At 61.0% G+C, this 56,375-nt stretch carries 52 protein-coding genes and 1 pseudogene (2 of these 53 only partly in view); 25 read left to right on the top strand and 28 right to left on the bottom strand.

Annotation, left to right across the window (positions count from 1 at the left end; genetic code table 11):
- Positions 1-654 carry the 5' portion of an MBL fold metallo-hydrolase gene (locus L904_RS19005; RefSeq protein ID WP_020808473.1) on the bottom strand. Its footprint begins 312 nt before the window's first position, so only the first 654 of its 966 coding nucleotides appear in the window; the start codon lies at positions 652-654; its stop codon lies beyond the left edge, outside the window.
- A gap of 87 nt (positions 655-741) precedes the next feature.
- On the opposite strand from L904_RS19005, the gene L904_RS19000 reads away from it, so the two are divergent.
- Positions 742-1,695 (top strand): LysR substrate-binding domain-containing protein, encoded by a 954-nt coding sequence (locus tag L904_RS19000; RefSeq protein ID WP_020808472.1) that lies wholly within the window; start codon positions 742-744, stop codon positions 1,693-1,695.
- A 322-nt stretch (positions 1,696-2,017) separates the two neighbouring features.
- Here L904_RS19000 and L904_RS18995 read toward each other — a convergent pair whose 3' ends face one another.
- From L904_RS18995 to L904_RS18975, 5 genes are all read right to left on the bottom strand, one after another.
- Positions 2,018-2,431 carry a GNAT family N-acetyltransferase gene (locus L904_RS18995; RefSeq protein WP_031233330.1) on the bottom strand — a complete coding sequence of 138 codons (414 nt, stop codon included), beginning with the start codon at positions 2,429-2,431 and terminating at the stop codon, positions 2,018-2,020.
- A gap of 89 nt (positions 2,432-2,520) precedes the next feature.
- Positions 2,521-4,605, bottom strand: coding sequence for a membrane protein (locus L904_RS18990; protein ID WP_035262074.1), 2,085 nt, complete (start codon positions 4,603-4,605; stop codon positions 2,521-2,523).
- A gap of 1 nt (position 4,606) precedes the next feature.
- Positions 4,607-7,417 (bottom strand): DUF4159 domain-containing protein, encoded by a 2,811-nt coding sequence (locus tag L904_RS18985; RefSeq protein ID WP_020808614.1) that lies wholly within the window; start codon positions 7,415-7,417, stop codon positions 4,607-4,609.
- Positions 7,414-8,328, bottom strand: coding sequence for a DUF58 domain-containing protein (locus tag L904_RS18980; protein ID WP_020808613.1), 915 nt, complete (start codon positions 8,326-8,328; stop codon positions 7,414-7,416). The genes L904_RS18985 and L904_RS18980 overlap by 4 nt, the downstream gene beginning before the upstream one ends.
- A gap of 25 nt (positions 8,329-8,353) precedes the next feature.
- Positions 8,354-9,364 carry a MoxR family ATPase gene (locus tag L904_RS18975; protein ID WP_003523087.1) on the bottom strand — a complete coding sequence of 337 codons (1,011 nt, stop codon included), beginning with the start codon at positions 9,362-9,364 and terminating at the stop codon, positions 8,354-8,356.
- A 175-nt stretch (positions 9,365-9,539) separates the two neighbouring features.
- Here L904_RS18975 and L904_RS18970 point away from each other — a divergent pair, with 175 nt between their 5' ends.
- The 3 genes from L904_RS18970 to L904_RS18960 are packed head-to-tail and all read left to right on the top strand — an operon-like array spanning position 9,540 to position 12,051.
- Positions 9,540-10,169: a DUF1285 domain-containing protein gene (locus L904_RS18970; RefSeq protein WP_020808612.1), complete on the top strand. Its 630-nt coding sequence runs from the start codon at positions 9,540-9,542 to the stop codon at positions 10,167-10,169.
- Positions 10,166-10,798, top strand: a complete 633-nt coding sequence (locus L904_RS18965; protein ID WP_020808611.1) for a CoA pyrophosphatase — start codon at positions 10,166-10,168, stop codon at positions 10,796-10,798. Before L904_RS18970 ends, L904_RS18965 begins: the two co-directional genes overlap by 4 nt.
- Positions 10,795-12,051 (top strand): CCA tRNA nucleotidyltransferase, encoded by a 1,257-nt coding sequence (locus L904_RS18960; RefSeq protein ID WP_020808610.1) that lies wholly within the window; start codon positions 10,795-10,797, stop codon positions 12,049-12,051. The genes L904_RS18965 and L904_RS18960 overlap by 4 nt, the downstream gene beginning before the upstream one ends.
- A 24-nt stretch (positions 12,052-12,075) precedes the next feature.
- Here L904_RS18960 and L904_RS18955 read toward each other — a convergent pair whose 3' ends face one another.
- From L904_RS18955 to hemF, 3 genes are all read right to left on the bottom strand, one after another.
- Positions 12,076-12,261 (bottom strand): DUF1059 domain-containing protein, encoded by a 186-nt coding sequence (locus L904_RS18955; protein WP_003523091.1) that lies wholly within the window; start codon positions 12,259-12,261, stop codon positions 12,076-12,078.
- A 227-nt stretch (positions 12,262-12,488) separates the two neighbouring features.
- Positions 12,489-12,755, bottom strand: coding sequence for a hypothetical protein (locus L904_RS18950; protein ID WP_020808609.1), 267 nt, complete (start codon positions 12,753-12,755; stop codon positions 12,489-12,491).
- 123 nt (positions 12,756-12,878) lie between these two features.
- A complete protein-coding gene (gene hemF / locus L904_RS18945; protein ID WP_020808608.1) occupies positions 12,879-13,790 on the bottom strand; it encodes an oxygen-dependent coproporphyrinogen oxidase in 912 nt (303 codons plus the stop codon).
- A 129-nt stretch (positions 13,791-13,919) separates the two neighbouring features.
- Between hemF and L904_RS18940 the strand changes: the two genes are divergently transcribed.
- The gene (locus L904_RS18940; protein ID WP_003523094.1) at positions 13,920-14,195 is read left to right on the top strand and encodes a hypothetical protein; all 276 of its coding nucleotides are present in this window, start codon (positions 13,920-13,922) and stop codon (positions 14,193-14,195) included.
- 35 nt (positions 14,196-14,230) lie between these two features.
- On the opposite strand, the gene L904_RS18935 is transcribed toward L904_RS18940, so the two are convergent.
- The gene (locus L904_RS18935) at positions 14,231-15,883 is read right to left on the bottom strand and encodes a Na/Pi cotransporter family protein (RefSeq protein ID WP_020808607.1); all 1,653 of its coding nucleotides are present in this window, start codon (positions 15,881-15,883) and stop codon (positions 14,231-14,233) included.
- A gap of 172 nt (positions 15,884-16,055) precedes the next feature.
- Positions 16,056-16,517, bottom strand: coding sequence for a tRNA (cytidine(34)-2'-O)-methyltransferase (locus L904_RS18930; protein ID WP_020808606.1), 462 nt, complete (start codon positions 16,515-16,517; stop codon positions 16,056-16,058).
- A 234-nt stretch (positions 16,518-16,751) separates the two neighbouring features.
- Here L904_RS18930 and L904_RS18925 point away from each other — a divergent pair, with 234 nt between their 5' ends.
- The 3 genes and pseudogenes from L904_RS18925 to L904_RS18915 all read left to right on the top strand — a co-directional run bounded on the left by L904_RS18925 (position 16,752) and on the right by L904_RS18915 (position 22,068).
- Positions 16,752-17,627, top strand: coding sequence for a phosphodiesterase (locus tag L904_RS18925; protein ID WP_020808605.1), 876 nt, complete (start codon positions 16,752-16,754; stop codon positions 17,625-17,627).
- A gap of 380 nt (positions 17,628-18,007) precedes the next feature.
- Positions 18,008-19,858: an ABC transporter ATP-binding protein gene (locus tag L904_RS18920; protein WP_003523098.1), complete on the top strand. Its 1,851-nt coding sequence runs from the start codon at positions 18,008-18,010 to the stop codon at positions 19,856-19,858.
- Positions 19,859-20,200: 342 nt separating this feature from the next.
- A pseudogene (locus L904_RS18915) lies at positions 20,201-22,068 on the top strand (ABC transporter ATP-binding protein).
- Between the two features lie 9 nt (positions 22,069-22,077).
- On the opposite strand, the gene L904_RS18910 reads toward L904_RS18915, so the two are convergent.
- Entirely contained in the window at positions 22,078-23,010 is a 933-nt protein-coding gene (locus L904_RS18910; RefSeq protein WP_020808603.1) for an endonuclease/exonuclease/phosphatase family protein, read from the bottom strand.
- Between the two features lie 309 nt (positions 23,011-23,319).
- On the opposite strand from L904_RS18910, the gene petA reads away from it, so the two are divergent.
- From petA to L904_RS18885, 5 genes are all read left to right on the top strand, one after another.
- Complete coding sequence (gene petA, locus L904_RS18905; protein WP_035239587.1) at positions 23,320-23,898, top strand: ubiquinol-cytochrome c reductase iron-sulfur subunit; 579 nt, start codon at positions 23,320-23,322, stop codon at positions 23,896-23,898.
- 14 nt (positions 23,899-23,912) lie between these two features.
- Entirely contained in the window at positions 23,913-25,235 is a 1,323-nt protein-coding gene (locus tag L904_RS18900) for a cytochrome b N-terminal domain-containing protein (RefSeq protein ID WP_003523102.1), read from the top strand.
- Positions 25,236-25,257: 22 nt separating this feature from the next.
- On the top strand, positions 25,258-26,142 hold the full coding sequence (locus L904_RS18895; protein ID WP_003523103.1) for a cytochrome c1: 885 nt from the start codon (positions 25,258-25,260) through the stop codon (positions 26,140-26,142).
- A gap of 84 nt (positions 26,143-26,226) precedes the next feature.
- Entirely contained in the window at positions 26,227-26,619 is a 393-nt protein-coding gene (locus tag L904_RS18890) for a GFA family protein (protein WP_035259525.1), read from the top strand.
- A gap of 92 nt (positions 26,620-26,711) precedes the next feature.
- Positions 26,712-27,254, top strand: a complete 543-nt coding sequence (locus L904_RS18885) for an adenine phosphoribosyltransferase (RefSeq protein WP_003494623.1) — start codon at positions 26,712-26,714, stop codon at positions 27,252-27,254.
- Between the two features lie 44 nt (positions 27,255-27,298).
- On the opposite strand, the gene L904_RS18880 is transcribed toward L904_RS18885, so the two are convergent.
- The 3 genes from L904_RS18880 to ychF all read right to left on the bottom strand — a co-directional run bounded on the left by L904_RS18880 (position 27,299) and on the right by ychF (position 29,647).
- The gene (locus tag L904_RS18880; RefSeq protein WP_003523106.1) at positions 27,299-27,766 is read right to left on the bottom strand and encodes a MaoC family dehydratase; all 468 of its coding nucleotides are present in this window, start codon (positions 27,764-27,766) and stop codon (positions 27,299-27,301) included.
- The gene (locus L904_RS18875) at positions 27,763-28,236 is read right to left on the bottom strand and encodes a MaoC family dehydratase (RefSeq protein WP_035259523.1); all 474 of its coding nucleotides are present in this window, start codon (positions 28,234-28,236) and stop codon (positions 27,763-27,765) included. The genes L904_RS18880 and L904_RS18875 overlap by 4 nt, the downstream gene beginning before the upstream one ends.
- Before the next feature lie 307 nt (positions 28,237-28,543).
- Positions 28,544-29,647, bottom strand: a complete 1,104-nt coding sequence (gene ychF, locus L904_RS18870; RefSeq protein ID WP_035260423.1) for a redox-regulated ATPase YchF — start codon at positions 29,645-29,647, stop codon at positions 28,544-28,546.
- A gap of 241 nt (positions 29,648-29,888) precedes the next feature.
- On the opposite strand from ychF, the gene clpS reads away from it, so the two are divergent.
- Positions 29,889-30,200 (top strand): ATP-dependent Clp protease adapter ClpS, encoded by a 312-nt coding sequence (gene clpS, locus L904_RS18865; protein WP_035260429.1) that lies wholly within the window; start codon positions 29,889-29,891, stop codon positions 30,198-30,200.
- 3 nt (positions 30,201-30,203) lie between these two features.
- Here the strand turns inward: clpS and L904_RS18860 are convergent, their stop codons facing one another.
- From L904_RS18860 to L904_RS18840, 5 genes are all read right to left on the bottom strand, one after another.
- Complete coding sequence (locus L904_RS18860; protein WP_035260421.1) at positions 30,204-30,656, bottom strand: GNAT family N-acetyltransferase; 453 nt, start codon at positions 30,654-30,656, stop codon at positions 30,204-30,206.
- Between the two features lie 7 nt (positions 30,657-30,663).
- Positions 30,664-31,380, bottom strand: coding sequence for an aminoacyl-tRNA hydrolase (pth, locus tag L904_RS18855; RefSeq protein ID WP_035260419.1), 717 nt, complete (start codon positions 31,378-31,380; stop codon positions 30,664-30,666).
- A gap of 118 nt (positions 31,381-31,498) precedes the next feature.
- Positions 31,499-32,212, bottom strand: coding sequence for an ABC transporter substrate-binding protein (locus L904_RS18850; protein WP_035260425.1), 714 nt, complete (start codon positions 32,210-32,212; stop codon positions 31,499-31,501).
- Between the two features lie 17 nt (positions 32,213-32,229).
- A complete protein-coding gene (locus L904_RS18845) occupies positions 32,230-34,617 on the bottom strand; it encodes a bifunctional diguanylate cyclase/phosphodiesterase (RefSeq protein WP_035260417.1) in 2,388 nt (795 codons plus the stop codon).
- 297 nt (positions 34,618-34,914) lie between these two features.
- Positions 34,915-35,523, bottom strand: coding sequence for a 50S ribosomal protein L25/general stress protein Ctc (locus tag L904_RS18840; protein ID WP_004430287.1), 609 nt, complete (start codon positions 35,521-35,523; stop codon positions 34,915-34,917).
- A gap of 305 nt (positions 35,524-35,828) precedes the next feature.
- On the opposite strand from L904_RS18840, the gene L904_RS18835 reads away from it, so the two are divergent.
- From L904_RS18835 to adh, 3 genes are all read left to right on the top strand, one after another.
- Complete coding sequence (locus L904_RS18835) at positions 35,829-37,913, top strand: bifunctional diguanylate cyclase/phosphodiesterase (RefSeq protein ID WP_020809788.1); 2,085 nt, start codon at positions 35,829-35,831, stop codon at positions 37,911-37,913.
- Positions 37,914-38,018: 105 nt separating this feature from the next.
- Positions 38,019-38,978 (top strand): helix-turn-helix domain-containing protein, encoded by a 960-nt coding sequence (locus L904_RS18830; RefSeq protein WP_003522885.1) that lies wholly within the window; start codon positions 38,019-38,021, stop codon positions 38,976-38,978.
- A gap of 173 nt (positions 38,979-39,151) precedes the next feature.
- The gene (gene adh / locus L904_RS18825; protein ID WP_003522884.1) at positions 39,152-40,669 is read left to right on the top strand and encodes an aldehyde dehydrogenase; all 1,518 of its coding nucleotides are present in this window, start codon (positions 39,152-39,154) and stop codon (positions 40,667-40,669) included.
- Positions 40,670-40,801: 132 nt separating this feature from the next.
- Here the strand turns inward: adh and L904_RS18820 are convergent, their stop codons facing one another.
- Positions 40,802-43,066, bottom strand: coding sequence for a methyl-accepting chemotaxis protein (locus L904_RS18820; protein WP_020809790.1), 2,265 nt, complete (start codon positions 43,064-43,066; stop codon positions 40,802-40,804).
- A gap of 189 nt (positions 43,067-43,255) precedes the next feature.
- Here L904_RS18820 and L904_RS18815 point away from each other — a divergent pair, with 189 nt between their 5' ends.
- From L904_RS18815 to L904_RS18800, 4 genes are read left to right on the top strand one after another with little or no spacing between them, the layout of a single operon-like run.
- A complete protein-coding gene (locus L904_RS18815; RefSeq protein ID WP_020809791.1) occupies positions 43,256-44,095 on the top strand; it encodes a glycosyltransferase family 2 protein in 840 nt (279 codons plus the stop codon).
- A gap of 20 nt (positions 44,096-44,115) precedes the next feature.
- Positions 44,116-44,403, top strand: a complete 288-nt coding sequence (locus tag L904_RS18810; RefSeq protein WP_031233742.1) for a lipid-A-disaccharide synthase N-terminal domain-containing protein — start codon at positions 44,116-44,118, stop codon at positions 44,401-44,403.
- Positions 44,378-45,886 carry a glycosyltransferase family 39 protein gene (locus tag L904_RS18805; protein ID WP_020809792.1) on the top strand — a complete coding sequence of 503 codons (1,509 nt, stop codon included), beginning with the start codon at positions 44,378-44,380 and terminating at the stop codon, positions 45,884-45,886. Before L904_RS18810 ends, L904_RS18805 begins: the two co-directional genes overlap by 26 nt.
- A complete protein-coding gene (locus L904_RS18800; protein ID WP_020809793.1) occupies positions 45,876-46,724 on the top strand; it encodes a phosphatase PAP2 family protein in 849 nt (282 codons plus the stop codon). Before L904_RS18805 ends, L904_RS18800 begins: the two co-directional genes overlap by 11 nt.
- Before the next feature lie 249 nt (positions 46,725-46,973).
- Here the strand turns inward: L904_RS18800 and L904_RS18795 are convergent, their stop codons facing one another.
- The 6 genes from L904_RS18795 to lgt form a co-directional block, all read right to left on the bottom strand.
- Positions 46,974-47,906, bottom strand: coding sequence for a ribose-phosphate pyrophosphokinase (locus tag L904_RS18795; RefSeq protein WP_003522877.1), 933 nt, complete (start codon positions 47,904-47,906; stop codon positions 46,974-46,976).
- A gap of 221 nt (positions 47,907-48,127) precedes the next feature.
- A complete protein-coding gene (locus L904_RS18790) occupies positions 48,128-48,877 on the bottom strand; it encodes a hypothetical protein (protein ID WP_020811367.1) in 750 nt (249 codons plus the stop codon).
- Positions 48,878-48,966: 89 nt separating this feature from the next.
- Positions 48,967-50,118 (bottom strand): Xaa-Pro peptidase family protein, encoded by a 1,152-nt coding sequence (locus tag L904_RS18785; protein ID WP_020811368.1) that lies wholly within the window; start codon positions 50,116-50,118, stop codon positions 48,967-48,969.
- A 1-nt stretch (position 50,119) separates the two neighbouring features.
- Positions 50,120-50,914 (bottom strand): peptidoglycan editing factor PgeF, encoded by a 795-nt coding sequence (pgeF, locus tag L904_RS18780; protein WP_020811369.1) that lies wholly within the window; start codon positions 50,912-50,914, stop codon positions 50,120-50,122.
- A 151-nt stretch (positions 50,915-51,065) separates the two neighbouring features.
- Positions 51,066-52,166, bottom strand: a complete 1,101-nt coding sequence (locus L904_RS18775; protein ID WP_020811370.1) for a class I SAM-dependent methyltransferase — start codon at positions 52,164-52,166, stop codon at positions 51,066-51,068.
- Positions 52,167-52,181: 15 nt separating this feature from the next.
- Complete coding sequence (gene lgt, locus L904_RS18770) at positions 52,182-52,994, bottom strand: prolipoprotein diacylglyceryl transferase (protein WP_031234097.1); 813 nt, start codon at positions 52,992-52,994, stop codon at positions 52,182-52,184.
- A gap of 308 nt (positions 52,995-53,302) precedes the next feature.
- On the opposite strand from lgt, the gene L904_RS18765 reads away from it, so the two are divergent.
- From L904_RS18765 to L904_RS18750, 4 genes are all read left to right on the top strand, one after another.
- The gene (locus L904_RS18765; RefSeq protein ID WP_003522871.1) at positions 53,303-53,566 is read left to right on the top strand and encodes an accessory factor UbiK family protein; all 264 of its coding nucleotides are present in this window, start codon (positions 53,303-53,305) and stop codon (positions 53,564-53,566) included.
- Between the two features lie 427 nt (positions 53,567-53,993).
- On the top strand, positions 53,994-54,494 hold the full coding sequence (locus L904_RS18760; RefSeq protein ID WP_003522870.1) for a YbjN domain-containing protein: 501 nt from the start codon (positions 53,994-53,996) through the stop codon (positions 54,492-54,494).
- 1 nt (position 54,495) lies between these two features.
- Complete coding sequence (gene proC, locus L904_RS18755; RefSeq protein WP_003522869.1) at positions 54,496-55,314, top strand: pyrroline-5-carboxylate reductase; 819 nt, start codon at positions 54,496-54,498, stop codon at positions 55,312-55,314.
- 11 nt (positions 55,315-55,325) lie between these two features.
- Positions 55,326-55,667: a tRNA-binding protein gene (locus tag L904_RS18750; protein ID WP_020811282.1), complete on the top strand. Its 342-nt coding sequence runs from the start codon at positions 55,326-55,328 to the stop codon at positions 55,665-55,667.
- A gap of 172 nt (positions 55,668-55,839) precedes the next feature.
- On the opposite strand, the gene L904_RS18745 is transcribed toward L904_RS18750, so the two are convergent.
- Positions 55,840-56,375, bottom strand: the 3' portion of a protein-coding gene (locus tag L904_RS18745; RefSeq protein ID WP_020811281.1) for an ATP-binding protein. 844 nt of this gene lie beyond the right edge of the window; the window shows 536 of its 1,380 coding nt (coding positions 845-1,380); the start codon falls outside the window, past its right edge — the gene reads right to left on this strand; it ends in the stop codon at positions 55,840-55,842.

Here is a 56,375-nt window from a genome sequence, read left to right as displayed (position 1 = left end):
ACCGGGAACCGGCGCGGCATTGTCGCCGAATGTCTCGAACTTGCCGGCATCGATATAGGGCTGGATGCTCTCCTTCGCTTCCGCATAACCCTTCTTCAGCGCCTCAGGCGCTGCCTTGGCCTTTGCCGCATCGAGCCAGAAGACGGCTTCGCGATCGTTGACGTGCAGGGTCGCATTGGCAAAGACGCGTTTGCCATCGGCTGACAGCCCGCCGGAGTGGTCGGTATGGATATGGGTGAGGATAACGTCATCTATATCCGTGGTTTTATAACCGGAGGCCTCGATATTGGCGACGAGCCTGCCGAGGGATGGGCCGAGATAAGCGCCGGTGCCGGCGTCGATCAGCACCAGCCTGTCTCCGGTGTTGACGAGAAATGCGTTGACCGAGGTGGGCGTCTCTTCCGGCAGGAAGGCATCCTGCAAGACCTTTGCCGCATGTTCCGGCGTGGTGTTGGTGTAGATTTTGGCGAGCGGCAGCGCGATGACGCCGTCCGAAAGGGCGGTGACTTCCACCTTGCCGACCATCAGTCGATAAAAGCCGGGTGCCTGTGTCGCGGCAAACGGTGCCTTGGCGAATGCGATGGCGGGGGCAACGAAAGGGGCGGCGAAGATGGCGCTGGCGGCGCCTTTGAGAAGTGAGCGACGGGACGGCATTGGGAGCTCCTGGGTTGAGGGAATGTCTTGAAACTTTCCGCACTCCAGCTAAGTGTAGGCAGGCCAGCAATCAAATCGATGTGACTTATGCAAACTATCGATCATTTCAATCTTCGTTCCTTCGACCTCAATCTTCTCATCGCTTTCGATGCGATGATGGAGGAGATGAACGTTACGCGCGCCGCGCGGCGGCTGAAAATCCAGCAACCGGCCATGAGCCATAATCTCTCCACCCTGCGCACCCTGTTTCAGGATGAGCTTTTCATCCGCGTGGGGCAGGAGATGAAGCCGACGGCGCGGGCGCTTAATCTGGCCGGCCCGGTGCGGCAGGCGCTCCGGCAGGCGCAGGCGGCGGTGATGACAGCGGATGTGTTCGATCCGGCCACCGAGCGCCGCACGTTCCGGCTGGGCATGTCGAGCGAGGTGGAGCTGTTGCTTTTGCCGGATCTGACGGCGCGGCTGCGGGAGATTGCGCCCGGCATCCGCATTCTCGCCCGCAGCGGGCAGGAGCAGGAAATTACCGCGATGCTCGATACGGGCGTGATCGACATGGCGGTCGGATGCACCTATTCGAAGGAACAACGGCATCATTGCGAGCCGCTTTATTCCTCCAGCGTGCTGTGCTGTTTCAACCCGGCCTTGCTCGATCTGCCCAATCCCGTCGGGCTGGATGCCTATATGGAGGCCAAACATGCGGTCATATCGCAAACGGACAGCCTGCATGGCTGCATCAAGGATGCGCTGGAACTGAGCGGACTGGAAATCGACGTCGTTGCGGCCGCGCCGGATTTCCTCTCGGTGCTGGCGACGGCGCGATCCTCGGCGGTACTGGCGACCGTGTCCTCACGCATCGCGCTGCGTTATGCGCCCATGCTGGGGCTGGAAATAAGCCCGGTGCCGGTGACGCTGAGTTTCCCGCCGGTTGCCATGGTCTGGACATTGCAGACTGACGCGGATGCCGGAGCCGTGTGGCTTCGCCAGCAAATCCGCGAGGCCATGGGCCGAACGGTGGACGGTGGGGTATCGGGGATCGCCGCCTAAAGCATGTCTCCCAAACTGTGCAGTGGTTTTGGGAGACATTCATAAAAACAAAGAGATAAAACGCGTCGCATTTAATCTGCTTCCACAGTACACGATAGTTGAATTCATCGACGGTGCTGGGTGTCGTTACCCCCCTCTGTCCTGCCGGACATCTCCCCCTCAAGGGGGGAGATCGTTCCGTGGCGATGTCTCGTACCTCTCGACGGTCGAGAATGAAGCGGCGAGAAAGCCTCTTGCCGATCTCCTCCCTTGAGGGGGAGATGTCCGGCAGGACAGAGGGGGGTAACGACGTGCGCGATCGTCGACGATTTTCAACAGCCTGCTAGAAGCGTTTCTCGAGCCATGTGATCGTCTGGCCCGTGGAAAGCGGCGCAAGCGAGCCGATTTTGGTAAAACCGTAGCGTTCGTAGGTTCTCAGGGCATCCGGGTTCATCGTGTCGATATAGGCGCCCATGCAGCCGCGCTTTCTGGCTTCCTCCTCTGCCATGGCAAGCAGCTTCGGAGCCGTGCCCTGACCGCGCATGGCCTCCGGCACGAAAAGAAGCTGGACGTAAAGCCAGCCGCGAGCGGTATAGCCCACCAGACCGCCGGTGACGGTATTGTCGTCATCGCGAATGGTGATATTGAGTTCGCGTTTGTCGCTTTCGCCGAAACGGGCGAGATTATAGGCCACCAGCGGATCGCGAATGGACTTTTCGACTTCCGCATCCGCGACGTCGCTCAAAACGAAATTCATGTTCATCTTCCCGGGCCGCCGGGCGGCAGCCGTTTCCCGTTTTCCGTTCCGAGACGTGAAGCGCCCTAAGCTCTTCGCTGGAAACTCAGTTACCGGCCCTCACGCCACCAAAGTGCGGAGAAGGCAAGCAGCAGGGCGGCAAGCCCGGCAAAACCGGCAAAGAGCGGCAGGGTGTTGACGCCTTTCAGCACCGTCTCGTCGGTCATGCGTATCAGCATGCGATCCTCATCGGCAACCCTGATATCTCCGCGCACCGGCAATATATCTGGCAGCGCGATACGGCCGGAATTATCGGCGACACGGTGCACGCTGCCTCTGGTGGCGTCGGCCAGCGGTTTCAGCGTTTCGGTGGTCGAGATCATAGCCTTGAATTCCGGCGCATCCACCGCGCCGACATGGACGAGGGTGGTGAAATCGCCGTTTTTGATTTCGAACAGGCCGGTTTCATCCATGCGGCGCTCGATCCTGTAAAGACCGGGCTCCGTGCTGGTGAAGGCCATGTTCTCGGTCCTGCCGGAAGGGAAACGCACGCTGGCCTGCCCGGGATCGTCGCCGATGGTCTGGCGGGTGATCTGCAAGGTGCGGCCATTGGCGCGCGCCGTCAGCGCTTCTTCCTCAAGCTCGGGCTCCTTCATCAGCCAGTGGGCGATGCGGCGGTAAAGCGCCACATGCGGGCCGCCGCCTTCGAAACCGCGCGCCCACAGCCAGCCCTGATCGGACAGCAGCATGGCGACACGGCCTTCGCCCTGACGGTTGAGAACCAGAAGCGGGTCCTGCCCGTCGCCCAGCATCACGGTCTGGCCCTGCGGTGGGTCGACGCTGATGGTGCGGAACCAGCGGCCCCATTGCGGCGGCTCGTTGCCCGAACCTTCCAGCCCGCGGGTGACGGGGTGCTTCTTGCCCGCTTCCGAAAGGCGCGGGTAGAAAGCGGCCTGATGCACCTGACCGGTCGGCTGCGCCGGCAGCACGGAGGCGAGCGGCGTCATGGCGATCGAATCCTGACCGGCATGTTCCGGCCCGGCGGCGATCAAGAGCGCGCCGCCCTTTTCGACATATTGGGCGATGTAATCGTAATAGAGGATCGGCAGCACGCCGCGATGCTGGTAGCGGTCGAAGATGATGAGGTCGAAATCCTCGATCTTTTCGACGAACAATTCACGGGTCGGGAAGGCGATCAGCGACAATTCGTTGATCGGCGTGCCATCCTGTTTTTCCGGTGGGCGCAGAATGGTGAAATGCACCAGATCGACCGAGGTGTCGGATTTCAGCAGGTTACGCCAGGCGCGTTCACCAGCATGCGGCTCGCCGGAGACGAGCAGCACGCGCAGGTTCTGGCGGATGCCTTCGATCAGGTGAACGGCGCGGTTGTTGGCAGCTGTCACTTCGCCCGGAAGTTCTGCGACGGAAAATTCCATGACATTGTTGCCGCCACGCGGAACCTTGAAATTGAATGGCGTCGGCTGGCCGGGTGTGGCCTGCAGCGTGGCGATTTCTTCGCCATTCATCTTTACCGTCACTTCCGCCGAACCGCCACCGGCGGGGCGGCCGTCATCGAAGACGCGCAGCGTCAGCTGCTGTTCCTCATTGACGATGCCGAAGCGCGGGGCACGGACGATCTCGATACGGCGGTCGAACTCATCGGCCTTGCCGGTGATCAGCCCATGCACGGGGGCGCGGAAGCCCAGCGCCTGTTCGGCATTGGGCAGGGCATTCGGTATATCGTGAATCTGGCCGTCGCTGAGGAAGATCGCGCCGCCGACGCGCGACGGCGAGACATCCGAAACGGCGGAGGAAAGTGCGGAGAAAAGCTGCGTCGAAGGTGAATCGCTCTCGCCATTGTCGCGCACTTCCACGATGCGTGGCTCGATACGAGGGAAGCGGGAGAGCCGGTCTTTCAGCGTCTCCAGCGCCGTATCGGTCATCTGCGACCGATCCTGCACGTCCTGGCTCTGCGAACGGTCGACGATAACGGGCACGATGGTGGAGAGCGGCTCGCGCTCCTCCTGCGTCAGAAGCGGATTGGCGATGGCCGCAAGCAGGGCGGCAAGCGCCAGCCCGCGCAGCCACGCGCCGCGCACGCCGCGCCACAGGCCGATGAAGGAAAGCGCAAGAGCGGCGACGGCCAGAACGGCGATCACGATCCACGGCAGGAAGGGGGCGAAGGTCAATGTCATGTCACTGCCCCAACCGTTCGAGAAGTGCGGGAACGTGGACCTGATCGGCCTTGTAGTTGCCGGTCAGCATATACATCATGATGTTGACGCCGGAGCGGAAGGCGTGTTCGCGCTGCATCTCGTCCGGCGGCACCGTTGGCAGAACCGGCGCGCCCTGCGGATCGACGGCCCAGGCGCCGGCGAAATCATTGCCCGTTATCATGATCGGCGTCACACCATCGCCGGAGGAGGAGAGACCCGAGGTGGTCTTGGCCGCCCCCTGCCGTGATTCCACCCAGAGCGGCGAGCCGTTGTAACGGCCGGGGAAATTGGTGAGCAGGTAGAAGGACCGCGTCAGAACGTGGTCTTCCGGCACGGGCTCCAGCGGTGGGATATCGATATTGGCGAGGATCGCCTGCAGGCGTTCGCCGTTAGGGCTGGTCGCACCGGTGTCGAGCGAAGAGAACTGGTCGCGCGTGTCGAACAGCACGGTGCCGCCGGCGCGCATATAGGCGTCGATGCGCGAAATGGCGGCGCTTGAGGGCATGGGTGCCGTTGCGGAAACCGGCCAGTAGATGATGGGATAAAAGGACAATTCATCCTTGGAAATATCGAGGCCGACCGGCTGGCCCGGCTCCAGCGTCGTGCGCCAGGTCAGGAATTCGCTCAACCCCTGCAAACCCTGCTCGGAAATGCGGTCGACATCGTCTTCACCGGTGCGGACATAAGCGAGATGCGTCGTGTCCAGCCGCTCGAAGATCTGCTCGTCGCCGGGTTTGGGATCGTCGGCGCGGGCGTCGGTTGGCGACATGGCGGCAAAGGCGCCAAGCGCCAGAAGCACGGTGGCGGCGGTCGCGCTGCGGGCTTTCGGCAGGCGTGCGAAGGCGCCGTTCATGAAGAGCACGATCAGGCTGTCGGCGATCAGCATCAGGAAGGCGGCGATGAAGAGCGCCGGGCGCAGCGATTTCGCCGTTTCGCCGATCAGCGCTTCGCTGGTGGTGCTGACACCGGCGGCGGACGTGTCGAGGGGGCGAAGTGTGGCACCTGCGGGTAAGAGATTGAGAGCCACGAAACCATCCTCTGTGCCATAGAGGCCGGGGGGATTGTCGAAACCGGTGCGGGGCGGCTGGCCGGCGCGCATTTCCAGCGGCCGGGCAGTGCCGATTTCGGCTGAAAGCGCGCCTTCCGCCGTCAGCAACCGGAAGGGCGGAAGGGCAGCGGCCGGGGCATTGGCGTTGGCGGAAGCGCCGCCCGCCTTCGACAATTGCACGATACGGCGCAGCATATCGACGAAATGGCCCGAGATCGGCAGGTCGGACCAGCTTGCCTCGGCGCTGACATGGAAGAGCACGATGCGGCCAGCCTCGACATTGCGGGTGGTGACGAGCGGCGTGCCATCGGCAAGGCTTGCCCATGTGCGTTCAGCCAGATCCGGTGTCGGTTCGGCCAGAACCTGACGTTTGACGAGCACGCCGTCGGCCTTCGGCATGCCGGCAAAGGCGCCGAAATTCGGGAAATCGGCAAGCGGCTGCGGCTCGGCCCAGGAGAGCGCGCCGCCAAGCGCGCGTTCGCCCTGTCTGAGTGTTACAGGCACCAGCGGATCGTCGGCCGGGGCTGCGGCAAGGCGCGGTCCGGCAAAACGGATCAGCGTGCCGCCCCCGGCGAGCCAGCGTTGCATCGGCTCATAGGTTTCCTGCGGCAGACGGCCGATATCGGCCATGACGATGACCGAAGGATTGGATTGCAGGATTTCCGGGATCGCCTGCGCCAGATCGGCCTGCCGCTGCGGGATGAGATCGGCGAAAGGCTGGAGCGCGCGACTGATGTAATAAAGCGGCTGCAGCAGCGGCTGGAAATCATTGCCGGTTTCGCCGGCCAGCAGCGCCACGCGACGGCGGCGGAAGCCGTCGTCGAGAAGATGCACCGCACCCGCCGTCGACACGCCTTCGAGGGAGAGGCGGGCGAAATCGTTGCGCAGCTCGAAGGGTGCTTCCACCGTTGCCGTGGTTTCGGCCGCGCCGGGCGCGAAGTTCGCGATGCCGTTGGCGAGGATGCGGCCCTGGCTGTCCTGTGCATTGACGGTCAGCCGGGTGGCTTCGGCGGTATCGAGGCGCGACAGTGTGACGCTCATTGCATCGGCATTGTTGGTTGCGCCCGTAATGGCGGTGATCGCCTTGCCGTCGCCCTTCACGATGCGGAATTCGGCGGGGGAGAGGCTGGCAAGCGTTCTCATCGCGCTTTCATCCTGCGCGGTTTGAACACCATCGGCAATATAGGCGATCGTGCCGGGGGCCGCGCCGTTCAGCGCCTCAGTGATGGCTTCCGCCGTGCGGATACGATCGGGTACGAGGGGCTTCGGCTTTGCTGCGGCGAGTTTTTCCAGTGCAACGGCTGTCGTTCCCGGTACGGCGTCATGTTCCGCATCGGCGGTGAAGCTGATGGAGACGGGGCGGTCTGCGCGCTCCGCATCGCCGATCAGGGCCTGAGCGGTGGCCACGCGTCTTTCCCAGTCGGGCGCGGAGGCCCAGCTATTGTCGACCAGCAGCACCAGCGGGCCGCTGCCGGCGATGCTGTTGTTGCGCGGGTTCACCACCGGATCGGCCAGCGCGAAAATCACCGCGGCGGCAAGCGCCATGCGCAGCAGGGTCAGCCACCACGGGCTTTTCGAGGGCGTTTCCTCGCGTTTCAACACCGTCGCCAATATCTTCAGCGGCGGAAACACTTCCGCCTTGGGGCGCGGTGGGGTGAGCCGCAGCAGCCACCAGATGGCGGGCAGCGCCAGAAGGCCGAAGAGGATATAGGGGCTGGTGAAGACGAAAGGCAAAGCGCTCATCTGTGCCCACCGCCCTGTGCCGGCGCGCCGGAAAGATACATGTGCATGGCCACAAGCGCCTCGGAAGCGAGATGGTCTGTGCGGTGGAACACGAAGTTCCAGCCGAGACGGCGCAGCGACGAGGACAGCGCCTCGCGCCTTGCGAGATAGGCGCGGGTGTAATCCTCGCGAATGGTTTCGGCACGGCCGGACACCAGTTTTTCGCCGGTTTCCGGATCGGTGAATTCGGTGCGGCCGGAATAGGGGAAGGTCTCTTCGGCCGGATCGGCAATTTCCACCACATGGCCGCGCAGGCCGCGCCGCGCCAGAGGCGAAATCCGCTCCATCACGGCTTTGGCATCATCGAGAAAATCGCCGATGAGGACAATATCGCTCGCGCCGCGGATCATGCCTGTTTCCGGCATGCCCGTTGTCAGCGGCGCGTGCATGATGGCGGCGGCCAGCCGTTCGGCGGCGTTTCTGGCCGAGACCGGCTCCATGATGCCGGGGCAGCCGATGCGCTCGCCCGAGCGCGCGAGGATTTCCGCCAGCGCCAGCATCAGCACCAGCGCCCGGCTTTCCTTGGAGACGGAGCCGAGGGTGGATTTGAACATCATCGACGGCGACATGTCGGCCCAGAGCCAGATGGTGTGGGCGGCTTCCCATTCCCGGTCGCGCACATAGGTATGGTCGTCGCGGGCAGAGCGGCGCCAGTCGATGCGCGACAGGCTTTCGCCTTCGGCATAGGGGCGGAACTGCCAGAAATTTTCGCCGATGCCGCGTTTGCGGCGGCCGTGCCAGCCGGCGGTGACGGTGTTGGCGATGCGCTTTGCCTCGACCATGCAGTCCGGCACCAGGGCTGCGCGCTGGCGCGCGCGCGCCAGAACTTCGCTACCCGGCGTCTTGTCTACGATCTGGCCGATGGATGCCACATGCAGTCCTTTCGCGAACGTGCGTTCAGTTCTTCGCCTGCTCCACGAGCGCCGCAATCACATCGCGCACCGACATGCCTTCGGCGCGGGCCGCAAAGGTCAGCGCCATGCGGTGTTCCAGCACCGGTTCGGCGAGCGCATGGACATCGTCCAGCGACGGGGCGAGCCGGCCTTCGTAAAGCGCACGGGCGCGGGCCGTCAGCATCAGCGACTGGCCGGCGCGCGGACCCGGACCCCAGACAACGTGTTTGTCGGTCAATTTGTTGCCATGGCCGGGGCGGGCGGAGCGGACGAGCGAGAGGATTGCATCCACCACCTTGTCGCTGACCGGCATCTGGCGGATGAGGGCCTGGATTTCCATCAGGCGCCCGGCATCGATCACGCCGCGCGCTTCGCCCGAGGCGGTGCCCGTCGTGTCGAGCAGGATCTGGCGTTCGGCGGCAAGCTCGGGATAACCGACATCGACCTGCAGCAGGAAGCGGTCAAGCTGGGCTTCGGGCAGCGGATAGGTGCCTTCCTGCTCCAGCGGGTTCTGAGTGGCGAGAACGTGGAACGGCTTCGGCAGCTCATAGGTCTGGCCGGCCATGGTGATGTGATATTCCTGCATGGCCTGCAGAAGGGCGGACTGCGTGCGCGGGCTGGCGCGGTTGATTTCGTCGGCCATCAGCAGCTGGCCGAAAATCGGACCCTTGATGAAGCGGAAGGAACGGCGGCCGTTTTCGTCCTGATCCATGACTTCGGAACCGAGGATGTCCGACGGCATCAGGTCCGGTGTGAACTGGATGCGGTTGGCATCGAGGCCGAGCACGGTGCCGAGCGTGGTGACGAGCTTGGTCTTGGCGAGGCCGGGAACGCCGACGAGCAGCGCATGGCCGCCGGAAAGGATGGCGAGAAGCGTGTTCTGCACCACTTTTTCCTGGCCGAAAATGACCTTGGAGACTTCCGTGCGGATGGCCGCGATATCGGAAAGCGCCTTTTCAGCCGCGGCGACGATGGCCTTTTCATCGAGGGTTTCGCCGGTATTCATCACGCCCATGTCGCTCTCCTCATACCTTCGCCGCTGTCACAGTCACATCCCGGTTTTGCTGGCAGTCGGCCGGGACGGATTTTGCGCTGCATATAGCTTATTGCTCTCTTGGCCGCTGACAAGCGCCATTCGAATGACTATGTCGTGACTTAGTATTTCCTTATCGGCAAAGCGAGACTCGAATATGGCAGCGGAGACGATAAATTCGGCGGGTGACGCGGCCGGGCTTGCGGCGATGATTTCCCGCGCCGCCGAACAGACCGGCGACGCCAAACGCGGGCCGGCCCCGGTGGAACGCTGGAATCCGCCCTTTTGCGGCGATCTCGACATGGAAATCCGCGCCGATGGCACCTGGTTCTACCTCGGCACCCCCATCGGCAGGGCTCCGCTGGTGCGGCTGTTTTCCACGGTTCTGCGAAAGGATGAGGACGGCAAGACCTATCTCGTAACTCCTGTGGAAAAAGTCGGCATCCGCGTCGTGGACGCGCCTTTCGTCGCCGTGGAAATGAAGCTGACGGCGGGTGAGGATGATAGCGAGCCGCTGCTGACCTTCCGCACCAATGTCGGCGATGTGGTGGAGGCGGGGCCGGAGCATCCGCTGCGGTTCGAGGTTTTCGGTGAGAACCGGGAATTGAAGCCCTATCTTCTGGTGCGCGGCCGGCTTGAAGCGCTCGTGTCGCGGGCGGTGATGTATGATCTCGTCGCACTTGGCGAGGTGATCGAAGTGGAGGGCGTCGACATGTTCGCCGTGCGCTCGGGCGGGGTGACTTTTCCGGTGATGCCCGCCAAGGAACTGGAACGGCTTTCGCAATGACGACAACGGCATTCAAGACTTTTACCGCCGCCGATTTCCGCTGCCGGGTGCTGCAGGAAGGCGAGGGCGTGGCGGAACGGGAGCATGGCGACCATGTGCTCAATCCGGGCGTGGTGCTGTCTGGAAACGGCATCAGGCTGAAGGACGCCGCCGTGCTGGTGCCGATCATTGACGATGGCAACGATGCGCGGGTGATCTTCACCCAGCGTACTTCGACGTTGCGTAAACATTCCGGCCAGATTTCATTTCCGGGCGGCGGCATCGATGCCGAGGACCGCACGCCGGAAGAGGCGGCGCTGCGCGAGACGGAAGAGGAAATCGGCCTTTCCAGGTCCTTCGTGGAAACGGTCGGGCGCCTGCCGGATTATATTTCCGGGACCGGTTTCCGCATCAAGCCGGTGCTGTCCATCGTTCGGCCCGGCTTCGACCTGACGCTCAATCCAACGGAAGTGGATGAGGTTTTCGAGGTGCCGCTGTCCTTTTTGATGGACCCGGCCAACCACGGGCGCGGCAGCCGCATCTTTCAGGGGAAGGAGCGGTTTTTCTACGAAATGCCCTATGGCGAACGTTACATTTGGGGCATTACGGCGGGCATCGTCAGGACGATTTACGAGAGGTTTTATTCATGAGCAGCCTTGCCGGGCGGGACTGGTTTCAAAAACCGGCGCTGAAGCGCATCTTTACGCTTCTGAATGCCGATGGCGGCGAGGTGCGGATCGTTGGCGGCGCGGTGCGCAATGCGCTGATGGACCTGCCGGTGGTCGATGTCGACATGGCGACGACGCTGACCCCTGACGTGGTTGTTGCGCGGGCCAAGGCTGCGGGCATCAAGGCGGTGCCGACCGGCATCGAGCACGGCACGGTAACGCTGGTGATCGATGGCGAAGGTTTCGAGGTGACGACGTTGCGCCGCGATGTCGAAACCAATGGCCGCCATGCGCAGGTGGCTTTCGGCACCGACTGGCAGACCGACGCCGAGCGGCGGGACCTTACCATCAATGCCCTCTATGCCGATGAAAAGGGCGAGATCATCGACCTTATCGATGGTCTTCCCGATATCGAGACCGGCACGGTGCGCTTCATCGGCGATGCGGCGATGCGAATTTCGGAAGATTACCTGCGGATTCTCCGGTTTTTCCGCTTTTTCGCCCATTACGGTTCCGGCCGCCCGGATGCGGAGGGCTTGCGGGCAAGCGCGCGGGCCAAGGACAAGCTGGGCACCCTTTCAGCCGAGCGGGTGTGGAGCGAATTGAAAAAGCTGCTTTCCGCCCGCGATCCGTCCCGCGCCCTTTTGTGGATGCGGCAATCGGGCGTTCTGGCGGAAATTCTTCCCGAGACGGAAAAATGGGGCATCGACGCCATTCACGGGCTGGTGGCGATGGAGCAGGCTCTCGGCTGGGCGGTGGACCCGATGCTGCGGCTTGCCGCCATCGTACCGCCGGACAGGGACAGGCTGACCATCCTTGCTGCGCGTCTCCGGCTGTCGAAAGCCGAAGCGGCTTATCTTGCCCATTGGGCTTCGGCTCCGGCGGCTGATCCCGAGCTGAAGGAGACGGCGCTCGACCGGCTGCTTTATCGTCAGGGCGTCGAGGGCGTGAAGACGCGGCTGAAACTGGCGCTTGCTTCGGCCCGTGCCGATCTTTCTGCTGGCGACACGGCCATGCAGAAAGTGGCGCGGCTTTCGGCTTTGCTGACGAGGGCGGAAAAATTCCACAAACCGGGCTTTCCGCTGAGCGGTGCGGATGTGATGGCCGCGGGCGTCGAGGCCGGCCCGAAGGTGGGCGAAGTGCTGAAAAGCCTTGAGGAAAAGTGGATCGACGTCAATTTCTCACTCGACCGGGCAGCGTTGACCGCCCGGCTGAAGGATATGCTGGAAAATTGAGATCAGCGACGGCGGCGTTGCGGCTCAGGCCGCATTTGCCTCGTCGCGAATGCGGGATTTGATATTTTCGATCATGTTCTCGCGGATGACGGTTTCGCCGTGCGCCGATCGCATATGTTCCACGGTACGACGCACAACTTCGGCGTCGTCATCTGCGCGTGTGTGCCAGGCACAGCCGGGCACGAGCGTTCCACATTCAAACAGTCTCATGGTCTTGCCTCCCTGTTTTAGAGCGCCATGCGTCCGTTCGGACGCATAAAGGACGCTCTAACATTTTGAGTCTGCACATTCTCCCTGTCGAAAACCGGAATCGATTTTCGACAGGGAGAATGTGCGAGAGTGAGGGACAGCATTCAATTGCCTGCTGTCCCTCCGACAAGAAACGAATGTTCACCGCTTATGTTCCAGAGCGGCGTCCTTCGACGTTATTCAGGCCCCTATTCGGGCATCGCCCAGCACTGGAAAACAGAGGATGTGCCGGCTGCCGGAATTTTTGTACGAGGCATTTCGTCATTGTCCGCCCGCTTCACCGTTTTTCCGGCCAGCGTGCGTTTTACCTGTTCGACATAAAAGGAATGCGGCAGTTCGCGATCACCCGTGGCACGCATTTCCGCTGCCAGGCGATCGATCAAATCAGGGGTATCAATGGAATGCTGGGCTCCCTCGGGGGAAGCAGAGATAGGCATGCTGTTCGAAGTAATCATGACGATAGCTCCTCCAGTACGTCTGCGGGGAGGAGACTATCATTGCCTTGATTTTTCCATAAGTCCTAATTTGCGCTATTTGCGACAAATTGGCTGATGAGCGTCAAATTTACGTGAGGTTTTTTAGGGCCAGCGCACTACCGGCGGTAGAGAGGAGAGAATCGATTCGACATTGCCGCCGGTCTTGAGGCCGAAGATCGTGCCGCGATCGTAAAGCAGGTTGAATTCCACATAGCGGCCGCGGCGGATAAGCTGTTCGTCGCGGTCCTCTTCCGTCCAGTTCTGGTTGAAATTGGCGCGGACGATTTTCGGATAGACCAGATTGAAGGCGCGGCCGACATCCTGCACGAAGGCAAAATTGGCGTCCCAGCCGCCATTTTCCTCCTGCGGGTGCAGCCAGTCGAAAAAGATGCCGCCGATGCCGCGGGCTTCGTTACGGTGCTTCAGGAAGAAATACTCGTCGCACCACGTCTTGTAGCGCGGATAATCGGCAACCGGATGGCGGTTGCAGGTGATTTCGAAGGCGCGGTGGAAAAGCTGGCTGTCCGGGTCTTCCTGCGTCCGTCTGCGTCCCAGCACCGGCGTGAGGTCCGCGCCACCGCCGAACCAGTGGCTGGTGGTGACGACCATGCGGGTATTCATGTGCACGGCCGGCACATTGGGGTTGACGGGATGGGCGATCAGCGAGAGGCCGGAGGCCCAGAAACGCGGGTCTTCTTCCGCACCGGGTATCTGCTTGCGGAATTCCGGCGAGAATTCGCCATAGACGGTGGAGGTGTGGACGCCGACCTTCTCGAAGACGCGGCCTTCCATCATCGACATCTTGCCGCCGCCGCCCTCGCCATTGTCGCGCAGCCAGTCTTTCTGGACGAAACGGCCGGGCTCCTGGTCGGAAAGAGGGCCGGTCAGGTCGTTTTCGAGGGTCTCGAAGGAGGCGACGATGGTGTCGCGCAGATGCTGGAACCAGGCTTGGGCAAGGGCCTTCTTGTCCTCGATGTCGTCGGGCAAGCCCTTCGGCAAGATTGGCCGTTCCATGCGTATTCTCCTTAGGTGAAGTCGATTCCCTGTCGCGTCTAGCAGGTGCAGGCCCCGCGCACAAATTCGACTCGCCAAGTTCACATGCGGGCACTATCTTTATCGATGTAGGTGCCAGAGGTGAATATCATGACGAAATTTACCGGACCGCCGCCCCTGGACGGGCTGAAGCGCAGGATCGCCAATCACCGCAAGGCGCGTGAAGGCTCGGGCGACGACAAGACGCGCAATGGCATGTTCGTGCGGCAGACCTTCTGTCTCGGACGCGAGGAAGCCCGCGCCAAGGCGCGCGAATGGTTCGACAGCTTTCCGAAAGCGGCCTACTGGACGGAAGTGGAAAGCTGGCGGCAACTGGAAGGCGACCGCATCGAATTCACCATGCGGCGGCTTCCTTCGGCCGATTGAATTTTGGAGCGTTTTCGCATTTCCCGGAAATGCTTTCAGGCGCGGGGCTCGGCATAACGCAGGCGGCTTTCGATCAGCACGCCGCTTTCATCCAGAATGGGATGCGCCACCGTGACGATATGGGCGTTGATGCGTTTGAGGTCGCGCAGCATGTCGAGATGCAGCGAACTGGTCTGCATACTTTCCGCCAGCCCGTCGCGCAGCCGCTCCAGATGGCGGTTGGAGGACTGTTTTTCGAGGCGGCGTATATCCACCTTGCTTTCCATCAGCCTGCGGGCGAGCTCGAAATCGCCGGTTACCAGAATGCTCTGGGCGGCGCGCAGGTTCTCGATGGTCATGTCGAACAGGGTTTTCAATTCCTCATAACCGTCATCGGAAAATTTGAAGCTGTTCAGGACCTTCTTGCGGATTTGCTCGCAAATGCCCTTTTCGATGATATCGCCGATATGTTCGAGGTTGATGGCGTAGTCGATGATGGCGATCGAACGACGCGCTTCTTCGTCGGAAAGCCCCTTGCGTCCCAGCTGCGACAGATAGACCTTCACCTCCTGCTGGCGGCGGTCGACCTTCTTTTCCAGCAGGGAAACCTCCTGAAGCGGCGCCAGATCGTTGTGCTTGAAGGCGTTTTCGGCGCGGATCAGCATCCGCTCGATGCTGTCGCCGACACCCAGCACCTCGCGGGTGGCGTTGGCAAGTGCCACGACCGGCATGTCCAGCGCCTGCTGGTCGAGGAAATTCGGACCGTCTTCGGCTTTCGGATCGCCCGGCACCAGCCTTGCCATCAAGTCGGACAGGAGGCCGGAGAAGGGCCAGGCCAGCGCCGCCAGAATGACGTTGAAGATCAGATGGGCGTCGACCGGCAATTTTGCGGGCGAAAGCGGCAATTGCTGCAGGAATTCCGCGCCATAGGAGGCAAGCGGCAGGGCGATGAGGCAGCCAATGGTGCGCACCAGAAGGTTGCCCATGGTGATGCGCCGTGCCGAGGCGGGGCCGGAAAGCGTGGCGATGACCGGCGGAATGGCGCCGCCGAGATTGGCGCCGAGAATGAGCACGATGATGAGGCCGGTGGAAAGCGTGCCGGTGGCGGCCAGCGACAGGATGAGCACCACGACGGCAAGGCTGGAAGACGAAACGAAGGCGAGCACGGCGGAAAAGATCAGCGCGACGGGCCATGCCCCGTCAAGCAGGCCGATAAAGACGCCGAGAGCCGGCGAGGCGCGCATCGGTTCTGTTGCGCCGCTCAACAGATGCAGCGACAGAAGCATGAGGCCGATGCCGATCAGCGCCGTTCCGCCGCCCTGCCGGGCATTGGAGCTGCCCTTTTTCAAAATAATGCCGGCAAGGATCAGCAGCGGCGACAGCCATTCCACCCCGGCCGCGACGATCCATGCGGTAACGGCGGTGCCGACATTGGCGCCCAGCAGCACCACCTGCGCCATGCGCGGCCTGATGAGGTCTCGTTCAGCAAAGGAGGCGACGGTGAGCGCCGTCGCCGTCGAGCTTTGCAGCGCGACGGTGGCGAAGAAGCCGGAAAAGAAGGAACGCGGACCGTTCTGGGTGCCGGTGGCCAGCACACTTCGCAGTTTCATGCCGAAGGCGCGGGTGACGCCATCCTTGACCTGGGCAAGGCCGAAGAGCAGCAGCGCGACTGCGCCGAGAAGGTTGACGATGACAATGGTGGATTGCATGCGACGTCTCCTCACACCCGCCGGCGGATGGTTCCGGCGAGCACGATTTTTATTGTCCGGCTAATCAGTATAGGAGCCTCGATGCCCTCGGTACAGGCCGGGTTGCGACAGTTTTGAAGTAAAAACGGTCAAATTTTGTATTTGCCCGAAAAATTGGCGTTAAAAATGACGCCTATGCCCATGCCACCTGACGCAAAGCCTCGCCGGCGATCATCGCCGCCGACATGGCGACGTTGATGGAGCGCTGTCCCGCCACCATGGGGATGATGATTCGCTCCTCTGCCTTTTCATGCACATGGTCCGGTACGCCGGCACTTTCGCGGCCGAAAAGCAGGATGTCATCCGTGCGGTAGGCGATCTTCGTATAGGGCAGGGCGGCTTTGGTGGAGGCGAGAACGAGACGACGGCCGGTGGTTGCCCGCCATTCCTCGAAACGGTCCCAGCTGACATGGCGCGTCAGCGCCGCCGCCGCGATGTAGTCCATGCCCGCCCGTTTCAGATTACGGTCGGAAATATCGAAACCGGCCGGCTCGATGATGTCGACGCCGAGGCCGAGACAGGCGGCCAGCCGCAGGATGGTGCCGGTGTTGCCGGGAATATCGGGCTGGTAAAGGGCGATCCTGATTTCGGGCATGGACGTCTCACTGCGGTTGGTCTGCCCGTCCGATTATCACGGGCAGGGGCCGGGCGACAGCTATGCTGCGAAAAGTCCCTTTGAGGCGTCGTTCCCGGCCGGATGTTCATTCGCGTGACACACAGGGCGGCTACCCATTCACCAATGCATCGTCGGGCTTGCCCGGACCATCGTGAATGGTCGGGACAGGCCGTTTCGAGCCGGATTTTCTGCACGCAACAACAGGAGGACACCATGTCCGAACGGGTGAATTTCGTCCATCTGACCGATCTGCATGTGGGCAATCCGCAGGTGCAGGACGATGATCTTTATTCCGAGACCTCGGCCACGCTTTCCGCGACGCTTGCGCAGATCAAGGCGCTGGTGCCGCCGCCTGAATTCATCGTTGCCAGCGGCGATCTGACCAACAGGGGCGATGCCGGCAGCTATGAGGAACTCAAGCGGCTGATGGCGGAAGCGGAACTCGATATGCCGGTGCTCTTCGCGCTCGGCAATCATGACCGCCGCGACGGTTTTTATCCGGTCATGCTCGACCGCCATGAGGATCTGGACGAGCCCTATGACCATGCCGAGGTCATTGCCGGCATCCACATCATCGTCATGGATACCAGCGTTCCGGGCAAGGTTGGCGGCGCTTTCGAGCCGGGGCAGATCGAATGGCTCGAGGATGAGCTGGAAAACCACCCCGAACTGCCGAAGCTGCTGGTGATGCACCATGCGCCGGCGCTTGATTTCGACCGCCCGGAGGCGGAGTGGGAATCGCTTTCCTTCGCGGATACCGAGGCGCTGGACGAGGTGCTGTTCGAGCATGATGTCATCGGCATTCTTGCGGGCCATATCCATTACGACCGCATGTCGCACTGGCAGGGCATTCCCGTCGTGGTCGGCATCGGCCAGCATTTCGCCACCGATCCGCTTTGGCTGCATGAGGGCGTGCGCATGTTGTCCGGTGCGTCCTTCGCCATCGGCACGATAAGGGACACGGGGCTGACCGTCACCTTCGCGCCGCAGCCCAGCGATCGCCGGGAATTGAAGCGGCATACGCAGGCCGGAATGGCCGAGTTGATTGCGGGCTATGAAAGCGCAGAGGCGCAGGACGCGGCCGAATAGGGCGACGTGCGCATCGTTTAACGGGCGGAGACCTCGCGGGGTCATCTCCGCCCGTTCGCCTTTGGGCGGCACCTGCATGTTTTCTCGCGTATTCGGTGTCTTTCCGACTGGTCATTGACTAAATTTTGCGCTACAAGGCCATATCTTCAACACCAGCCAAGGGAGGTTCTCATGCTAAATGATGTTCGTATTCGCCTCCCGGCCCCCGTCGTGCCGCTGCTGGCTTAGGTGTTACTCCGCGGTTCGCCCGCGTTTCCCATTTTTCGATTCGTCATGTGGCTGTCACGGCCATATCCAAAGACTTTTCCGTTCCGTCGTGAGCCATATTTGTGTCCGCTCACCATGTCACGATGGAACGATTGATTGCCGGAGCTTGGCCTATGTTTGGCTGGTTTGAAAAACGCCTCGATCCTTTTCCCTCTTCGGCGCCCTCCGTGCCGCCAAAGAAGCTTTTGCCGTTCCTGTGGCATTATGTGAAGCCCGCATGGCCATGGCTCCTGCTGCTTGGCCTGATGTCCATGGGCATCGCGATTGCGGAAGCCATGCTCTACAAATTCCTCGGCAATATCGTCGACTGGCTTTCCACGGCCAATCGCGAGACGTTTTTTGCCGATGAGGGCTGGCATCTGATCGGCATGGCGGCGCTGGTGCTCTTCGTGCTGCCGCTGATGGGCGCGATCCACACCATGACGATGCACCAGACGCTTGCCGGCAATTTCGGCATGATTGCGCGCTGGAAGATGCACCGTTTCCTGCTGCGCCATTCCATGAACTTCTTTGCCAACGAGTTTGCCGGCCGCGTTTCGACCAAGGTGATGCAGACGGCGCTGGCGATCCGCGAAGTGGCGCTGAAGGTGATCGACGTCTTCGTCTATGCGATCAGCTTTGTCGTCTCGATGCTGTTCATGGTCGCGGCGGCGGACTGGCGGCTGGTCATTCCGCTGCTGGTCTGGCTCGGTATCTATATGGCCATCCTCGCTTATTTCGTGCCGAAGCTCGGCCGGCTGGCGCAGGAGCAGGCCGATGCGCGCTCGATGATGACGGGCCGGATCGTCGACAGCTACACCAACATCTCGACGATCAAGCTGTTTTCCCATGCGGGGCGCGAGGAAAGATATGCGCGCGAGGGCATGAATGTGTTTCTCGGCACGGTTCACCGCCAGATGCGCAAGATTTCCGGCTTCAACATCCTGATCGACCTCAACAACGCGCTGGTGCTGTTTTCCACGGCGGCGCTCGGTCTTTATTTCTGGATGCAGGGTTCGGTCACCGCTGGTTCGGTCGCCATCGCCATCAGCCTTGCGATGCGCGTCAACGGCATGTCGCAGTGGATCATGTGGGAAGTCACCTCGCTGTTCGAAAATATCGGCACGGTCTATGACGGCATGTCGATGATGACGAAGCCGCACGATATCGTCGACGTTCCGAAGGCGCCTGAGCTTGCGGCCCCGCAGGGCGCGATCCGTTATGACAATGTCCGTTTCCACTACGGCAAGAACAAGGGCGTGATCGACGGGCTGACGCTCGACATCAAACCGGGCGAAAAGGTCGGTCTGGTCGGGCGTTCGGGTGCGGGCAAGACGACGCTGATGAACCTGCTTCTGCGTTTCTATGATCTGGAAGCGGGCAGGATCACCATCGACGGGCAGGACATCTCGAAGGTCTCGCAGGACAGCCTGCGCGAGCTGATCGGCGTCGTGACGCAGGATACCTCGCTGCTGCACCGGTCGATCCGCGACAACATCGCCTATGGTCACCCCGAAGCCACGGACGAGCAGGTGATCGCGGCGGCGAAGCGGGCGAATGCCTGGGACTTCATCGAAACGCTTGTCGACATGCATGGCCGTCAGGGCCTCGATGCGCAGGTGGGCGAACGCGGCGTGAAGCTCTCCGGCGGCCAGCGCCAGCGTATCGCAATCGCCCGCGTCTTCCTCAAGAACGCGCCGATCCTGGTGCTGGACGAGGCGACTTCGGCGCTCGACTCGGAAGTCGAAGCGGCGATCCAGGAAAACCTGTTCTCGCTGATGGAAGGCAAGACGGTGATCGCGATCGCCCACCGCCTTTCGACGCTGACCGAAATGGACCGGCTCATCATTCTCGACAAGGGCCGGATCGTGGAGGCGGGCAGCCATGCGGAACTGGTGGCGATGGGCGGTATCTATGCCGATCTGTGGCGGCGCCAGTCCGGCGGCTTCATCGCCGACCACGAGGCGGAAGTGGCGGCAGAGTAAGGAAAGACGGAGGGCGGCAAGCATGGTTTCCCGCCCTCTCGCCTATGATATGTGCGCTAACCTCTCCTCCGTCATGCCGGACTAGATCCGGCATCCAGCCACGGCGCGTCTGCGCCGTGAGAGGAGTCTTTTGCGATCAAGGACTTGATCGCGCTGGACCCCGGATCTAGTCCGGGGTGACGGCGTGCGGATGCTACGAATGCGCTAAATCTAGTCGTGTCGATCTTAGGGCCGGTGGAACATTCCCCGCCCTTTTTCATTTCACGAATGTTACCGAAATATAATCTCTTCCCGAAGCCTTCGCGGCTGTTCCCGCTCCGGGAATCCGCCTATATCCGGATCATGGTTATTACCCGCATCTTCGAGTTTTTCGAGAACTGGATAAAGCCCTTCGCCCGCAAGGACGATTTGCGGCCGCCTGAAAGCACGTTCGCCTTTATCTGGTTCTACATCTCGCAGGCCAAGGCGCCGTTTTTCGCCATGCTGGTGCTCGGCGGGCTGACGGCGGCCATCGAGGCGGCGCTGTTCTGGTTCGTCGGGCGGCTGGTGGATATTCTCTCTACCGTGAAGCCGGAAGAGGGCTGGGCGGGGCTGCTTGCGGCCCATGGCGGCGAGCTGGTGGGCATGCTGGTGCTGATCGGCGTCGTGCGTTTTATCGTCACCATGGTAACGGCGCTGGTGGATCAGCAGATCATCACGCCCGGTTTTTACAATCTGGTGCGCTGGCAATCCTATATGCATGTGGCGCGGCAATCGCTGACCTTCTTCCAGAACGATTTTTCCGGCCGCATCGTCACCAAGGTCTGGTCGGGCGGGCAGGCTGCGGGCGATCTCGTCACCTCGCTGATGGAAAGCGTGTGGTTCGTCGGCATCTATTCCGTTTCCATGCTGTTCCTGATTGGCGGGCTGGACTGGCGGCTTGCGGTCGTCGTCGTCGTCTGGGTGGGGATATCTCGCTGCTGGCGCGCTATTTCGTGCCACGTATCCGCTACCATTCCAAGGAAACGGCGGAAGCGGCCTCGATGCTCTCCGGCCGCATGGTGGATGCCTATAGCAATATCCAGACGCTCCGGCTGTTCGGGCGAGATGATGCCAATGACCGCTACATGCGGCAGGGTTTCGACATTTTCCAGCAAGCGACCATGACATTCACCCGGTTCATCACCGGCGTGCGCGCCTCCATGGCGCTGCTGTCCGGCGTGATGATTACCTCCATGGCTGCGCTCTGCATCGATCTGTGGCTTTCCGGCAAGATCAGTTCCGGTGCGGTGGCCTTCACGCTGGCGCTGGTGCTGCGTCTCAACTTCCTGCTCGGCCGGCTGATGACGCAGTTCAACGGCATCATGCGCAATTTCGGCACGGTGCAGAATGCCGCCGAACTGATTTCGCAGCCGATCGGTCTCGTCGATGCGCCGGAGGCGACGGTGCTAGAGGTCAAGAAGCCGGGCATCCGTTTCGAAAATGTCAGCTTCCATTACGGGCGCGCGAACGGCGTCATCGACCATCTCAATCTCGAAATCAGGGCGGGCGAGAAGGTAGGCATCGTCGGACGCTCCGGGGCGGGAAAATCCACCCTCGTCAATCTGCTTCTGCGTTTTTACGATGTCGAAAAAGGCCGCATCCTGATCGACGGGCAGGATATCGCCAGGGTGACGCAGGAATCGCTGCGCGCCCATATCGGCATGGTCACGCAGGATACGTCGCTGCTGCATCGCTCCATTCGCGACAATATCCTGTTCGGCCGCACCGATGCCACCGAAGCGCAATTGCAGGAGGCGACGCGGCGCGCCAAGGCGGATGATTTCATCGCCAGGCTCGAGGATCAGCGCGGTCGCAAGGGGTTCGATGCACATGTGGGCGAACGCGGCGTGAAATTGTCCGGCGGCCAGCGCCAGCGCATCGCAATCGCCCGCGTGATGCTGAAGGACGCACCGATCCTCGTGCTCGATGAGGCGACGTCGGCGCTCGATTCGGAGGTGGAGGCGGCGATCCAGAGCAATCTGGACGAGCTGATGCAGGGAAAGACGGTGCTGGCCATCGCCCATCGCCTGTCGACCATCGCCGCTCTCGACCGGCTGATCGTGATGGATCAGGGGCGCATCGTCGAACAGGGCAGCCATTCCGATCTGGTCATGCAGGGCGGTCTCTATTCGGAACTCTGGGCGCGGCAGTCGGGCGGTTTTCTTGCCGCGGACGAAGCGGCGCAATAAGGCCTTCGGCTATTTCCCGATCATGAAATCCGCCATCAGGCCGTAATGATTGGAACCGAGGCTGTCGGGCAGGCGGGTGGTTTTCATCAGCGTCGCCGGTTCGCGGGCGAAGATGTGGTCGATGGCGATGCCGAAGCGGCCGGCCTCCGTCGGCCATGTGGCGGGTTCGAAGGTCGCTTTCTTCAGATCGTTGGCGGCGAGGAAAGCGCGCATGTCAGGGGCGATGCTGGCCGAATTGAAATCTCCGGCCAGAATGAGCGGCCCGGTGACGCGAAAGAGAATTTCGCTGACTTCATCGAGTTCGTCGCGATGATAATCGTCGAAATAGGGCTTGGTGATATGCCCGGCGGCGAGCGTCAGTTCCGTGCCGTCGAGATCGATCTGGGCTATGGCAAACCGGTCCCGCCGAAGATCGCTGAGGCTGTGGAAACGGCCTTCCAGCAACGGTCTTTTTGACAGGATGACCAGATCGCATCCGGGGGTTCCGGTGTAACAGCCAATCCTGTGCGGATAGGTTTGCTGCAGTCGCGGCAGGGCCGATTTCAGCGCCGCCGCCTCGAAGAGATAGACGGCATCCGCGCCCGATTCGAGAATCGTGTCGGCAATTGCGTCCGCATTGGCGGCATTGTCCATCAGCACGTTGAAGGACAGCAGCCGGAAGGGTTTGGCGCCTGGCGCCGGGTTGGCGGATGTGGAAAATTCCAGAAGCATGGCAATGGCATGGATGGCGAGCGCAAGCGACCAGACGACGAGGAGCGCCGAAACCGCGTCACGCGTCAGCCAGAAAACGAGGCATGAGAGCAGGATACAGACGATGGCTATGTGCAGCTGGAAACTGGTGACGAAGGCGAGAAGCCAGAAATCCGTCACATAACGCAGGCTGGCGACGAAAAGAACGGCAGCCGCTGCCGTGGAGACCATGCAAGAGAGCTTCGCCGTCATCCGAATCCCTGCTTTCCGCGCTCTCCCTTGAAGTCTCCTAACATGGTGCATGGATGCGCACAATGTTGCCCGCCTGCCAAGGACGGCGAAAAAATGCGAGCCAAATCGGCCCCCTCCGGCAGAATTACGGCAGCTTTGTGTGCTTTGCTCTTGCCAAGTCAGTCAATATTTTGCGATCAAACACATGACGCGGTTTCTCAAATGCCGCGAGAATGACCAGGACGATGGGACGGAGTTTGTCTTGGATCAAATCATAGCGGGAGGACTCATGCGATTTACGGCAAAAACAGCGCAGAGGATGGTGTAGCGGTGAGCGAGCACGTAACCAATCACGACGCTTCGGGTGAACCGACCCGTCGCGATTTTCTTTACCTAGTGACGGGAATGGCGGGCGCTGTCGGTGCCGCCGCAGTTGCATGGCCCTTTATCGACCAGATGCGTCCCGATGCATCGACGCTGGCGCTCGCCTCCATCGAGGTGGATGTCACGGCCGTCGAGCCAGGCATGTCGCTTACCGTGAAGTGGCGCGGCAAGCCGATTTTCATCCGCAACCGCACGGAAAAGGAAATCGAGGAAGCCAAGGCCGTCGCTCTCGGCGATCTGAAGGATCCCGTGGCGCGCAATGCCAACATCGCCGCCGACGCGCAGGCGACGGATATCGACCGCTCCGCCGGCGAGGGCAAGGAAAACTGGATCGTCATGGTCGGTTCCTGTACCCATCTTGGTTGCATTCCGCTCGGCCAGGCCGGCGATTTCGGCGGGTGGTTCTGTCCCTGCCATGGCTCGCACTACGATACGGCGGGCCGCATACGTAAGGGTCCGGCGCCGCAGAACCTCGCCATCCCGACATTTGCATTCACATCCGATACCGTGATCAAGATCGGATAAGGGGACAGATATTCATGAGTGGCCATTCCAGTTATCAGCCGTCCACCGGCATCGAAAGGTGGATCGATTCGCGGCTTCCCTTGCCGCGCATGATCTATGACAGCTTCGTTGCCTATCCTGTCCCGCGTAACCTGAACTACGCCTACACCTTCGGCGCGATGCTTTCCGTCATGCTGCTGGTGCAAATCCTCACCGGCGTCGTGCTGGCCATGCATTATGCGGCCGAAACGACGGTCGCCTTCAATTCCGTCGAAAAGATCATGCGCGACGTCAACCATGGCTGGCTGCTGCGCTACATGCATGCCAACGGTGCGTCGTTCTTCTTCATCGCGGTTTACCTGCACATCGCCCGTGGCCTTTATTACGGCTCCTACAAGGCGCCGCGCGAAATCCTCTGGATTCTCGGCTGCGTGATCTTCCTGCTGATGATGGCGACGGGCTTCATGGGCTACGTTCTGCCCTGGGGCCAGATGTCCTTCTGGGGCGCAACCGTTATCACCGGCTTCTTCACGGCGTTCCCGGCCATCGGCGAATGGATCCAGCAGTTCCTGCTCGGCGGCTTTGCCGTTGATCAGCCGACCCTGAACCGCTTCTTTGCGCTTCATTATCTGCTGCCCTTCATGATCGCAGGCGTCGTGATCCTCCACATCTGGGCGCTGCATGTGACCGGCCAGACCAACCCGACCGGCGTTGAAGTGAAGAGCAAGACCGACACGGTTCCCTTCACACCCTATGCGACGCTGAAGGATGCGCTCGGTGTTTCCGTGTTCCTGATCGGTTATGCCTGGTTCGTGTTCTACATGCCGAACTTCCTTGGCCACCCCGACAACTACATCATGGCCGATCCGCTGAAGACGCCGGCGCATATCGTTCCGGAATGGTACTTCCTGCCGTTCTACGCCATGCTGCGCGCCATCACCTTCAACATCTGGATCATCGATTCCAAGCTGGGCGGCGTTCTCGTGATGTTCGGCGCGATCGTCGTGCTGTTCTTCCTGCCCTGGCTCGATACGTCGAAGGTGCGTTCCGCCGTCTATCGTCCCTGGTACAAGATGTTCTTCTGGCTGTTCGTGGTCAATGCCATCATGCTCGGCTGGCTGGGTTCTCGCCCGGCGGAAGGAACTGGCCTGATCGGCCTGCTCACCGGCGATCTGAAAGGCAATTATGTCGGCTATTCGCAGCTCGGCACGCTTTATTATTTCGGTTTCTTCCTCGTCATCATGCCGATCCTCGGTCTGGTCGAAACGCCCCGGCGTATTCCGAATTCGATTACCGAGGCCGTTCTCGAAAAGAACGCCGCCAAGACGGGTGCCGCATCTGCGGCTGCCGAAGTCTGAGCGCGAAGGAAGGATGACGACAATGAAGAAGCTTGTAACGAGCATCGCGCTTTTCGCCGCCATCGGCTGTTCCGCCGCCGCCTTCGCGGCGGAGGAGAGCCATGATCTCGCCGCCCAGACGGAGCACGCGATTGCCGGGGGTCACTTCCCGGTCATCAAGCCTGAAGAGCAGAGCTGGTCCTTTGCCGGACCCTTCGGCAAATACGACAAGGGCCAGCTTCAGCGCGGCCTGAAGGTCTATAAGGAAGTCTGCTCCGCCTGCCATTCCATGAGCCTCGTTTCCTTCCGCACGCTGGAGGATCTCGGTTATTCGGACGAGCAGGTGAAGGCTTTCGCCGCGGAATATGAAGTGCAGGACGGGCCGAACGCCGATGGTGAAATGTATAATCGCAAGGCCGTGCCTTCCGATCATTTCCCTTCGCCTTTCCCGAACCATGAGGCGGCCGCTGCCGCCAACGGTGGGGCGGCCCCGCCCGACATGTCGCTGCTCGCCAAGGCGCGCGGCGTGGAGCGCGGCTTTCCGCAATTCCTCATCGACATGATCCCGATCGTCGGCGGTTATCAGGAAGGCGGCCCGGACTACATCCATGCGCTGCTGACCGGATATCAGGATCCGCCGGCCGGCGTTGAAGTGTCGGAAGGCACACATTTCAACCCGTATTTCGTCAGCGCAGCCGCGCTGAAGATGGCGCCGCCGATCAGTGCCGATCAGGTGACTTATGACGACGGCGCGCCGCAGACCGTGGACCAATATTCCAAGGACGTTGCTGCGTTCCTGATGTGGGCGGCAGAACCGCATCTGGAAGAGCGCAAGCGCACCGGCTTCATGGTCATGGTGTTCCTGTTCATCTTCACGGCGCTGATCTATCTCACCAAGAAATCGGTCTACGCCAACAAGGAACATTGATCGGCATCCAGAAGATGCCTGTCAGTCATTGGCCCCCACGGTCTTCCGTGGGGGCCTTTTCATGTGTCGAGAGGGATGGTGGAAATGACGAAAATTCGTAACGGCGGCTGTCTATGCGGCTCCATCCGTTTTGAAGCGAAGGGCGAGCCCGGCAATCCGCACACTTGCTCCTGCGATATCTGCCAGCGGCATTCCGGTGCGCCCAGCCTTGCCTGGGTGGAGTTCGAGAGGGATGCGGTGACGTGGACGGGAGAGGGCGGCGCGCCTTCGACTTTCCGATCCTCCGATTATTCCAGCCGGGCTTTCTGCCCGATCTGCGGCAGCACGCTTGGCGCCATCGACGAAGCGCCGACGGTTGCGCTGGTCTCGGGAAGTTTCGATGACAGGGACGACGAGGCCCTGCGGCCCCTGTCGCATTCCTTCGAGGATGTCTGCCCGGTCTGGGCGCGGATCGAGGGAATGTCGCCGGCAGAATGAGCGCCGGCCCTTTTTAGTTGGTCCGCAGCCGTCAAGTTGATAGGGTGGCCCGAACCTTCTGATCCATTTCCCTTATCTCAACTGGAAATACCATGACCGTTATCGCTTCGGAGCTTTCCGCTGCCATCCGTTCCATTCCCGACTATCCGAAGCCGGGCATCATCTTCCGGGACATCACGACGCTGCTCGGCAACCCCCGCGCTTTTCGCCGTGCCGTGGACGAACTCGTGCAGCCCTATGCCGGAACGAAGATCGACAAAATCGCCGGCATGGAAGCACGCGGCTTCATTCTGGGCGGTGCGGTGGCGCATCAGCTATCGGCCGGTTTCGTGCCGATCCGCAAGAAGGGCAAGCTGCCGCACACCACCGTCCGCGTCGCCTACAGCCTTGAATACGGCGTCGACGAAATGGAAATGCATGTGGATGCGGTTCAGCCGGGCGAAAAGGTCATTCTGGTCGATGACCTGATTGCCACCGGCGGCACTGCCGAAGGCGCGGTCAAGCTTTTGCGGCAGATGGGCGCGGAGATCGTTTCCGCCTGTTTCGTTATCGACCTGCCCGATCTCGGTGGCCGCAAGAAGCTGGAAGACCTCGGTGTCGAGGTGCGGACGCTGGTGGAATTTTCCGGCCACTGAGATGGTAACGGGGCAATGGTGACGCTATTGCCCCGGCGCTCATTCTATTCGAATTCCAGAACCCCGCTCTGGAAGGTCAGCACCGTCTCTCCAGACTGGTTCACGCCCTCATTGAAGGTCGTGTTCAGCCAGACGCCGGCTCTGGATTCCAGCGCTCGGGTGTCGAGCAGGGTGACGAAATAGGTGACATCGTCTCCGGCGAAGACCGGTTTTTTCCATTTGAGTTCGCGAAAGCCGGGGGAGGGGCCGAGTTTGGGTGGCTCAAGGCCTTGTAGCTTCAACCTTTTCACCTCTTTGGCCCAGTGAGAGAGGAAGCATTTCATCCAGCCTGCGCCGGTGTGCCAGCCGGAAGCGCAGAGAGCGCCGAAAACGCTGTTCTTTGCGGCTTCCGCGTCGAGATGAAAGGGCTGCGGATCGAAATCGCGGGCAAAACGGATGATGTCTTCGGCGGAAAAATGCAGCGTATCGAGGGTGACGCGTTCGCCGATGGGAGAAAGTTCCGCCAGTTTCATGCTGCAACGCCTCCCTTGCCGCGCATCAGGAACATCACGGTGTTTTCCCCGTGCGATACCAGAACGCCGCGCTGGTTATAAAGCTCGTGGCGTAATTTCACGAGGCCAATGCCGGGGCGCGAGGCGGAGGGCCGCTGTTCCAGCACGATGGATTTTCCGACAAGCGTATCGCCCGCCAGAACCGGCTTTTTCCAGTCGACGAAATCGATTCCGGGGCTGCCCTGCGAGGTCGAGTTCGAGATGTAGCTGTCTGCCATCATCCGCATCAGCAGGCTGCAGGTGTGCCAGCCGGAAGCCGCCAGTCCGCCGAGAATGCTCTGGCGGCCAGCCTCTTCGGAAAGATGCATCGGCTGTGGGTCGAATTCGCTGGCGAAGGTGATGATCTGCTCTGCGGAAATCGATTGCGGGCCCAAAGGAAATTCCCGACCGACGGAAAAATCCTCATAGGCATATGTCGCGACCGGCGTCATGGTTTCCTCCCTTCGCACAGTCAATATCGGCGGCATCTAAAATGATTTTTCCCTTTACGTAAAGGTCAAATCGGGGAGGCCGGTTCTTGGGGAGGTGGTTTGGAGCGAGTGGGCGCGCGTTTCGCCTTCTCCCCGAGGGGGAGAAGGTCGCGGCAGCGGGATGAGGGGGCGAGGGTAGAGATAAACCGAGATCTTGCCCCCTCATCCGACCCTTCGGGCCACCTTCTCCCCGGCGGGGAGAAGAAACCGCGCCGCAATGTTCGGTTACCCTTCTTGGCGGACCTTATCGAAGTCGCCAAAGGCCAGATCAGGTATTGAAGCGGAAGTGGATGACGTCGCCGTCCTGAACCACATATTCCTTGCCTTCGTCGCGAGCCTTGCCTGCTTCCTTCGCGCCGACTTCGCCCTTGAAGGCGACATAGTCGTTGTAAGCGATGGTGTTGGCGCGGATGAAGCCGCGTTCGAAATCGGAGTGGATGACGCCGGCGGCCTGCGGGGCCTTGGTGCCGCGCTCGATGGTCCAGGCGCGGCATTCCTTCGGGCCGACGGTGAAATAGGTGATGAGATCGAGCAGCTTGTAGCCGGCGCGGATCAGGCGGTCGAGGCCTGCTTCCTCAAGCCCCAGGGCCGAGAGGAATTCCTTCGCCTCTTCATCGGGAAGCTGCGCGACTTCGGATTCGATCGCCGCGGAGATGACGACGGATTCCGCACCCTGGGCCTTAGCCATTTCGGCAACGGCCTTGGTATGTTCGTTGCCGTCGACGGCGTCGCTTTCGGCGACGTTGCAGACGTAAAGAACCGGGTGCGCGGTCAGGAGGTTGAGGCCCTGAAGGATGCGCAGTTCCTCGGCATCCAGCGTGGAGAGCAGGGTGCGGACCGGCTTGCCTTCGTTCAGAAGCTTCAGTGAGGCTTCCATCAGCGGCAGCTGCGCCAGCGATTCCTTGTCCTTGCCGGTGGCTCGCTTGCGGGTCTGTTCCGTGCGGCGCTCAAGGCTTTCGAGATCGGAAAGCATCAGCTCGGTCTCGATGGTTTCGGCATCGGCCACCGGATTGATGCGGCCTTCGACGTGGGTGATGTCGTCATCTTCGAAGCAGCGCAGAACGTGAACCACGGCGTCCACTTCGCGGATATTGGCGAGGAACTGGTTGCCGAGGCCTTCGCCCTTCGATGCGCCGCGCACCAGGCCGGCAATATCCACGAAGGAGATGCGGGTGGGGATGATTTCCTTCGAGCCGGCAATGTCGGCGAGGATTTTCATGCGCGCATCCGGAACCGCCACTTCGCCGGTGTTCGGCTCGATGGTGCAGAAGGGATAGTTGGCCGCCTGCGCCGCTGCCGTTTTCGTCAGCGCGTTGAAGAGAGTGGACTTGCCGACATTTGGCAATCCAACGATACCGCATTTGAAGCCCATGGCTTGAAACCTGTCCGTTTGAAAGAATTCGTTGAGGAGCCTTTTGCGGAAAGGGCAGGGCAAGGTCAAGCCCGCGGGCCGATTTGTGCGGGCAAAGCACCTTTAATGGTGCGGAATTTCGGGCAGGGTTGCCGATGCTGCGGTTGCGGCGCAATATAAGCCGGTCAAGCGATCGATCTTTCGTCATCAACGGGGTTTTCCCATGAACAACCGCGATGAGCGACAGGCACGAGCGACCATGATGAGTGACAGTCCTGTCGATCTCAAGCCGAAACCGAAAGTCAAACCGAAGCTGGAGCGGCCGAAGCTCTACAAGGTCATTCTGCTGAATGACGACTATACGCCGCGTGAGTTCGTTACCGTGGTGTTGAAAGCCGTCTTCCGCATGAGCGAGGAAACCGGCCACCGGGTGATGATGACGGCGCACCGCTTCGGCAGCGCGGTCGTTGTTGTCTGCGAGCGCGATATTGCCGAGACCAAGGCCAAGGAAGCGACCGATCTCGGCAAGGAAGCGGGATTTCCGCTGATGTTCACCACCGAGCCGGAGGAGTGAGCGTTAATCCAGCCGGATCTGAAAGCCCGTCTTGTTCTGCACGAAACCGCAGCTTTCGTAAAAGGCGTGGACCTCCGGGCGTTGTCGCCCGGTCAGCAGCATCACCTTGTAGCAGTTCGCCGCAAAAGCGGCCTCGACGGCATGGCGCACCACCGCGCGGCCATATCCGCGGCCGCGACGGTTTTCAAGCGTCACCACGTTTTCGATAAGGGCATAGGGACGGGCGGCGCGCGTCAGGTTCGGAACGATCTGCAGCGTGGCGGTGGCGACCGCTTCTTCGCCTTCGGTCGCAAGAAACACGGTCAGGCCCGGCTGGGCGAGCATGGCCGCGAAAGCCGTGTTCGCTTCTTCTGCCGTCATTTCAGGGTCGGACGGATTGAGAGCCCGGTAAAGGTCAAGCAATCCGGCCAGATCGCCGGCTCCGGCTGCGCGCAGGACGATGGGCTCCGAAGACATTTGCGATCTAGTCCTTCTTGCTGAACATGCGTTTCAGCATTTCGGCCATCGGGCCGGTTTCCGGCAGCTTTTTCGGCTGGGCGCTGTTGCGTGCCTGATGGATATGGGACTGTGCGGCGGGCTTGGCTGCCTTGGCCGGCTTTTCGGCTTCCGGCTTGCTGCCCGTGGCCAGCGCCAACTTGTTCATCAATTGCGAATCCTCGGCTTTCACCAGCATGGCGGCATTGTCGGCAATGGCGTCCAGAAGCGGATCGAGCCAGACCCGGTCTGCCTTGGCGAAATCGCCGAGCACGTGGCCGTGCACCCGTTCCTTGTCACCGGGATGGCCGATGCCGAGCCGCAGGCGGCGATAGTCCTTGCCGCAATGGGCGTCGAGCGATTTCAGGCCGTTATGGCCGCCATGGCCGCCGCCGGTCTTGATGCGGGCGCGGCCGGCCGGCAAGTCCAGTTCGTCATGGATGGCGATGATGTCTGCCGGCGCAAGCTTGAAGAAGCGCATGGCTTCGCCGACGGACTCACCCGAAAGGTTCATATAGGTCAGCGGCTTCATCAGCAGGACCTTCTCGCCGCCGATCTCGCCTTCGGAAATCTCCGCCTTGAATTTTTTCGACCAGGGCGCAAAGGACGGCAGGCGCTGCAGCGCATCGACGGCCATAAAGCCGATATTGTGACGGTTTACCGCATATTGCGCGCCGGGATTACCAAGTCCTGCGATGATCTTCATGGGGCATGTCCGCGTTTTGCCTGATGATGCTGTTGTCACCACCCCGAAAACCGCCGGCTGTCAATCTTTTTATGAGTTTTGCTTTTTATGAGTTTTGCGGGAACGCCGAACCGGCCGCTTATGGGCTGACGAGATTATAGCGGTCGAATATCCGTTGCTGCGTTCCGTCGGCGATCAGCCTGTCCAGCCGGGCCTGTAATTTCGCGATGACCTCGTCGGGCACGCTTTTGTTGCAGGCAAGCCCAAGCTGTTGCCGCGAGAGAGTTATCACTTCGCTGAACGTGTCGGCGGGCAGGCTTTTGAAGGTGCTTTCAGACATGGGCATCAGGTCGATGCGGCCGGCCTTCAGCTTGTGAAGCGTGATCTCGAAATCAGCGCCAACATCCACCTGCGGGAAACCGAGCTTTTCCAGAAGCGCTTCGGTGTAATCTCCACGCTGGGTTCCCACCCGATATTTCTTGGCTTCCTCAAGGCTGGAGGCTTCGATATTCGCGTTGCGGCGCGCCACGAGAATGTTGCGGTCGATATGGATCGGCGTGACCCATTTGAACTGTTTTTCCCGCTCCGGCGTTCTCGCAGCGGCGAAGACACAGTGCATGGCCTGCGTTCTGGCCAGTGCGATGGCCCGCGCCCAGGGCATGACGGCGACTTCGTAGCTGGTGCCGGTGTCTTCGAGCACGGTTCTGAGCTGGTCGAAATAGACACCCCGCACGCTGCCGTCGCTGGCCTGCAGATTATAGGGCGGATAGACCTCGGTGGTCAGGAAGAGCTTGGCCGCGCTGGCCGGAGTGGCGAGAGCAAGAAAGATCAGGCAAAAGCGGATCAATCCCATGGCTGCCCCCTGCCGGTTCATGCTTGCCGCGCCGCGGCGCGGTTTTGCCCGGACGCCGTGTCGAGTGAGGTGATCAGCCTTTCGACCGGCTGCGGACGTGCGAAGAAATAACCCTGCCCGAAATCCGCGCCTATATCGGTCAGAAGCGCCTTCTGTTCCTCCGTCTCGACGCCCTCGGCAATGACGGCGCAGTTCATCTTGTGCGAGATGGCCGCGATGCCTTCGACCAGCATGCGATTGCGCTGCCTGATGTCCATCCTGTCGTCGCAGATCGAGCGAGTGAAGGACTGGTCGATCTTGACGATATCGACCGGAAAACGGCTGAGATAGCTGAGCGAAGAATAACCGGTGCCGAAATCATCCAGCGCGATGCGGCAGCCGAGCTGGTGGATGGCATTGAGGATCGCCCGGATTTGCGGATCGTCCTTCATGATAACGGCTTCGGTGATCTCGATGACCAGCCGTCTGGGAAGAATGCCGTGGCGGTGCAGAACGCCGGCGATGCGCGTCGGCAATCCCGGTTCGAATTGCAACGGTGAGAAATTTACCGCCACATAGGTCTGGTCCATGCCCGGCAGGTGCGACAGCCTGGCGAGATTGGCGATCGACTGATCGAGAATGACATTGCCGATGCGGTGGATAGTGCCGTTTTCTTCCGCAAGGCTGACGATCGCGGCCGGGGAAAGCAGGCCCTTGTCCGGGTGGTTGAGACGCAGCAGCGCCTCGAAACCCGCCGTCTGGCCGGTGGCGAGGTTTTGAATCGGCTGGAAATAGGCCTCGAACCAGTCTTCGGAAAGCGCCTGCGCGATATCCCGTTCCAGCTCCGCATGTTCGCGCGCCCGGTCCATGATCGAACTGTCGAAGACCTGCGAGCCGTTCTTGCCCGTGCGCTTGCGGGTATACATGGCCATGTCGGCATTCTGCAAAAGCTCGGAGGCGCTGGCGGCGTGCAGGGGATAGACCGCCATGCCGATGCTGGCGCTGAGGCGGATGCTGTTGCTTTCGATCTCGAAGGGCGTGTCGAGCATGGCGCAGATGCGCTCGCAGAATTGCAGGGCGCGCTCTTCCACCTTGTCGCCGGCCAGAAGAATGGCGAATTCGTCGCCGCCCAGCCGCGATGCGCTGTCCAGCGGCGTCAGCAGCGGTTCGAGCTTTAGCGTGAACTGTTTAAGAACAGCGTCGCCCGCGGCATGGCCGAGATTGTCGTTGATCGCCTTGAACCGGTCGAGGTCGATGAACAGGCAGGCCAGCTCGCTGCCGTTGCGGTCCGCATCGCGGATTTGCAGGTCGAGAATGGCCTCGAAGCCCTGGCGGTTGAAAAGGCCGGTCAGGTGGTCGGAAATGGCCTGCTGGCGGTTGCGCTTTTCCGACTGGCGCAGTTCGGTCACGTCCGTCATGACGCAGAGGCAGGTGCTCTGATGGGCCGCATCGCCGGAATCGAGGGCCTTTTCGAGGATGAGCGCATCCATGAGGCTGCCATCCATGCAATGGAAACGCACGGTAATGCCGCTATGCGAGGCATCGGGCAATGGATGAGCCGTCTTGCGCTGCTGGAACAGAAGCCGGTCATCGGGATGGATGAGATCGGCGAAATTCAGGCCGAGTATCCGGGTGCGGTCGTAACCGGTCGCCTGCACCCAATAGTCACTGACGGCGGCAATGCGGTCGTGCCTGTCGAGCGAAAACAGCATGGCGGGCGTGCGGTTGTAGATTTCCGTCTTACGCTCATGCGCGTTCTTGATCTCCAGCTCTTCCTTTTCGAGCTGGGTCTGCATTTCGTTGAAGCTTTTCGCCAGCCGGCCGATTTCGTCCTTCGAGCGCCAGTCGACGTGGTGGCGCGAGCCGAGACGCCGCGTCGCCTCGATGGCGGCCGCGAGCCGCATCAGCGGACGGATGACCATGAAGCGGTTGCCGGCGATGGCGGCAAGAACGATGGTAAGGACGGCGAGGATGAAAATCGTGATGAAGGCCAGTTCGGTGCGGCTCAAAGAGGTCAGAAGGCTGACATTGTCGTAATAGATCGTCAGTTGCCCGACGGTGACGGAGCCCTTCGTGGTCTTGTAGGTTACTTCGCGCGTCGTCGAGGCTGCATCCTGAATGATGTCGCTGCCGGCCGTCTGGACGATATCGAGCTGGCCGGAGGTATCCCTGACTTCGACCATCCTGATCACGGGGTCGGAGATGAGGGTGCCGGTAATCTGGTTTATGGTGTCGTCATCAAGGTCCCACAGGGGCCGGGCAAGCGCCTGCGCATTGGTCGACAGCAGAATCTCAAGGTGGTTACGCTGGCTGCGAATGGCTTCGTGATAGGAGAGCGTCAGCAAAAGCGTGAAGAGCGGGGCGACCACTGTAAGAAGTGCGCCGGAAACAATCGCGATAAAGCGACTTTCGACGGAATGAGCCATGTTCGATTGCAGCTACCCTTTGCCCCAGACTTGCTGCGCCCCGTTTCGTCCGCCCGGAGGGTTTTGCGAGGGTTTTCGGCAAAAGCCTGTTTTCCCACGCATTTCCTCAGCCCGGCCGGTGTTTCACGACAGCGCGAGGGTATCGTTTCATGGAAGTGTTAATCGACACTGAAACGGGTTCCGTATCAGGTGAGGATGGCAAGCTTTCTGGTTTTAAAGTTCATAAAAACTAAAAGGCCCGTTCCGAAAACGGAACGGGCCTCATTGTTCAAAGCTGTCCGGCCTTGCGGCCGCCGATTATTCCTCGGAAGCTTCTTCAGTCGTTTCTTCTGCAACGCCGCCAGCCGGAGCGACGATCGTTGCGATCGTGAAGTCACGGTCGGCGATAACCGGCGTGATGTTCTTCGGCAGCTTCACATTCGAAATGTGGACGTTGTCGCCGATCTTCAGACCAGCAAGATCGACCGTGATGAATTCCGGAATGTCGTTGGCCGGGCAGTGGAATTCCACCGTGTGGCGAACGATGTTCAGAACGCCGCCGATCTTGATGTCCGACTTTTCTTCGTTGACGAAGTGAACCGGAACTTCGACGTTGACGAGCGTGTTGCCCGAAACGCGCAGGAAGTCGACGTGCATGGTGAAGTCGCGGACCGGATCAAGCTGGTAGTCCTTCGGGAGAACCTTGATCTTCTTGCCGTCGACGTCGATGATCGCAACCGTCGTCATGAAACCGCCGGCGTGGATACGCTTGGTGACTTCGTTGGTCGACAGGGCGATGGAAATGGGGGCCTGCTTGTCACCATAGATGACAGCGGGAATCAAACCGTTGCGGCGAAGTTCACGAGAGGACCCCTTACCAACTCGTTCGCGCGCCTCGGCCTTGAGCTCATACGATTCTTTGCTCATGGCAATTCCTTTCGAGGTTATATGGAGAGTTCACGCCGAACGAAGCGGCCTGAACCGGAGAGGCCAAAGGCCATCCCGCCCGCGTTGCCTCCAAGGGTGTCTACACGGGTGCGGGCGCTATAATACAAACGGAGCATAAAGACAAGAGCGGCCCGTTTTTGGCGGGTGCCGCTTTATAATTTTATTAGTGCCCACTAATTCACTCGTTTGTTGCAACCTTTAATATATGCTTATCCATGCACATAAACCGGGTGAAAACTTGGCGAATGATAAGGCTACGCAAAATTCCAATTGCGTAGATGACAATGCTCAAAGTTCTCCAGTGCCTCACCATCGATCACGACTATCGATACACCGCCGCAGCGGTCTTCGTCTGCATGCTGGGTAGTTTCGTTTCGATGCGCCTTTTTTCGAAAGCCCGTCTGGCGACGGGGGTGCAGAAGGTCAACTGGCTGTTTCTGGCGGGCGTCAATGGCGGGGCGGCGATATGGACCACCCATTTCGTCGCGATGTTGGGCTATGTCGCGGCGGGCGATGTCGGATACGATCCCTATCTCACCGGGCTGTCGCTTTTGATCGCCATTACCACGACGACTGCCGGTTTCGGCATTTCCGCCTATGGCGGGCGCAGCGTGCTGGTGGAAGCCGGTGGCGTGGTGCTCGGCCTCGGCATTGCGGCCATGCATTACACCGGCATGGCTGCCTATAATGTTCAGGGCATGCTTTTCTGGGATCAGGCCTATGTCATCGCCTCGCTGGTATTGGGCGCTGTGCTGGGCGCCATCGCGGTCAATCGCATTGCCCGGCCTCTCAACCGTTTCTGCCAGTACAGTGCTGTGGCGTTTCTCATTCTGGCCATTGCCTCGATGCATTATACCGGCATGGCGTCGATGTCCTTCGCCTTCGACCCGCGCATCGTCATTCCGGAAAACCTGCTGCCGCCGGCCATCATGGGCGGAGGCGCCATTGCGGTGACGCTTCTGCTTCTGGCGCTTGGGCTCTCCACATATGTCATCGATGCGCAGTCCACCCAGCAGGCGGTCGCCCGCTATCGCCATCTTTCGTTGCACGATCCGCTGACGGGCATTCCCAACCGGGCGGCATTCATCGAGCATCTCAATCGTCGCACACGCCATGTCTCGATGGGCGCGCATACGGCGCTTCTGTCCATCGATCTCGACCGTTTCAAGGAAATCAATGACGTGCATGGCCATGCGGCGGGTGACGCCGTGCTGCGCGCCATCGCCGACCGCGCGAGTTCCGTGCTGAAGACCGGAGAGTTTCTGGCGCGCATGGGCGGCGATGAATTCGTGGCGATGACCCATTCCTATTACACCCGCGCCGATGGCGCGGAGTTCGCCCAGCGATTGATCGAGCAGATCAGCAAGCCGGTGGAATGGAACGGACAGACATTTTCGGTCGGCGCAAGCGTCGGCATATCGGTTCGCAATACCGGCTCCATCGATGCCGATACGCTGATGGCCCAGGCGGATGTCGCCATGTACCGGGCAAAAAGCGGTACTTCGGACACCATATGCTTTTACGACAAATCCATGGACGAGGCCGCGCGTGAGCGCAACGTGCTGGCCGTCGCCATGCGCAGCGGCCTCGCCAATAACGAGTTCGAGCTTTATTACCAGCAGCAGAACGACACCAAGAGCGGCAGTATCGTCGGTTTCGAAGCGCTTTTGCGCTGGAACCATCCCGAACGCGGCATGGTCTCCCCGGCCGAATTCATTCCGATCGCCGAACAAACCGGCTTTATTGTCGAACTGGGCGAATGGGTTCTGAGAGAAGCCTGCGCGCAGGCCGCTCAGTGGAAAAAATCGCTCGCCATTGCCGTAAACGTCGCGCCGCAGCAGCTTGCGGATAATGATTTCCCCGACAAGGTTGAGAAAATTCTCGCCGAGACGGGGCTTGCGCCGGAAAGGCTCGAGCTGGAAATCACCGAAGGCAGCATTATCGCCGACCATCGCCACGCGCTCGTCACCATCCGCAAACTCAAGTCGCTCGGCGTCAAGATCGCCATGGATGACTACGGTACGGGCTATTCATCGCTTTCGACGCTGCAGAGCTTCCCCTTCGACAAGATCAAGATCGACCGTGCCTTCATCGATGGCCTGTCGACCAACGTGCAGTCGGAGGCGATCGTTCGCTCGACGCTCATTCTGGCGCACAGCCTCAATATTCCGGTGCTTGCGGAAGGGGTCGAAACCAAGGCCCATATCGAGTTTCTGCGGCGTGAAGGCTGCCTGCAGGTGCAGGGCTTCTTTTTCGGCAAGCCCGGTCCGCTGACCTCCATCGCTAATCTCGTGGACGATACGTTCCTTTCGGCCGAGGATGAGACGGACGTGACCGCCGGCCGGCGTTATTTCAAGGCGGTCCGATAGTCTGGCGCCGCCCGCGGCTGCGCCCGGCAAGGCCGGTCGCGAAATTTTTTGTTGAAACATGGCCGCTTCCAGCGCACCATCGCCGAAAAGCTTTGGGAGGAGCGTATGCCGACAGACATCGCCCATGCGGAACGCGTGTATGAAACCGCGCGCCATCGTTCCGCCGCCGCAAGTTCTCCGATTGTCGCCTCCTGGCGTCGCTGCATGGTCAAACATCATCTTGCACCGGAGGAAAACCGCAAGCCGATCTTTCTCAGCGAATATGAATTCCGCCGCGCCCGCGAAAGTGCGGCCGGCCTGATTGCCGAAAGCACGGATGAACTCGACCGCATTTTCCAAAGCGTCGGCAAATCCGGCTGCTGCCTGCTTTTGACCGATGCGCAGGGCGTTGCGCTGGAGCGCCGCGGCGCTTCGGGCGATGATCGTGATTTCCGAGCGCTTGGCCTCTGGTCCGGGGCGGTCTGGAGCGAAGAAAGCGTGGGCACCAATGGCATCGGCACGGCACTGGTGGATGAGCGCTCGGTGGTGGTCTACCGCGATCAGCATTTCTTCACGTCGAATACCGAACTCTGCTGCACCACGGCTCCCATCCGCGATCACACCGGCCGGGTGACGGGCGCGCTCGATATTTCCACCTGCCGCGACGACATCAACGAGATGACCTTTTCCTTCGTCACCCAGGCGGTGAAGGATGCGGCGCAGCGCATCGAGGGCAATCTTTTCCGCCGTGCCTTTCCGGGTGCGCGCATCGTCGTCGTGCCGAGCGGGTTCGGCGCGGCGCTGTCGCTGCTGGCCGTGGATCAGGACGATCTCGTGCTGGGTGCGACCCGCGCCGCACGCCTTGCGTTGAAGCTGGACGATGCCCGCATCGCGCAGGGACTGCCCGCCGCCGATGTTCTTCAGGAACAGCGCCACGATGGCGGTTCCGATCTTGCGGAAGCGGAACGCTCGGCGCTGCGGCGCGTGTTGTCGCGCACCAACGGCAATGTCACGCAGGCCGCTTCGCTGCTCGGCATCAGCCGCGCCACGCTTCACCGCAAGATGAAGAAATTCGACGTGCATTAAAGCGCGTGCTGGTGCGATCCGGCCAATCGTGCCGGATCGAGGCGCCTTTGTCGCAGATGTGAGACAATGTGCGCTGCGGAACCGCGCCGCCCCTCTACCGAACCGCGCCATCTAGGCCCACCTTCCTCCCATGCGATCCGCTGCGGATCGTTTTCATCAGGGAGGATGAAATCATGAACATTCAGGTTCAGCAGAAAGCGGGCGAAGCGCCCTTCAAGCTGAAATACGGCAATTACATCGGCGGCAAATGGGTGGAGCCGAAATCCGGCCGCTACATGGATAATCTTTCGCCGGTCACCGGCCACAAGATCTGCGAAGTGCCGCGCTCGGACGCATCCGACATCGAGTTCGCGCTGGATGCCGCCCACAAGGCCCGCGACAAATGGGGCAAGACGAGCGTGACGGAGCGCTCCAACATCCTGCTCAAGATCGCCCAGCGGATCGAGGACAATCTCGATCTCATCGCCCGGGCAGAAACATGGGACAACGGCAAGCCGCTGCGCGAAACCACCAATGCGGATATTCCGCTCGCCATCGACCATTTCCGTTATTTCGCGGGCTGCATCCGCGCCCAGGAAGGCACGATCGGCGAAATCGACAACGATACCGTCGCCTACCACTTCCATGAGCCGCTCGGCGTCGTCGGCCAGATCATTCCGTGGAACTTCCCGATCCTGATGGCCGCGTGGAAGCTTGCACCGGCGCTTGCCGCCGGCAATTGCGTGGTGCTGAAGCCGGCCGAACAGACACCGGCCTCGATTCTCATCGTGATGGAACTGATCGAAGATTTGCTGCCGCCCGGCGTCCTCAACATCGTCAACGGCACGGGTCTCGAAGCCGGCAAGCCGCTGGCGCAGAGCAACCGCATCGCCAAGATCGCCTTTACCGGCTCCACCTCGGTCGGCAAGGAAATCATGCGTTATGCGGCCGATAACGTCACCAACATCACGCTGGAGCTGGGCGGCAAGTCGCCGAACATCTTCTTCGCCGATGTGATGAACGAGGACGATGCCTTCCTCGACAAGGCGCTCGAAGGTTTCGCCTTCTTCGCGCTCAATCAGGGCGAGGTGTGCACATGCCCCTCGCGTGCGCTGGTGCATGAATCGATCTATGACCGCTTCATGGAAAAGGCGATCAAGCGGGTTCAGGCCATCAGCCAGGACGATCCGCTCAATCCGTCGACCATGTTGGGCGCACAGGCCTCGCAGGAACAGTTCGACAAGATCATGGGCTATCTGGAGATCGGCAAGAAGGAAGGTGCCAGGGTTCTGACCGGCGGCGACCGCAAGACGCTCACGGGCGATCTGAAGGATGGCTATTACATCCAGCCGACCGTCTTCGAAGGCAACAACAAGATGCGGATTTTCCAGGAGGAAATCTTCGGACCGGTTGTCTCCGTCACCACCTTCAAGACGGTGGAAGAGGCGCTCGAAATCGCCAATGACACGGTTTACGGTCTGGGCGCAGGCGTCTGGAGCCGCGACACCAACATTGCCTATCGGGCCGGCCGGGGCATCGAAGCGGGCCGCGTATGGACGAATTGCTATCACGTCTATCCGGCGGGCGCTGCCTTTGGCGGTTACAAGCAGTCAGGCATCGGTCGCGAGACCCACAAGATGATGCTCGACCATTACCAGCAGACCAAGAACCTGCTCGTGTCCTACAGCCCGAACAAGGTCGGTTTCTTCTGAGGTCCTCCCCGGAAGCCGGCGAGGGGCTGTGGTGCCAGATCGCCGGCGTGTTCCCAGGGGCTTCGGCCCCTGGGAGCCCGGCTTCAAACAGAAAGGCCGGAGGTTTTGCCTCCGGCCTTTTTTCGTTGCGGTTTATGCCGCGTAACGCTGGTCCCGTTGGCGGGCGCCGCCGACCGAGAACTGCCCCACCTGTTCGGTCAGGCCGTCCGCCTCGCTGGATAGCGAGAAGGCGGCCGCCGTCGTTTCCTCCACCATGGCCGCGTTCTGCTGCGTTACATGGTCGAGTTCGTTGACGGAGGCGTTGATTTCGCTGAGGCGGCCGGACTGTTCGCGCGATGCGGTGGCGATCTCACCGATCTGGTCGTTGACCGACTGGATGCGTTTCTGGATCTGCTCGAGGCTTTCACCGGTCTTCAGCACCAGCGCCACGCCGCTTTCCACATCGCCCGCCGAAGTGGCGATCAGCGTCGTGATGTCCCGGGCGGCGGCTGCCGATTTCTGGGCGAGCTCGCGAACTTCCTGCGCCACAACGGCAAAGCCCTTGCCGGCTTCGCCGGCGCGGGCGGCTTCCACACCGGCATTCAGTGCCAGCAGATTGGTCTGGAAGGCGATCTGGTCGATGACATCGATGATCTGGCGGATCTTGGCCGACGAGGTCTCGATGCGTTCCATCGCGACGATCGCTTCTTTAACGACGGCCGTGGACTTGTGCGCATCCTGCATCGTGCCCGCCGTCGCCTCGACGGCGACATTGCAGCGCGACAGCGAGAGATTGACGGCCTGCGTCATGTCTCCGAGTGCTGCTGCCGCTTCCTCAAGGGCTGCGGCCTGACGTTCGGTGCGCCGCGACAGGTCTTCCGATGCGCTTTTCAGTTCGCCGGAGCCAGAGCGGATGGCATTGGCGCTTTCGCCGATGTTGGAGATGGTCGCTTCCAGGCCTGCCATGGAGTTGTTGAAGTCGATGCGCAGATGATCGAGCGACGGCACGAAGGATTTGTCGATGCGGAGATCGAGCCTGCCGGCGGCGAGATTGGCGAGACCGGTGGCGAGTGCGTCGACAGCCTCTTCCAGTTCTTTCGCGCTTCTTGCCTTTTCCATTTCCCGCTGGGCGCGTTCCTCGTCCAGTTCTTCGCTCTTGCGATGGGATTCGGCTTCCATGCGCTGCTTGTCCAGAATGCCCTGGCGGAAGGATTCAAGCGCGCGCGCCATGGTGCCGATCTCGTCGCCACGGGAAACGGCCTTGATCTCGATGTTGTTTTCACCGCCGTTCAGGCGTTCCATCAGCCCCGCAAGGCCGGTCAGCGGCTTGGTGAGGTTTGCGGAAACGAAAATGCCGATCAGCGTCATGATCGCAAGCACGGCCAGTGTCGCAACCGTCGCCCAGAAGGCGAGATCGTTGGCGGCGGCGAGAACCTTGCTCTCCTGCTGGCCGATGGCCAGAAGATGTTTTTGTCCGAAGACTGAGACCGGGCGATAGGCATAGAAGATGTTGCCCGCAGGTGTCTGCGCCATCACCGTTCCGGCGTTGTTTGCGTTGGAAAGTGCGGCGAGGCTTGCGGAAACGGCAGCATCGGCGCCGCCCGAGAGTACGCCGGCCCGACGTTTGCCGTCGGCGCTCAGGAGAACGGCGTCATCGATGGTCTTGCCGGTTTCCTCGGGCGTTACCACCGCGCCGATGCGATCGGCGGCGATGCGCATGATGACGGCGCCCTTGCGCTGGAGCTGGCCCCAGTTGGAGACGGCGAGCGGCATGCCGATCATGGCCGAATCATTTTCGCCGCCAGTGAAACCGGTGGTGCTGACGACGCCGTCCTTGCCGGCTTCGATGCGGTCGAACAGGTCCTTGATCGCGGCGTTCTGCGGTTCCGTCACGCTGGTGAGGAAGTTCTTCCCCTTGGTCACGGTGTAAATAATGAGGCCGGTCTTGTCGATCACATAGATGTCGCTGACACGGGTGTTGCGCCAGACGCTGGCGATGGCGGCGTTGATGGTGGCGTGGCGAATGGCATAAAGCAATCGCAGGCCTTCGCCATTGAAGGAGGCACGCTCCTCTTCGGAGACGCCCTCGCGGCGGAAAGCCTGGATGATCGCATCCCTTTCCGTCGGCACGACGGTGGTCATCGTTTCCAGCGCCTGTGCGACCGCGGCGTTCTGCGACAGTTCGGAAATGCTCTGTTCGACGCGCAAAGTATAGGCGTCAAGCTGCTTGGACTGGTTGCCTGCAACCGTTTCGAGCCTGATTTTGCTGGCGTCGATCAGTCCCGACTTCCCCATCTCATAGGACAACAACCCCACGGAAAGACATGAAACCAGCGTCGCGCCCGTGACGAGCGCTGCAAATTTGGCCTTTATCGACAATGATTTAGCTTTGACAGCAGTCGGATTTACACCCGGCATCCTGTTTCCTCCCCCCAAAAAACGTGGCCATACCGTGGCAAAAATTGTTTACGGTCACGTTAAAAGCGCTGGGAATTGTACGATTATTTCCCGCATGCCGTGAAAAAATAGCCGGCCGCCACTGACGCGTTTCCCGTAATAAAACTGCAATAGAACGGGCGCATATCGAGTGAAGTTCAACGGCTGTTCATGTTCATGCAAGCTTTCCGCGCTCCTTCTCTCGCCACTATCAATGATGTCTGCGGACTGAATGCGGACGGATATGACGGAGCCAGCGTGAAACCGAGGCCGGATTTCGCCGTTGTCGTGCCCATGCACAATGAGCAAGCGAGTGTGGAAACGCTCGTGGCGGAGATTTTTGCCGCCTGCCAGCCTGTCGGCGCCTTCGAGATCGTGGTGGTGGACGACGCATCTTCGGACGGCACGGTTGAAGCGGTGCTTGCGCTTGGCGATCGTTACCCGATGCTGCGGCTGGTCCGCCATGATCGTCAGGGCGGACAGTCTGCGGCGATCCACAGCGGTGTGCAGGCGGCGCGTGCGCCGGTCATCTGCATGCTGGATGGAGACGGGCAGAACCCGCCGGACAATCTGCCGGCTCTTCTCGCTCCGCTTCTTTCCGCCAGCGCGCCCAGCCGGCTTGGCCTCGTGGCAGGCCAGCGCGTCGGCCGGCGCGATACGCTTGGAAAACGCCTCTCCTCCCGCTTCGCCAATGGGCTTCGGGCGCGGATATTGAAGGATGGCACGCGCGACACCGGCTGCGGGCTCAAGGCCTTCCGCCGCGACGCCTATCTCGCCTTGCCCTATTTCGATCATCACCACCGCTATTTCCCGGCGCTGTTCAATCGCGACGGTTGGCAGGTTACCCATGTCGACGTTACGCACCGGGCGCGGCTGCACGGAAATTCCCATTACACCAATATCGGCCGCGCGCTTGTCGGCATCCACGATCTGATCGGCGTCGCCTGGCTGCTGCGCCGGCGCAAGCGGTCAAGCTGGGCTGAAACTTTCAAAACGGAGACATCGCCGTGAATGCACCGGCTTTATGGTCCATGCTGCATGTGAACAGCTGGAAGGAATTTCTGTGGGTCTGCACCGGCTTCATGGGCCAGATGCTGTTTACCATGCGTTTTCTGGTTCAATGGATTTCTTCGGAACGGGCAAACCGCTCGGTCATTCCCGTGGCCTTCTGGTATTTTTCCGTTCTCGGCGGTCTGGTGCTGCTTTCCTACGCCATCTGGCGGCGCGATCCAGTCTTCATTCTGGGTCAGGCGTCCGGCCTTTTCATCTATGCCCGAAATCTCTGGTTGATTCATGCAGAACGCCGCCAGCATGCATGAGGCGGCGACCCTGCCTTATGCGCAGGCAGGCGATGAGCGCCGATGGCTGACATTTGCATTCGTGGCGATCGTCCTCGTAACCGCGCTGCGCGTCCTTGGGCTGGCCTTCAATCGCACCGACCTTTTCGTCGATGAGGCGCAATATTGGCTATGGGGCAGGGAGATGGCGCTCGGCGCCTATTCCAAGCCGCCCCTGATCGGCTGGCTCATTCGCGCGGCAACCGTTCTGGGCGGCGGTGAGGGCACGTTTCAGGTTCGGCTGGCCGCGCCCGTGGTGCATGGTGTGGCGGCGGCGGCCATCCTTGCGCTCGGCCGCATGATCTATGATGTCAGGCTGGCATCCCTGGCCGCCCTTATCTATCTGACCTTGCCGGCCGTAACGCTCGGCAGCCTGCTGATCTCGACCGATACGCCGATGATGCTGTTCATCGTGCTGTCGATGATCTCCGTGCGGAAGCTTGCGCTGGCCCGCCGCGAGGGCAGGGCGGCGTTGGGCTGGAGCATCGCCCTCGGTCTCTGCTTCGGCCTCGGACTGATGTCGAAATATGCGATGATCTATTTTCTACCCTGCTTCATCGTCGCCGGCTGGCTCTGTGAGGCATGGCGAATCCGGCTGCGTGACGCGGTCATTGCTGCGCTGGTCTGCGTTGCCGTCATCGCGCCCAATCTGTGGTGGAACGCGGCGCATGATTTCATGACCGCACGCCATACGGCGGATAATGCGAACTGGCATGGCGTCCAGCTGAAGGTCGGTTCCGCGCTGGAATTCTTCTTCTCCCAGGCGGGCGTGGTCGGACCATTCGTTTTCGTCGGCATGATCGTCGCAACAATTCGTGCGAAGAATGCCGAAACCCGGGCGCTGGTCGCGCTTTCGGTGCCGATCGTTCTGCTGATTACCGCGCAGGGTTTGATGTCACGGGCGCTCGCCAACTGGGCGGTCGGGGCCTATGCGGCCGGCGTGCTGCTGGCGGTGCCGGTCCTGGCGTCGCGGCGCTGGCTTACCGTGTCCACGCTTGTGCTCGGCGGCATCGTGGCCGTTGTGCTGCCGCTGATGACCATTGCCGGAACGCAATTGCGCCTGCCGAAAGGTGAACTGGCGATGGCGCGGTATCTAGGTCGCGCCGAGCTGGTGTCGACCGGTCTGTTACGGGCGCGCGAGGCGAGTGCGGACGCCATCGTCGCTACCGACCGTTCGATACTTGCCGAGCTTTTTTATCAGCTTCGGGATGAGAAGCAGGTGATGACGCGCGCGCTGCCTGAAACCGGCGTGCCTTCCAGTCACTATGCGCTTCTTTACCCGCTGAAACCCGGCGAGGCGAAAAGTCCCCTGTTCCTGGCAAGCGCGGATGGCCTGCCGGCCTGCCTTGCCGGCGAGGCGCCGGTCGCTCGCTGGACCGCCGGGCCGGGTTTCCTCGAAGGCAGGGAAATCGGACTCTGGCGCCTGCTGCCGCGATGCATGCCGGAGGGCAGCAATGGACAATGATCTTTCGCATATGCGGATCACGATCTGGGTGACATTCGCGACATTGGCGCTCGTGATCCTGTTCGCGACCTTTCCCTCCATCGATCTCAGATTCTCCGCCCTGTTTTTCTCGCCCGTCGAGCAGCCATGGTCCGGCCGTGAACCGTTTCCCGAATGGTTGCGGGATACGCTGCGCGAAGGTACGGAGCTTGCCACCCTTCTGGCTTTCGTGATTCTTGTCGGCAATCTGCGGCTGGGCACACTGCAAAGAACCGGCTGGCGGGTATGGGCCTTCCTGTGCGGGCCGGTGATCCTCTGCGCCGGGCTTCTCGTCAATGGCGTACTGAAGGCGACCATCGGTCGCGCGCGCCCGTTCAGCGTCACCGAATTCGGCGGGCAGCAGCTTTTCACGCCGCCTTTCCAGTACAGTGCGCAATGTTATTCGAACTGCTCGTTTTCTTCCGGCGAAACCGCGCTGATCGCCAGTTTCTTCCTGCCGCTCTGCGTGCTCGTCTGGCCCCGGCTGCAACGGCGCGGACGGTTGGCGATGGGAAGCATCGCTGCCGGTATGATCGTCCTCATGTCCGGCTTGCGCATCGCGGCCGGCGGGCATTTCCTCAGCGATGTGGTGATGTCTATCCTGTTTTCCGCCCTCACGACCCTGTTTCTCTACCGGGCGCTGGTGATCGGACGTCATCGCCATCTGTTTACCGGCGATGCGGTCACAGCGGATACGGTCAGTATCTGGCGTAACGGTCGCCATGCTGTCCTGACCAGGGTTCGGCGCTGGTGGCCGAAAATCAAGGCCGCAGCCTCGCGTCTGCAACGGCCGCCGGATGCGGGTGCGGCTTCGTCTTAAGGGGAACTTCGAAGTTCGCTTCAATGAGGTGAATGGCGAAGCGCGCCAGACACTCCTGCGTCATCCTCGGACTTGTCTCGAGGATCTGCGACCTGTTGATTTATTTAACATGACTAGGTCCTCGGCACAGGGCCGAGGATGACATCGAGGGAACCAGCGATTTCGAGATGGACCGCAGCCTGCCCGGAAATCTAAACCGGGCGGCAATTCGCCAAGCCCCAGAATGATTGCCGAGGTTTCCGCAGCTGCTCAGTCGAACAGGCCGGAAACCGACTGTTCCTGTGCGGTGCGGTTGATCGCTTCGCCGAGCAGGCCTGCGGTGCTGACCACGCGGATATTATGCGCGGACTGGACACCGGTGGTCGGCTGGATGCTGTCGGTGATGACGAGTTCGCGCAGCTTCGAGGAGGCCACGCGGGCAACCGCGCCGCCGGAAAGCACGCCGTGGGTGATATAGGCGGTGACGCTGGTGGCGCCCTTTTTCAGCAGCGCCTCAGCGGCGTTGCAGAGCGTGCCGCCGGAATCGACGATGTCGTCGATGAGGATGCAGTCCTTGCCGGAGACATCGCCGATGACGTTCATGACTTCGGATTCGCCCGGACGGTCACGGCGCTTGTCGACGATGGCCAGAAGACAGTCGAGACGCTTGGCGAGTGCACGGGCGCGAACCACGCCGCCGACATCGGGCGAAACGACCATGACATTGTTGGTGTCGTAATGGTCCTTCACGTCGCGGGCCAGAATGGGCGCTGCGAAGAGATTGTCGGTGGGGATATCGAAGAAGCCCTGAATCTGGCCGGCATGGAGATCGAGGGTGAGAACGCGGTCGGCGCCGGCTTCGGTGATCAGATTGGCGACGAGCTTGGCGGAAATAGGGGTGCGGGGGCCGGCCTTGCGGTCCTGGCGGGCGTAACCGAAATAGGGAAGCACCGCGGTAATGCGCTTGGCAGAGGAGCGGCGCATGGCGTCGATCATGATGAGCAGTTCCATCAGATGATCATTTGCCGGGAAGGAGGTGGACTGGACGATGAAAACGTCTTCGCCGCGCACGTTCTCGCTGATTTCTACGAATATTTCCTGGTCAGCAAACCGCTTTACAGTGGCATTTCCGAGAGGAACGTTAAGATACTTGCAGATCGCTTCGGCAAGGTGCCGGTTCGAATTGCCTGCGAAAACCTTCATTGCGGCCGCCTGTTTCCATGCCATCGCCTTGCATCACGGGGCTCAATCCACCGTAACCAAGCGTCGTTCAAGGGGAGGAACATCCGGCTGAAAAGCCTTTGCCGGATACGCCTTGTTGCCATGCGCGCCTTAATAGCGCTGTTGCTTCCGATTGCAAGAGGACTCCGCGCTTTCGCAATGATTTTCGTGAAATCTCTGTGACTTCTCCCGCCGTTTTCACCTCATCCCTGTTGAGACTGCTTCCATGACGAATAGTCGTTGAGCGTTTTTGCAGCGATATCCTGCATGACCCTGTCGGTCACGGCGGCCCATGGATCGCTACCTTTTGCCGCCACCGTTTCCTGCCCCTGCAGGCGGTGAAGCCGAACGCCATTGGCGTCCAGAATGTCCCAGACGTAGACGACATTGACCTTGGCGCCATCGGCAAAGGCGGAGAAATATCCCTTCAGGATATTTTCGGCCGAATTGTCGTTGGAGGCCCGGATGGTCAGCCCCTTCGCCCGCGCTTCGGCCCCGAGCTGGCGCGACAGCGGCGTCACCGCCTGAACGGGCGCTCCGATGATCGGCAGGAAGCGGATGGAGTTTGCGGAAGAGGCGGGCGCAAGCGATGCCGTCTGCTGTGCAGGTGCGGGTTGAGCGGCGGCGGGTGGCTGGGCTGGGGTCTGGTTCTGGCGAAGCGGCTCGCCATACTGGCTGCCGTTGGACAGCGCCTGTGCCTGCGCCTGCAACGAGTTTTGCGGTGCATAGGCGGGAACGGATGTTGCGGTTGCCGGAGCGCCCGTGGGCGCGCGGTCGGCGGCGGCGGCCATCTGGTCGAGATCGCCCTGGGTCACGGGTGTCGATTGCGAGGCATTGTGGCCGACATCCACCTGCGGTGTCAGCGCTTCCGTCGTGTTGCAGCCTGACAGGGCCAGCATCATCGCTGGAACAATGATGGCCGGAAAAAGGGGGGTGAACCCCGTCCGGCTCATGCGATTTTCTCTCTCATGTTCCGCTCCTTCTTGCCCAAGGTGGCGCAATGTAAGGGCGGTTTTCCCGCTCTGTCAAACCCGGCGGCGATTTAAGCTGTGAGAAGATCGAGGTTGTGGCGCGAGAGCGGCTCCGGTGCGCCGTCGGTGGTCAGATAGGTCTGGCCGAGCGTCATGGCCGTGCCGGAATCGGAATCCATCACGATCATATGCACGAAGAGCGTCATGTCGGCGGTGATCTCCTGCGGATTGCCGGCGTGGAACATCTGATGCTCCATCCACGACGGCGAGAAGCGCGCGCCCAGCGAATAACCGCAGGAGTTCAGCCGATGACGGGTCAAGCCGCGTTCATCCATCACGCGGGCATGGACGTCGAAGACATCGCCAAAGGTCTTGCCCGGTCGCAGCACCTCTTCAATGGCGGTGAGGTTTTGCAGGCAGGCGCTGTAGAGCTCCTTCTGGCGGAAATCCTGTTCGCCGATCACCACCGTGCGCATCATGGCGGCATGGTAGTGAGCGCTGACACCCGCCCATTCCAGCGTCAACTGATCCTTGGCGTCGAGCCTGCGGCGGCCGGCCTTGTAACGGCACAGCAGCGCATCCGCGCCGGAACCGACGATGAATTCATTGGCGGGGTAATCGCCGCCGCCGGCCAGAACCGCTCCCTGCATTGCCGCGAGAATTGCGGCCTCGTCCGCGCCGGGCCTGATGAGCGGCAGCGCCGCGTCCAGCGCCGCATCGGCCAGTTGGCCCGCCTTGCGCGCATAGGCGATCTCGGCCGGGCTTTTGACCAGCCGCAGGGTGCTGACCAGATAGGAAGCGTCGCTCATCTGGCAAAAGCTGGCGAGCTGATTGTCCAGCAGGCGGGCGACGCGGCCGGTCATGCCGTGGGTGTCGTATTCGACGCCGATCTTTGCACCCAGCAGGTCGAGATCGCTCAGCAGGTTCTTGAGATCGAGCGTCGGGTCGGCATTGGGCCGGTCGACCCAGATCAGGATATTCTCGATGATCGAGGTATTGCGGGCCTGGCGCAGATCCGCCGAGCGGGTCAGAAGCGTCATGGAGCCGTCCGATTTGACCACCAGCGTCTGGAAGAAGCAGTAGCCGAACGTGTCATAGCCGGTCAGCCAATACATGCTTTCCTGCGCGAAAAGCAGCAAGGCGTCCAGCTTCTCCTCGGCCATTTTCGCGAGCAGCCGCTCGCGGCGGGCATCGAATTCCGAAAGCTCGAAATGCAGGGCCATGTCAGTCCTCCAGAATTGCGATTGCGGAAATCTGCCGGCCATAATCGGGTTCGGCGCGGTGGGTGGTGCGGCGGTAGGAATAGAAGCGATGTTCGTCGGGATAGGTGCAGAGGCCGAGATTTTCCGCCTTCACACCGGCTTTCGTCAGCCGGTCGATGGTGAATTGCTTGAGGTCGAACAATGCGTGACCTTGCCTTTCCGTCCCGGCGAAATAATCCGCATAGGCCGGATCGATATCGGTGAAACGCGCCACATATTCCGGACCGACCTCATAATTGTTCTGGCTGATGGAGGGGCCGAGCGAGGCGGCGATGCGTTCCCGGCTGGCGCCGAGCGTCGTCATGGTCTCGATGGTGTTTTCGAGCACGCCGAACAGCGCCCCTTTCCAGCCGGCATGGGCCGCACCCACGACGCCGGCTTCCGCATCGGCAAACAGGATCGGGCCGCAATCGGCGCTCAGCACGCCAAGCACGAAACCCGGTGTCGCGGTTACCATGGCGTCGGCCTGCGGGCGGCTGCCGTCATAGGTTTCATCGACCACGAGAACATCGGGGGAATGGATCTGGTGCACGGTGGCGAGGCGCTCCGCCGACAGGCCGAACCATTGCGTCACGCGCCGGCGATTTTCCTGCACCCGTTCCGGTTCGTCATGCGAGCCGAGACCGACATTCAGGCCCTGATAAAGCCCTTCCGACACCCCGCCCTGCCGGGTGAAAAAACCGTGACGGATACGGTTTTTGCTGTAGTCGGCGAGCAGGGGACTCTGGATGGGGAGCGGCAGCGTTGCGTTCTGCATGGTGCGGGAGTTCCTTGGAGAATATCGCTGTTGGCCAGTGAGCTACGGTTAAGCGAGATGTTTCCGGTTGCCGCGGCGTTGCGCGGCGTGTGTGATGCAGTGTGCCTGCTTCGTGTGTCGCGGCGATGTTGGCCCAGAGGTGATTGCGCTGTCAATCCACCGCGCGAAACGGCAGGAGATGAAGCGCGGGACTTGAAACGGCGATGACCTTGAAAAGTTCCCCCATCTTGCCGGCGCCTTCGCCGGCGAGGCGGTTGACCGCTTCGGCGATTTCCAGCGTCTGGTCGGGCGTGGCCTTGGCGGCAAGCGCGGCCGCGCGTTCCTTGAGACCGAGGCCATAGAGAAAGTCGCCCTGTCTCAGGGCGCCGTTGACGTGTACGCCGGTTGCTTCGGCCGTTTTTACGAGGCTTTCGAAATCGACATGGCTGGTGAGATCGGCTTCGCCGGGATGCGCAAGCGCCGGGTCGAAGGCATGGTTGCGCATGGCCTGCAACGTATCACCATAACCGGCGACCAGATGGCCGTAATCGATGGCGAGCGCCGTGCCGCCATGGGCGGAGAGGCGCTGGCAGATCGCGGTCATCACGGCTTCGCGGGCAGGCGAAATCTCGAATATGGTGCCAATCGGCTGCCGTTCCGGCTGCGGCGGCAGCTGGGCCGGGTCTATGCCGGCAAGCCCGGTCGAGAACACAAGTTCGTCATTGGCATCGAGGCTGACGACCCGTTCGCGAAAACCCTGGGGCGTCTTTATGAATTGCCGGATCGGAATGGCGTCGAAAAGCTCGTTGGCGACGAGGAGCAGGAAACCTTCCGGCACGTCGTCGAAACTGTCATGCCAGGTCAATCTGTCCGCATGTGCGGCCAGCGTTTCCTTCTGGATGGCGGAAAGGCGGGGGCTGGTTTCCACCAGATGCACCTGCATCGTCTCGTAAAGCGGCGGTGCGATGCGGCGGATGACGCGCAGCATGTCCGACATCATAGTGCCGCGGCCGGGGCCGATTTCCACCAATTGCGTTTCCATGGGGGCGCCGTGCCTCTGCCAGGCATGGACTACGAAAACGCCGAGCATTTCGCCGAAAAGCTGGCTGACTTCAGGTGCGGTGATGAAATCGCCCGAACGGCCGAAGGGCTCGCGACTCCTGTAATAACCGTGCTCCGGATCGGCGAGGCAGAGCGAGAAGAAGTCGGTAACGCTAAGCGGACCGTTGAGCCGGATAAGTGATTTGATGCGTTGCGCGAGCGGTGTCGTCATGGCGGGTCATACCGTTCAGGCGCTTTTTGCCGCGCTGCGCGCCCGCAGAACCGCCCAGAGGCCGAGAGCGAACATGGGCGTGGAGAGCACCATGCCCATGGTCAGCCAGTTGCCGGCGAGATAACCGATCTGCGCGTCCGGCTCGCGGAAGAATTCCACGAAGATGCGCGACAGCGCGTAACCGCAGACGAAGATGCCGGTGACGACGCCGGGTGTCTTCAGCGCCCTGAAGGCATAGATGGCGATTGCCAGAACGATGACGAGCACGAGGCCTTCGAGACCCGCTTCATAAAGCTGGCTCGGGTGCCGCGCGAAGGGGCCGCCGGTCGGGAACACGACCGCCCATGGCACGTCGGCGATGCGCCCCCACAATTCGCCATTGATGAAATTGGCGATGCGCCCGAACAGCAGGCCGATGGGTGCTACGGCCGCGACGATGTCGAACATGCTCCAGACCGGAATGCCGTTCTTGCGGGCGAAAAGGATCATGGCGATGGTGGTGCCGATCAGGCCACCATGGAACGACATGCCGCCATTCCATATCTCGATTGCCCTGATGGGATTGGCGGCAACCGCGGTGAGATCGTAAAACAGGATGTAGCCGATGCGCCCGCCGAGCACGATGCCGCCGGCTGCCCAGAGGATGAAATCGTCAAGATGCTGCGCCGAGATCGGCGACGTCTCGTTCGGCCACAGGCGATCCGTGCGGGCGAGGCGGCGGGCATAGAACCAGCCGAGCATGATGCCCGCGACATAGGCGATGCCGTACCAGTGGATCGAGAGCGGGCCAAGGGACAGCGCCACCGGATCGATATTGGGGAAGGGCATGATGGCGAGTTGGGTGGGGGCGGCTAACAATCCGTATATTCCGTCATCGTTGCGGGGCGGACAACGGAACGAGCCATTGCCTCAAGGGGCCGGGCGATGATGCTCACCGGTCTCCCTGACGCCAAGGAAAATGGCGATTGCGGTGGCGGCGGTCAAGGTGATTCTTCAAGCTCCGGTTCAAGATACCGTAGGCCATGCAAGCTCTTGCGATTTTTCGATTTCGCTTGCAAGGCGGCGATGGAGTGCCTACCTGAAGGCTAGCAACAGCGGGCAAGACGATGCCCCTGAACCGACGAAGGATGAGCGCCATGAGCACGACAGGCACCAACCGTTTTCTGGATGAATTCGCCAAGCTGATGACCGATGCGGCCGGCGCGGCGCAGGGTGTGCGCAAGGAAGCCGAAGCCGCTTTTCACGCGCAGGCGGATCGCTGGCTGAACAGTCTGGACGTCGTCCGGCGCGAGGAATTCGATGCCGTTCGCGAAATGGCCATTCAGGCGCGTGATGAAAACGACGCGCTGCGTGCCCGCATCGAGGCTCTGGAAGCGAAGCTTTCCGCCGCCAAAGACTGATTTTTAACGCTTTTTCTGACAGGTCCCGGATCGCTTGCGATTCCGGGACTTTTTGTTTTCGGCCCATTCCGCCCGAAATGACTCCCGGTTGTTAAAAACGTCTCTCCGGCACGAATTTTTTGGGGCCTGTGGACACTTCCAAAAAACGCAATCGGCAGAGTCGCTTATGTATCTCGCCTGAGGTGATGGGGGAGGAGATATCCACTGTTCAAAAAGCAAAAATGGCGGGGAAGGGGTGGCAGCAGGACTCGGCCATTATACACTGATTTTAAATGATGATTCGAAAAGACCTGGTAAGCTCCAGACAGGGTGAATGCGTAATTCTGGTGGTGTCGGGCAATCGTCTCAAATGTTTATCCCGGTTTGTATGTGCGTTTTGTGCCCGGCGTTCAAAACAGGACATTCCTACCGGCTGAGAAGGTGCCGCATGAGTCTGATAGAATTTGAAATTGAGCGTCAGTCCAATCCCGTGGACATGATCGAGATCGTCGCCGCCTCGAACGATTGGTCGTTCGAACGTTCAGGCGAAGATGAGATCGCCATGACTGTCGCCGGTCACTGGGCCGACTATCACGTCTCCTTTTCATGGATGGAAGAATTCGAGGCGCTGCATCTTGCCTGCGCCTTCGACATCAAGGTGCCGGATCAGCGCGTCAACGAAGTCATTCGTCTGCTCTCTCAGGTCAACGGTCAGGTGCTGATGGGGCATTTCGATCTGTGGCGGCAGGAGGATGTGGTGATCTTCCGCCAGTCCCTGCTTCTGGCCGGCGGCGCCGAACCGAACAACCAGCAGGTGGAAGTGCTGCTTTCCAGCGCTCTGGAGGCCTGCGAACAATATTATCAGGCATTCCAGTTCGTCGTCTGGTCGGGGCTGGATGCGAAAAGTGCAATCGAAGCGGTCATGTTCGAGACCGTCGGAGAAGCGTAAGATGGTGTATAAGGCTTCCGGGCCGCTCGTCCTGGTGGGCGCCGGCAACATGGGCGGCGCTCTGCTTTCAGGCTGGCTGAAAAAGGGCGTGCCGGGATCGCAGGTCATCGTCATCGATCCGCGCCCTTCCGACGCCATGCGGACGACGATTGCGGAAGCCGGAGCTGCCCATAGCGAAAGCGTGCCCGAGGGCGTGAAGGCCGGTATTCTTTTCGTGGCGGTGAAGCCGCAGATGATGGAAGCCGTGCTGCCCTCACTGAAACCCCTGCTGGGCCCGCATACGGTCGTCGTTTCGATTGCGGCGGGCACCACCATCGGCACGTTCGTTTCGCATTTCGGCAAGGTTGCCGCGGTGCGAGCCATGCCCAACACACCGGCCATGGTCGGCCGTGGCGTCACGGGGGCCTATGCCAACGAGCTGGTGACGCCGGAGCTTAAAACGGTGGTGGACGGGCTGCTGAAAGTCAGCGGTCCTGTCGAATGGGTGGATGCCGAAAGCGATATCGACGCGGTGACCGCGGTTTCGGGAAGCGGCCCGGCCTATGTCTTCTATCTGGTGGAATGCATGGCCGAAGCCGGCCGCAAGGCCGGTCTGCCGGCGGATGTGGCCATGCGTCTGGCGCGCGAAACCGTGGCCGGCGCCGGCGAGCTGCTGCATCAGTCCTCCGACGAGGCGGCGCGCCTGCGCCAGAATGTGACCTCGCCGGGCGGCACCACGGCTGCGGCGCTGTCCGTTTTGATGGCCGAAGACGGCATGCAGCCCCTGTTCGACAGGGCGGTCGCTGCCGCAAAAACGCGCGCCGAAGAGCTGGCGGGCTGAAGGGGCGGGCCATGAGCGGTGAAATTTCCTATGCCGATTTCGAGAAGGTCGATATCCGTGTCGGCACCATCATTGAGGCCGAGCCTTTTCCCGAGGCGCGCAAGCCTGCCTTCAAGGTGAAGATCGATTTCGGACCGGAGATCGGCGTCAAGAAATCCTCGGCGCAGATCACGGTGCATTATACGCTGGAAAGCCTTGTCGGCCGGCAGGTTCTGGGCGTGGTGAATTTTCCGCCGCGCCAGATCGGCCCTTTCCGGTCCGAGGTCCTGACGCTCGGTTTTGCCGATGCCAATGGCGATATCGTGCTTGCCGGCGTCGAGCGGCCGGTGCCGAACGGCGAGAAAATGTGCTGATGGAACACGACGGCTCAGTGCCGGAGTGACGGAAACGGCAAGTCCGGGTCACACTTTTGGCTCCGGTGCTCTAGAGCATTTCCAGGAAAAGTGGAGCCCGGTTTTCCGTCCGGAAATGTGCCGAAACAAGGAGTTAGAGTGTTTTCGCGATTCGAAGAAAAGCGAAAAAACTCTAAGCCGGAATTTTTACGATTACCCGCAATCCGCCCATCGGGCTTTCATCGAGCGTTACGTCGCCGCCGTGGCTGCGGGCGATATCGCGGACGATGGAAAGGCCAAGGCCGGTGCCCGAAGCATTGAGGTTGCGCGCTTCGTCCAGCCGGAAGAACGGCTTGAACACATCCTCGCGTGAGTTTTCCGGAATGCCCGGCCCGTCATCGTCAAAGGTCATGATGATGGAACGCGGCGCCTTGCGGATATCGATGTGGAGATTGCCGGCGTAGCGCCGTGCATTTTCGGCCAGATTGGCGACGAGCCGGGACAGCGCATTCGGCCGCGCGATGATCCGCTCGATATTATAAAGCTCGTAGCTGAATTTTTTGCCGTGCAGCTCGAAATCATGGCCGATTTTTTCGAGAAGGGCCGGAAGCTCCAGCGTGCCGACGTCCTCTTCGACATCGGTACGGGCAAAGGTCAGATAGGCTTCCAGCATCGACTGCATGTCCTCGACATCCTTGTCGAGCCCCTCGAGGTCGGGATTGTCCCCTG

The organism is Agrobacterium sp. LY4 (assembly GCF_001526585.1).
Classification (GTDB): domain Bacteria; phylum Pseudomonadota; class Alphaproteobacteria; order Rhizobiales; family Rhizobiaceae; genus Agrobacterium; species Agrobacterium leguminum.
This window is presented reverse-complemented; position numbering and strand designations above follow the sequence as displayed.

Coding starts and splice junctions, on each gene's coding strand:
- L904_RS19000 (WP_020808472.1), top strand. CDS start 742: ATGCAAACTATCGATCATTTCAATCTTCGTTCCTTCGACCTCAATCTT.
- L904_RS18995 (WP_031233330.1), bottom strand. CDS start 2,431: ATGAATTTCGTTTTGAGCGACGTCGCGGATGCGGAAGTCGAAAAGTCC.
- L904_RS18990 (WP_035262074.1), bottom strand. CDS start 4,605: ATGACATTGACCTTCGCCCCCTTCCTGCCGTGGATCGTGATCGCCGTT.
- L904_RS18985 (WP_020808614.1), bottom strand. CDS start 7,417: ATGAGCGCTTTGCCTTTCGTCTTCACCAGCCCCTATATCCTCTTCGGC.
- L904_RS18975 (WP_003523087.1), bottom strand. CDS start 9,364: ATGGGCGTGATGAATACCGGCGAAACCCTCGATGAAAAGGCCATCGTC.
- L904_RS18970 (WP_020808612.1), top strand. CDS start 9,540: ATGGCAGCGGAGACGATAAATTCGGCGGGTGACGCGGCCGGGCTTGCG.
- L904_RS18965 (WP_020808611.1), top strand. CDS start 10,166: ATGACGACAACGGCATTCAAGACTTTTACCGCCGCCGATTTCCGCTGC.
- L904_RS18960 (WP_020808610.1), top strand. CDS start 10,795: ATGAGCAGCCTTGCCGGGCGGGACTGGTTTCAAAAACCGGCGCTGAAG.
- L904_RS18955 (WP_003523091.1), bottom strand. CDS start 12,261: ATGAGACTGTTTGAATGTGGAACGCTCGTGCCCGGCTGTGCCTGGCAC.
- L904_RS18950 (WP_020808609.1), bottom strand. CDS start 12,755: ATGATTACTTCGAACAGCATGCCTATCTCTGCTTCCCCCGAGGGAGCC.
- hemF (WP_020808608.1), bottom strand. CDS start 13,790: ATGGAACGGCCAATCTTGCCGAAGGGCTTGCCCGACGACATCGAGGAC.
- L904_RS18940 (WP_003523094.1), top strand. CDS start 13,920: ATGACGAAATTTACCGGACCGCCGCCCCTGGACGGGCTGAAGCGCAGG.
- L904_RS18935 (WP_020808607.1), bottom strand. CDS start 15,883: ATGCAATCCACCATTGTCATCGTCAACCTTCTCGGCGCAGTCGCGCTG.
- L904_RS18930 (WP_020808606.1), bottom strand. CDS start 16,517: ATGCCCGAAATCAGGATCGCCCTTTACCAGCCCGATATTCCCGGCAAC.
- L904_RS18925 (WP_020808605.1), top strand. CDS start 16,752: ATGTCCGAACGGGTGAATTTCGTCCATCTGACCGATCTGCATGTGGGC.
- L904_RS18920 (WP_003523098.1), top strand. CDS start 18,008: ATGTTTGGCTGGTTTGAAAAACGCCTCGATCCTTTTCCCTCTTCGGCG.
- L904_RS18910 (WP_020808603.1), bottom strand. CDS start 23,010: ATGACGGCGAAGCTCTCTTGCATGGTCTCCACGGCAGCGGCTGCCGTT.
- L904_RS18900 (WP_003523102.1), top strand. CDS start 23,913: ATGAGTGGCCATTCCAGTTATCAGCCGTCCACCGGCATCGAAAGGTGG.
- L904_RS18895 (WP_003523103.1), top strand. CDS start 25,258: ATGAAGAAGCTTGTAACGAGCATCGCGCTTTTCGCCGCCATCGGCTGT.
- L904_RS18890 (WP_035259525.1), top strand. CDS start 26,227: ATGACGAAAATTCGTAACGGCGGCTGTCTATGCGGCTCCATCCGTTTT.
- L904_RS18885 (WP_003494623.1), top strand. CDS start 26,712: ATGACCGTTATCGCTTCGGAGCTTTCCGCTGCCATCCGTTCCATTCCC.
- L904_RS18880 (WP_003523106.1), bottom strand. CDS start 27,766: ATGAAACTGGCGGAACTTTCTCCCATCGGCGAACGCGTCACCCTCGAT.
- L904_RS18875 (WP_035259523.1), bottom strand. CDS start 28,236: ATGACGCCGGTCGCGACATATGCCTATGAGGATTTTTCCGTCGGTCGG.
- ychF (WP_035260423.1), bottom strand. CDS start 29,647: ATGGGCTTCAAATGCGGTATCGTTGGATTGCCAAATGTCGGCAAGTCC.
- clpS (WP_035260429.1), top strand. CDS start 29,889: ATGAGTGACAGTCCTGTCGATCTCAAGCCGAAACCGAAAGTCAAACCG.
- L904_RS18860 (WP_035260421.1), bottom strand. CDS start 30,656: ATGTCTTCGGAGCCCATCGTCCTGCGCGCAGCCGGAGCCGGCGATCTG.
- pth (WP_035260419.1), bottom strand. CDS start 31,380: ATGAAGATCATCGCAGGACTTGGTAATCCCGGCGCGCAATATGCGGTA.
- L904_RS18850 (WP_035260425.1), bottom strand. CDS start 32,212: ATGGGATTGATCCGCTTTTGCCTGATCTTTCTTGCTCTCGCCACTCCG.
- L904_RS18845 (WP_035260417.1), bottom strand. CDS start 34,617: ATGGCTCATTCCGTCGAAAGTCGCTTTATCGCGATTGTTTCCGGCGCA.
- L904_RS18840 (WP_004430287.1), bottom strand. CDS start 35,523: ATGAGCAAAGAATCGTATGAGCTCAAGGCCGAGGCGCGCGAACGAGTT.
- L904_RS18835 (WP_020809788.1), top strand. CDS start 35,829: ATGCTCAAAGTTCTCCAGTGCCTCACCATCGATCACGACTATCGATAC.
- L904_RS18830 (WP_003522885.1), top strand. CDS start 38,019: ATGCCGACAGACATCGCCCATGCGGAACGCGTGTATGAAACCGCGCGC.
- adh (WP_003522884.1), top strand. CDS start 39,152: ATGAACATTCAGGTTCAGCAGAAAGCGGGCGAAGCGCCCTTCAAGCTG.
- L904_RS18820 (WP_020809790.1), bottom strand. CDS start 43,066: ATGCCGGGTGTAAATCCGACTGCTGTCAAAGCTAAATCATTGTCGATA.
- L904_RS18815 (WP_020809791.1), top strand. CDS start 43,256: ATGTTCATGCAAGCTTTCCGCGCTCCTTCTCTCGCCACTATCAATGAT.
- L904_RS18810 (WP_031233742.1), top strand. CDS start 44,116: ATGCTGCATGTGAACAGCTGGAAGGAATTTCTGTGGGTCTGCACCGGC.
- L904_RS18805 (WP_020809792.1), top strand. CDS start 44,378: ATGCAGAACGCCGCCAGCATGCATGAGGCGGCGACCCTGCCTTATGCG.
- L904_RS18800 (WP_020809793.1), top strand. CDS start 45,876: ATGGACAATGATCTTTCGCATATGCGGATCACGATCTGGGTGACATTC.
- L904_RS18795 (WP_003522877.1), bottom strand. CDS start 47,906: ATGAAGGTTTTCGCAGGCAATTCGAACCGGCACCTTGCCGAAGCGATC.
- L904_RS18790 (WP_020811367.1), bottom strand. CDS start 48,877: ATGAGCCGGACGGGGTTCACCCCCCTTTTTCCGGCCATCATTGTTCCA.
- L904_RS18785 (WP_020811368.1), bottom strand. CDS start 50,118: ATGGCCCTGCATTTCGAGCTTTCGGAATTCGATGCCCGCCGCGAGCGG.
- pgeF (WP_020811369.1), bottom strand. CDS start 50,914: ATGCAGAACGCAACGCTGCCGCTCCCCATCCAGAGTCCCCTGCTCGCC.
- L904_RS18775 (WP_020811370.1), bottom strand. CDS start 52,166: ATGACGACACCGCTCGCGCAACGCATCAAATCACTTATCCGGCTCAAC.
- lgt (WP_031234097.1), bottom strand. CDS start 52,994: ATGCCCTTCCCCAATATCGATCCGGTGGCGCTGTCCCTTGGCCCGCTC.
- L904_RS18765 (WP_003522871.1), top strand. CDS start 53,303: ATGAGCACGACAGGCACCAACCGTTTTCTGGATGAATTCGCCAAGCTG.
- L904_RS18760 (WP_003522870.1), top strand. CDS start 53,994: ATGAGTCTGATAGAATTTGAAATTGAGCGTCAGTCCAATCCCGTGGAC.
- proC (WP_003522869.1), top strand. CDS start 54,496: ATGGTGTATAAGGCTTCCGGGCCGCTCGTCCTGGTGGGCGCCGGCAAC.
- L904_RS18750 (WP_020811282.1), top strand. CDS start 55,326: ATGAGCGGTGAAATTTCCTATGCCGATTTCGAGAAGGTCGATATCCGT.